57 protein-coding genes, 2 tRNA genes and 2 pseudogenes (1 of these 61 cut by a window edge) are annotated in these 54,163 nt (G+C 66.5%); 38 read left to right on the top strand and 23 right to left on the bottom strand.

What is annotated here, in order from left to right; all coding sequences use genetic code 11:
• Positions 1–124: 124 nt before the first annotated feature.
• Positions 125–1,567: a hypothetical protein gene (locus tag ACK41U_RS07215; RefSeq protein WP_409677729.1), complete on the bottom strand. Its 1,443-nt coding sequence runs from the start codon at positions 1,565–1,567 to the stop codon at positions 125–127.
• Between the two features lie 171 nt (positions 1,568–1,738).
• Here ACK41U_RS07215 and ACK41U_RS07220 point away from each other — a divergent pair, with 171 nt between their 5' ends.
• Entirely contained in the window at positions 1,739–3,334 is a 1,596-nt protein-coding gene (locus tag ACK41U_RS07220; RefSeq protein WP_409677731.1) for a peptide chain release factor 3, read from the top strand.
• Positions 3,331–4,026 (top strand): hypothetical protein, encoded by a 696-nt coding sequence (locus ACK41U_RS07225; RefSeq protein WP_409677733.1) that lies wholly within the window; start codon positions 3,331–3,333, stop codon positions 4,024–4,026. Before ACK41U_RS07220 ends, ACK41U_RS07225 begins: the two co-directional genes overlap by 4 nt.
• 30 nt (positions 4,027–4,056) lie before the next feature.
• Here ACK41U_RS07225 and ACK41U_RS07230 read toward each other — a convergent pair whose 3' ends face one another.
• The 3 genes from ACK41U_RS07230 to ACK41U_RS07240 all read right to left on the bottom strand — a co-directional run bounded on the left by ACK41U_RS07230 (position 4,057) and on the right by ACK41U_RS07240 (position 6,578).
• Entirely contained in the window at positions 4,057–4,911 is an 855-nt protein-coding gene (locus ACK41U_RS07230; protein ID WP_409677735.1) for a transglutaminase-like domain-containing protein, read from the bottom strand.
• Positions 4,911–5,333 carry an OsmC family protein gene (locus ACK41U_RS07235; protein ID WP_409677737.1) on the bottom strand — a complete coding sequence of 141 codons (423 nt, stop codon included), beginning with the start codon at positions 5,331–5,333 and terminating at the stop codon, positions 4,911–4,913. Before ACK41U_RS07235 ends, ACK41U_RS07230 begins: the two co-directional genes overlap by 1 nt.
• Before the next feature lie 81 nt (positions 5,334–5,414).
• Positions 5,415–6,578, bottom strand: coding sequence for a deoxyguanosinetriphosphate triphosphohydrolase (locus ACK41U_RS07240; protein ID WP_409677739.1), 1,164 nt, complete (start codon positions 6,576–6,578; stop codon positions 5,415–5,417).
• Between the two features lie 74 nt (positions 6,579–6,652).
• Here ACK41U_RS07240 and ACK41U_RS07245 point away from each other — a divergent pair, with 74 nt between their 5' ends.
• Positions 6,653–6,976 (top strand): HesB/IscA family protein, encoded by a 324-nt coding sequence (locus tag ACK41U_RS07245; RefSeq protein ID WP_409677741.1) that lies wholly within the window; start codon positions 6,653–6,655, stop codon positions 6,974–6,976.
• A gap of 41 nt (positions 6,977–7,017) precedes the next feature.
• A complete protein-coding gene (gene xth / locus ACK41U_RS07250; RefSeq protein WP_409677743.1) occupies positions 7,018–7,803 on the top strand; it encodes an exodeoxyribonuclease III in 786 nt (261 codons plus the stop codon).
• A gap of 8 nt (positions 7,804–7,811) precedes the next feature.
• On the opposite strand, the gene ACK41U_RS07255 is transcribed toward xth, so the two are convergent.
• Positions 7,812–8,699, bottom strand: coding sequence for a cation diffusion facilitator family transporter (locus ACK41U_RS07255; protein ID WP_409677745.1), 888 nt, complete (start codon positions 8,697–8,699; stop codon positions 7,812–7,814).
• Between the two features lie 257 nt (positions 8,700–8,956).
• Between ACK41U_RS07255 and ACK41U_RS07260 the strand changes: the two genes are divergently transcribed.
• Entirely contained in the window at positions 8,957–10,117 is a 1,161-nt protein-coding gene (locus tag ACK41U_RS07260; RefSeq protein ID WP_409677747.1) for a BCCT family transporter, read from the top strand.
• Between the two features lie 23 nt (positions 10,118–10,140).
• On the opposite strand, the gene ACK41U_RS07265 is transcribed toward ACK41U_RS07260, so the two are convergent.
• The gene (locus tag ACK41U_RS07265; protein WP_409677749.1) at positions 10,141–10,470 is read right to left on the bottom strand and encodes a hypothetical protein; all 330 of its coding nucleotides are present in this window, start codon (positions 10,468–10,470) and stop codon (positions 10,141–10,143) included.
• A gap of 133 nt (positions 10,471–10,603) precedes the next feature.
• Entirely contained in the window at positions 10,604–12,460 is a 1,857-nt protein-coding gene (locus ACK41U_RS07270) for an extracellular solute-binding protein (RefSeq protein WP_409677750.1), read from the bottom strand.
• Positions 12,461–12,730: 270 nt separating this feature from the next.
• On the opposite strand from ACK41U_RS07270, the gene ACK41U_RS07275 reads away from it, so the two are divergent.
• On the top strand, positions 12,731–13,513 hold the full coding sequence (locus ACK41U_RS07275) for a 3-hydroxybutyrate dehydrogenase (protein WP_409677751.1): 783 nt from the start codon (positions 12,731–12,733) through the stop codon (positions 13,511–13,513).
• 254 nt (positions 13,514–13,767) lie between these two features.
• On the opposite strand, the gene ACK41U_RS07280 is transcribed toward ACK41U_RS07275, so the two are convergent.
• Both ACK41U_RS07280 and ACK41U_RS07285 read right to left on the bottom strand, forming a co-directional pair.
• On the bottom strand, positions 13,768–14,151 hold the full coding sequence (locus ACK41U_RS07280; protein WP_409677753.1) for a host attachment protein: 384 nt from the start codon (positions 14,149–14,151) through the stop codon (positions 13,768–13,770).
• Between the two features lie 32 nt (positions 14,152–14,183).
• Positions 14,184–15,419, bottom strand: a complete 1,236-nt coding sequence (locus tag ACK41U_RS07285) for a pyridoxal phosphate-dependent aminotransferase (RefSeq protein ID WP_409677755.1) — start codon at positions 15,417–15,419, stop codon at positions 14,184–14,186.
• A gap of 75 nt (positions 15,420–15,494) precedes the next feature.
• Here ACK41U_RS07285 and ACK41U_RS07290 point away from each other — a divergent pair, with 75 nt between their 5' ends.
• The 3 genes from ACK41U_RS07290 to ACK41U_RS07300 all read left to right on the top strand — a co-directional run bounded on the left by ACK41U_RS07290 (position 15,495) and on the right by ACK41U_RS07300 (position 16,780).
• On the top strand, positions 15,495–15,845 hold the full coding sequence (locus ACK41U_RS07290; protein ID WP_409677757.1) for a helix-turn-helix transcriptional regulator: 351 nt from the start codon (positions 15,495–15,497) through the stop codon (positions 15,843–15,845).
• The gene (locus ACK41U_RS07295) at positions 15,838–16,152 is read left to right on the top strand and encodes a succinate dehydrogenase assembly factor 2 (protein WP_409677759.1); all 315 of its coding nucleotides are present in this window, start codon (positions 15,838–15,840) and stop codon (positions 16,150–16,152) included. The genes ACK41U_RS07290 and ACK41U_RS07295 overlap by 8 nt, the downstream gene beginning before the upstream one ends.
• 214 nt (positions 16,153–16,366) lie before the next feature.
• Positions 16,367–16,780 (top strand): MarR family winged helix-turn-helix transcriptional regulator, encoded by a 414-nt coding sequence (locus ACK41U_RS07300; RefSeq protein WP_409677907.1) that lies wholly within the window; start codon positions 16,367–16,369, stop codon positions 16,778–16,780.
• A gap of 88 nt (positions 16,781–16,868) precedes the next feature.
• Here ACK41U_RS07300 and ACK41U_RS07305 read toward each other — a convergent pair whose 3' ends face one another.
• Entirely contained in the window at positions 16,869–17,297 is a 429-nt protein-coding gene (locus tag ACK41U_RS07305; protein ID WP_409677761.1) for a VOC family protein, read from the bottom strand.
• Positions 17,298–17,455: 158 nt separating this feature from the next.
• Here ACK41U_RS07305 and thyX point away from each other — a divergent pair, with 158 nt between their 5' ends.
• Positions 17,456–18,364, top strand: coding sequence for an FAD-dependent thymidylate synthase (gene thyX / locus ACK41U_RS07310; protein ID WP_409677763.1), 909 nt, complete (start codon positions 17,456–17,458; stop codon positions 18,362–18,364).
• A gap of 9 nt (positions 18,365–18,373) precedes the next feature.
• Here thyX and ACK41U_RS07315 read toward each other — a convergent pair whose 3' ends face one another.
• Positions 18,374–18,943 carry a TIGR02281 family clan AA aspartic protease gene (locus ACK41U_RS07315; RefSeq protein ID WP_409677765.1) on the bottom strand — a complete coding sequence of 190 codons (570 nt, stop codon included), beginning with the start codon at positions 18,941–18,943 and terminating at the stop codon, positions 18,374–18,376.
• A complete protein-coding gene (locus ACK41U_RS07320) occupies positions 18,940–19,560 on the bottom strand; it encodes a MarC family protein (protein ID WP_409677767.1) in 621 nt (206 codons plus the stop codon). The genes ACK41U_RS07315 and ACK41U_RS07320 overlap by 4 nt, the downstream gene beginning before the upstream one ends.
• 217 nt (positions 19,561–19,777) lie before the next feature.
• Here ACK41U_RS07320 and ACK41U_RS07325 point away from each other — a divergent pair.
• From ACK41U_RS07325 to ACK41U_RS07390, 14 genes and pseudogenes are all read left to right on the top strand, one after another.
• Positions 19,778–19,963 (top strand): annotated as a pseudogene (locus tag ACK41U_RS07325) (twin-arginine translocase TatA/TatE family subunit); the annotation flags it as partial.
• A gap of 156 nt (positions 19,964–20,119) precedes the next feature.
• A complete protein-coding gene (tatB, locus tag ACK41U_RS07330; protein ID WP_409677769.1) occupies positions 20,120–20,623 on the top strand; it encodes a Sec-independent protein translocase protein TatB in 504 nt (167 codons plus the stop codon).
• Between the two features lies 1 nt (position 20,624).
• Entirely contained in the window at positions 20,625–21,500 is an 876-nt protein-coding gene (gene tatC / locus ACK41U_RS07335) for a twin-arginine translocase subunit TatC (RefSeq protein ID WP_409677771.1), read from the top strand.
• Positions 21,497–22,339, top strand: coding sequence for an ATP-binding protein (locus ACK41U_RS07340; protein ID WP_409677773.1), 843 nt, complete (start codon positions 21,497–21,499; stop codon positions 22,337–22,339). The genes tatC and ACK41U_RS07340 overlap by 4 nt, the downstream gene beginning before the upstream one ends.
• 49 nt (positions 22,340–22,388) lie before the next feature.
• A complete protein-coding gene (locus ACK41U_RS07345; protein WP_409677775.1) occupies positions 22,389–23,735 on the top strand; it encodes a short-chain fatty acyl-CoA regulator family protein in 1,347 nt (448 codons plus the stop codon).
• Positions 23,736–23,793: 58 nt separating this feature from the next.
• Positions 23,794–24,153 carry a response regulator transcription factor gene (locus tag ACK41U_RS07350; RefSeq protein WP_409677777.1) on the top strand — a complete coding sequence of 120 codons (360 nt, stop codon included), beginning with the start codon at positions 23,794–23,796 and terminating at the stop codon, positions 24,151–24,153.
• 30 nt (positions 24,154–24,183) lie between these two features.
• Complete coding sequence (locus ACK41U_RS07355; protein ID WP_409677779.1) at positions 24,184–24,492, top strand: hypothetical protein; 309 nt, start codon at positions 24,184–24,186, stop codon at positions 24,490–24,492.
• A complete protein-coding gene (locus ACK41U_RS07360; RefSeq protein WP_409677781.1) occupies positions 24,482–27,145 on the top strand; it encodes an ATP-binding protein in 2,664 nt (887 codons plus the stop codon). The genes ACK41U_RS07355 and ACK41U_RS07360 overlap by 11 nt, the downstream gene beginning before the upstream one ends.
• 206 nt (positions 27,146–27,351) lie before the next feature.
• Positions 27,352–28,455 (top strand): FliM/FliN family flagellar motor switch protein, encoded by a 1,104-nt coding sequence (locus ACK41U_RS07365; RefSeq protein ID WP_409677783.1) that lies wholly within the window; start codon positions 27,352–27,354, stop codon positions 28,453–28,455.
• Between the two features lie 87 nt (positions 28,456–28,542).
• Entirely contained in the window at positions 28,543–28,761 is a 219-nt protein-coding gene (gene infA, locus ACK41U_RS07370; protein ID WP_010397442.1) for a translation initiation factor IF-1, read from the top strand.
• 34 nt (positions 28,762–28,795) lie between these two features.
• Positions 28,796–29,401, top strand: a complete 606-nt coding sequence (locus ACK41U_RS07375; RefSeq protein ID WP_409677785.1) for a Maf family protein — start codon at positions 28,796–28,798, stop codon at positions 29,399–29,401.
• Entirely contained in the window at positions 29,398–30,450 is a 1,053-nt protein-coding gene (locus tag ACK41U_RS07380) for a ribonuclease E/G (protein ID WP_409677787.1), read from the top strand. Before ACK41U_RS07375 ends, ACK41U_RS07380 begins: the two co-directional genes overlap by 4 nt.
• Entirely contained in the window at positions 30,450–30,629 is a 180-nt protein-coding gene (gene yacG, locus ACK41U_RS07385; RefSeq protein ID WP_409677789.1) for a DNA gyrase inhibitor YacG, read from the top strand. Before ACK41U_RS07380 ends, yacG begins: the two co-directional genes overlap by 1 nt.
• 84 nt (positions 30,630–30,713) lie before the next feature.
• A tRNA-Phe gene (locus tag ACK41U_RS07390) sits at positions 30,714–30,789 on the top strand.
• A gap of 97 nt (positions 30,790–30,886) precedes the next feature.
• Here ACK41U_RS07390 and ACK41U_RS07395 read toward each other — a convergent pair.
• From ACK41U_RS07395 to ACK41U_RS07405, 3 genes and pseudogenes are all read right to left on the bottom strand, one after another.
• Positions 30,887–31,105 carry a hypothetical protein gene (locus tag ACK41U_RS07395; protein WP_409677791.1) on the bottom strand — a complete coding sequence of 73 codons (219 nt, stop codon included), beginning with the start codon at positions 31,103–31,105 and terminating at the stop codon, positions 30,887–30,889.
• Between the two features lie 55 nt (positions 31,106–31,160).
• A pseudogene (locus ACK41U_RS07400) lies at positions 31,161–31,205 on the bottom strand (hypothetical protein); the annotation flags it as partial.
• 359 nt (positions 31,206–31,564) lie between these two features.
• Positions 31,565–31,639 (bottom strand) — tRNA-Thr (locus ACK41U_RS07405).
• A gap of 138 nt (positions 31,640–31,777) precedes the next feature.
• On the opposite strand from ACK41U_RS07405, the gene ACK41U_RS07410 reads away from it, so the two are divergent.
• The 6 genes from ACK41U_RS07410 (at position 31,778) to ACK41U_RS07435 (ending at position 36,057) form a co-directional block, all read left to right on the top strand.
• Entirely contained in the window at positions 31,778–31,969 is a 192-nt protein-coding gene (locus ACK41U_RS07410) for a hypothetical protein (protein WP_409677793.1), read from the top strand.
• Positions 31,969–33,240, top strand: a complete 1,272-nt coding sequence (murA, locus tag ACK41U_RS07415; protein ID WP_409677795.1) for a UDP-N-acetylglucosamine 1-carboxyvinyltransferase — start codon at positions 31,969–31,971, stop codon at positions 33,238–33,240. Before ACK41U_RS07410 ends, murA begins: the two co-directional genes overlap by 1 nt.
• Positions 33,241–33,243: 3 nt before the next feature.
• Positions 33,244–33,720 (top strand): DUF2948 family protein, encoded by a 477-nt coding sequence (locus ACK41U_RS07420; RefSeq protein ID WP_409677797.1) that lies wholly within the window; start codon positions 33,244–33,246, stop codon positions 33,718–33,720.
• 78 nt (positions 33,721–33,798) lie between these two features.
• Positions 33,799–35,112 carry a histidinol dehydrogenase gene (gene hisD / locus ACK41U_RS07425; protein WP_409677799.1) on the top strand — a complete coding sequence of 438 codons (1,314 nt, stop codon included), beginning with the start codon at positions 33,799–33,801 and terminating at the stop codon, positions 35,110–35,112.
• Positions 35,109–35,588 (top strand): UPF0262 family protein, encoded by a 480-nt coding sequence (locus ACK41U_RS07430; RefSeq protein ID WP_409677801.1) that lies wholly within the window; start codon positions 35,109–35,111, stop codon positions 35,586–35,588. The genes hisD and ACK41U_RS07430 overlap by 4 nt, the downstream gene beginning before the upstream one ends.
• A gap of 4 nt (positions 35,589–35,592) precedes the next feature.
• A complete protein-coding gene (locus ACK41U_RS07435) occupies positions 35,593–36,057 on the top strand; it encodes a low molecular weight phosphatase family protein (protein ID WP_409677803.1) in 465 nt (154 codons plus the stop codon).
• A gap of 9 nt (positions 36,058–36,066) precedes the next feature.
• Here the strand turns inward: ACK41U_RS07435 and ACK41U_RS07440 are convergent, their stop codons facing one another.
• The gene (locus tag ACK41U_RS07440) at positions 36,067–36,297 is read right to left on the bottom strand and encodes a DUF1127 domain-containing protein (protein ID WP_409677805.1); all 231 of its coding nucleotides are present in this window, start codon (positions 36,295–36,297) and stop codon (positions 36,067–36,069) included.
• Between the two features lie 137 nt (positions 36,298–36,434).
• On the opposite strand from ACK41U_RS07440, the gene ACK41U_RS07445 reads away from it, so the two are divergent.
• Entirely contained in the window at positions 36,435–37,301 is an 867-nt protein-coding gene (locus ACK41U_RS07445) for a LysR family transcriptional regulator (protein ID WP_409677807.1), read from the top strand.
• A 50-nt stretch (positions 37,302–37,351) separates the two neighbouring features.
• Here ACK41U_RS07445 and edd read toward each other — a convergent pair whose 3' ends face one another.
• A complete protein-coding gene (gene edd / locus ACK41U_RS07450; protein ID WP_409677809.1) occupies positions 37,352–39,154 on the bottom strand; it encodes a phosphogluconate dehydratase in 1,803 nt (600 codons plus the stop codon).
• Positions 39,155–39,366: 212 nt separating this feature from the next.
• Here edd and ACK41U_RS07455 point away from each other — a divergent pair, with 212 nt between their 5' ends.
• From ACK41U_RS07455 to ftsY, 6 genes are all read left to right on the top strand, one after another.
• Positions 39,367–40,560, top strand: a complete 1,194-nt coding sequence (locus ACK41U_RS07455; protein WP_409677811.1) for an RSP_2647 family RNA methyltransferase — start codon at positions 39,367–39,369, stop codon at positions 40,558–40,560.
• Positions 40,560–41,120, top strand: a complete 561-nt coding sequence (locus ACK41U_RS07460; RefSeq protein ID WP_409677813.1) for an RSP_2648 family PIN domain-containing protein — start codon at positions 40,560–40,562, stop codon at positions 41,118–41,120. Before ACK41U_RS07455 ends, ACK41U_RS07460 begins: the two co-directional genes overlap by 1 nt.
• A 44-nt stretch (positions 41,121–41,164) precedes the next feature.
• Positions 41,165–42,610: a glucose-6-phosphate dehydrogenase gene (gene zwf / locus ACK41U_RS07465; RefSeq protein ID WP_409677815.1), complete on the top strand. Its 1,446-nt coding sequence runs from the start codon at positions 41,165–41,167 to the stop codon at positions 42,608–42,610.
• A gap of 2 nt (positions 42,611–42,612) precedes the next feature.
• Positions 42,613–43,284, top strand: a complete 672-nt coding sequence (pgl, locus tag ACK41U_RS07470) for a 6-phosphogluconolactonase (protein WP_409677910.1) — start codon at positions 42,613–42,615, stop codon at positions 43,282–43,284.
• A 14-nt stretch (positions 43,285–43,298) separates the two neighbouring features.
• Positions 43,299–44,915 (top strand): glucose-6-phosphate isomerase, encoded by a 1,617-nt coding sequence (pgi, locus tag ACK41U_RS07475; protein ID WP_409677817.1) that lies wholly within the window; start codon positions 43,299–43,301, stop codon positions 44,913–44,915.
• A gap of 161 nt (positions 44,916–45,076) precedes the next feature.
• A complete protein-coding gene (gene ftsY, locus ACK41U_RS07480; RefSeq protein ID WP_409677819.1) occupies positions 45,077–46,192 on the top strand; it encodes a signal recognition particle-docking protein FtsY in 1,116 nt (371 codons plus the stop codon).
• Between the two features lie 5 nt (positions 46,193–46,197).
• Here the strand turns inward: ftsY and ACK41U_RS07485 are convergent, their stop codons facing one another.
• A complete protein-coding gene (locus tag ACK41U_RS07485) occupies positions 46,198–47,376 on the bottom strand; it encodes a Hint domain-containing protein (protein ID WP_409677821.1) in 1,179 nt (392 codons plus the stop codon).
• A 115-nt stretch (positions 47,377–47,491) separates the two neighbouring features.
• On the bottom strand, positions 47,492–48,493 hold the full coding sequence (locus ACK41U_RS07490; RefSeq protein ID WP_409677823.1) for a GlxA family transcriptional regulator: 1,002 nt from the start codon (positions 48,491–48,493) through the stop codon (positions 47,492–47,494).
• Between the two features lie 159 nt (positions 48,494–48,652).
• Between ACK41U_RS07490 and ACK41U_RS07495 the strand changes: the two genes are divergently transcribed.
• Positions 48,653–50,062, top strand: coding sequence for a class II 3-deoxy-7-phosphoheptulonate synthase (locus ACK41U_RS07495; RefSeq protein WP_409677825.1), 1,410 nt, complete (start codon positions 48,653–48,655; stop codon positions 50,060–50,062).
• A gap of 48 nt (positions 50,063–50,110) precedes the next feature.
• On the opposite strand, the gene ACK41U_RS07500 is transcribed toward ACK41U_RS07495, so the two are convergent.
• The 4 genes from ACK41U_RS07500 to ACK41U_RS07515 all read right to left on the bottom strand — a co-directional run.
• Positions 50,111–50,980: a lysophospholipid acyltransferase family protein gene (locus tag ACK41U_RS07500; RefSeq protein WP_409677827.1), complete on the bottom strand. Its 870-nt coding sequence runs from the start codon at positions 50,978–50,980 to the stop codon at positions 50,111–50,113.
• Positions 50,956–51,900, bottom strand: a complete 945-nt coding sequence (locus ACK41U_RS07505; RefSeq protein ID WP_409677829.1) for a DMT family transporter — start codon at positions 51,898–51,900, stop codon at positions 50,956–50,958. The genes ACK41U_RS07500 and ACK41U_RS07505 overlap by 25 nt, the downstream gene beginning before the upstream one ends.
• An 85-nt stretch (positions 51,901–51,985) precedes the next feature.
• Complete coding sequence (tkt, locus tag ACK41U_RS07510) at positions 51,986–54,004, bottom strand: transketolase (RefSeq protein WP_409677831.1); 2,019 nt, start codon at positions 54,002–54,004, stop codon at positions 51,986–51,988.
• Positions 54,005–54,091: 87 nt separating this feature from the next.
• A protein-coding gene (locus ACK41U_RS07515; RefSeq protein WP_409677833.1) for an HlyC/CorC family transporter crosses the window boundary here: on the bottom strand, positions 54,092–54,163 show its end. Its footprint extends 1,257 nt past the window's final position; only the last 72 of its 1,329 coding nucleotides appear in the window; the start codon falls outside the window, past its right edge — the gene reads right to left on this strand; its stop codon occupies positions 54,092–54,094.

The raw sequence follows: 54,163 nt of genomic DNA on the forward strand, positions 1-54,163 counted from the left end.
CTTCGCCCACTGGCGATCCGTGATGATGTAGCGGTCAACCGGCATCCAAACCTCCTATTTGGGAAGTTTGAATCAGAAATCAGAACACTTGGGAATCCTGATACTCAACAAGCCCTAGTCCGTTCTAGGCGACCTGCGCCATCGGCGGCTCATCCTCAAAGACCAGCGCCAGAAGGATCAGCCGGGCCAGCGCGTCCAGCGCCTGACCCATGGGGGTGCGGTCGTCCAGACATGCGGCCAGCGCCCCGGCCGTCAGCCGTCGCGCCATCGCGGCGCGCGCAAAGGGCGGGTCTGCCGACGGGTGAAGCGCCGCAATACCGGTCAGCGCCAGAAAGCGGTTCTGTTGCCCCGCGCTGGCCGTGGCATCCCATTCAGCGGCGATATGGGCCGGCAAAGTGCCTGCCAAGGCCACCGGCGCGCCGATCAACCACGCCATCTGTGGCGACTGATGCGGCAGGGCGGGGCGCGGGATGCCGCGCGGACGCGACGCCCGGCCAAGGCCCAGATGTCCCCGCAATCGCAGCGCCGTACCGGCATCGCGAAAGGCCAGTGCGGCCAGATGGCCGAGGCGGTCGGCGTCCAGCAGGATCTTCGGGGGCGTCAGTCTGGCGAACCAGTCCTGCGACAAGGCCCGCGTCAGCGTGGCGGCGGCGCGCAGGCGCAGCCAGCCGTCAGCGGGGGGGCTGGCCGCGAGGCGCGCGGCAAGATGATGCGCGGCCTGCACCATCGCGCCATGCAAGGGCCGCGATTGTGGCTGAAGCGGGCGCGGCCCGCACCAGCGCCGCATGACCGCGACATGCAGTGTCAGCAGTACCGACAGGGTGGGCGTGGCGCCGGTGGGCAGGTCATGGGACGCATCGCCCTGGGCCAGCAGGGCCGGGAACGATCCGTCGGGCCGTTGCAGCGGAAACAGATGCCCCATCAGATCACGGATGTCATGGTCGGGGTCGATCAGCCGCAGGCAGGTGATGACCTGCGCCACCAGCGCGGTGCAGCGCAGGGCGGGTGCCAGCCCGGCCCAATGGCGCACCTGCGCCATGATCTCGCCGTGGCGGGCGGGATGCGACAGCCGGGGTGGTCGCGCACCATGTTGCCATAGCGCAATCAGCGTGCTGGTCCGTTCGGCCAGCAGCGCGGCGCTGACGCAGGCGGGCAGGGGCGCCAGCAGCGCGGCCTCGGCCTGCGAGGTCAGAACAGGATCGGCGGCCAGAGACAGCCGCAGCGACAGCGGCTGCGTGGGGTCCGATGAAATCTGATCGCGTGCAAGCTGCCACAGCGCCTCATCCGGCGTCAGCAGGGCACCGGCGACCAGCAGACCCGCATCCCCGTCGCGGGGCTGGCCCGCCAGCAGGCGCGCGGCGGCGCCCCGGACATGGGCGGGCGTCAGGCGGCGGCGCACCAGCACCTCGACCGGTGAGGGGCGGCCCATCAGCCCGGTCAGCGCGGGCGCAATCCGGGCGGCATGGGCCAGCACGGGCAGGTCGGGGTGATCGTCAGGCAAGGGATCGGGCAAGTCCATGACATGCTGGCGCAGCCAATCCACCGCCCGCGCAGACAACAGCCGCATGACCTGATCCAGGCAATCCATCGTGGTACACCCGCAAATACGCATGCGCAGATTGTCGCATCAGCGTCATTTTGCAATGTCGCCTTTCTGACAATTCGATACACTTTTACGCCAGCGATGCCCTTCCGGCGGCGATTGCCTTGGCCGCGCGGGCGCGGTAAAGCCCCGGCCATGACCAATCGCCCCGAACTTCCGCCCGAAATCGCCCGCCGCCGGACCTTTGCGATCATTTCGCATCCCGACGCCGGCAAGACCACGCTGACCGAGAAGTTCCTGCTGTATGGCGGCGCCATCCAGATGGCCGGTCAGGTGCGCGCCAAGGGCGAGGCGCGGCGCACGCGGTCAGACTTCATGCAGATGGAGAAGGATCGCGGCATCTCGGTCTCGGCCTCGGCGATGTCGTTCGATTTTGACACATATCGCTTCAATCTGGTGGACACGCCGGGCCACAGCGACTTTTCCGAGGATACCTATCGCACGCTGACGGCGGTGGATGCGGCGATCATGGTCATCGACGGCGCCAAGGGCGTCGAAAGCCAGACCCGCAAGCTGTTCGAGGTCTGCCGGTTGCGCGACCTGCCGATCCTGACCTTCTGCAACAAGATGGACCGCGAATCGCGCGACACCTTCGAGATCATCGACGAGATTCAGGAAAATCTGGCCATCGACGTGGCGCCTGCCAGCTGGCCGATCGGGGTCGGGCGCGAATTCATCGGCTGCTATGACATGCTGGCCGACCGGCTGGAGCTGATGGACCGCGCCGACCGCAACAAGGTCGCCGAGAGCATCGCCATCGAGGGGCTGGACGACCCGAAACTGGCCGATCACGTGCCCGCCGATCTGCTGGCAAAGCTGCGCGAAGAGGTCGAGATGGCGCGCGAACTGCTGCCCGCCTTTGACCGCCAGTCCTTTCTTGAGGGGCATATGACGCCGATCTGGTTCGGCAGCGCGATCAACAGTTTCGGCGTGCAGGAGCTGATGAAGGGCATGAGCCGGTATGGGCCGCCGCCGCAGCCGCAGAACACCGCCGGGCGCCAGATCGCACCCGAAGAGGTGCCGGTGACGGGTTTTGTCTTCAAGGTGCAGGCCAATATGGACCCCAAGCACCGCGACCGGGTGGCCTTTGTGCGCCTCGCCTCGGGCCATTTCGAACGCGGCATGAAGCTGATCCATGTGCGCAGCAAGAAGCCGATGGCGATCAGCAATCCGGTGCTGTTTCTGGCCGCCGACCGCGAACTGGCCGAAGAGGCCTGGGCGGGCGACATCATCGGCATCCCGAACCACGGTCAGCTGCGCATCGGCGATGCGCTGACCGAGGGCGAGGCTTTGCGCTTCACCGGCATCCCCAGTTTCGCGCCCGAACTGCTGCAATCGGTGCGCGCGACCGACCCGATGAAGGCCAAGCATCTGGAAAAGGCGCTGATGCAGTTCGCCGAAGAGGGCGCGGCCAAGGTGTTCAAGCCCGCCATCGGCTCGGGGTTCATCGTGGGCGTGGTGGGGGCGCTGCAATTCGAGGTGCTGGCCAGCCGGATCGAGCTGGAATACGGCATTCCCGTGCGGTTCGAGGGCAGCCAGTTCACCAGCGCCCGCTGGGTCACCGGCCCCAAGCCCAAGGTCGATGCCTTCGCCGAGGCCAACAAGGGTCATCTGGCCCATGACCATGATGGCGATCTGGTCTTTCTGACCCGGCTGCAATGGGACATCGACCGGATCGGCCGCGATCACCCCGAGCTGAAGCTGACCGCCACCAAGGAAATGATGGTTTGACGGTCTGGCCGAGCACCATTCATGACGAGGCTGAGTGGAAGCGGATACTAGATGAATTGTGTAAACCCATTCCCGCCCGGGGTTTATTACAAACGAAAGAGGCAAGAGAACGTTGGACAATCGGGCACGCGCTGCATGCCTCGCCCGGACTTTTCGGCGCCCGCTTTCCCAGTGAAATCCGGCACGGCGATGCCCCGGATTTTGTGTTACGCTATGGCCAGAGGATCGTGGGTGTGGAGGTCGTAGAGGCAATTCCGTGCGAATTGGCTCATGCATACGCTGTTGTGAACAGATCCGACGATGGTTCGGATCGTTTTCCATCTGTCCTTTCCTTCAGCGACTTCCGATCCGATGAAGTTAGAAAAACACAAGCCGAAGTGATTGAGACTGCGTGTGATTTCTCCGGCTCTGAGCCTTGGCTGGGGGACGAACCCGAAAGGCATTGGGTTGACTTTGTGTCGCGTGCCATCTGTAGAAAAATACAAAAGCAAAAGACTGGGAATTACTCATCCGTTTCGGAACTACACCTTCTCATTGCCGACGAGGTGGGTGGTCCGGCGAATGTCGATAAAGCGTGGCAGCGTCTTGTGGACAACGAGCGATTGATGGCTGACGCCGCGTCCTCATTCGCGGCGATTCATGTTCTGTCACAGAGAATGGTTCATTCCATCCCCTTTCGCAGGAGTTGCTAAACCTAGCGTGGGCAACTGTGCTGCCTTTCCCTACCCCGGTGCTTGACCGAACAGCATCCCGTCCAGTTCGCGCCCCTCGTCATCGACGGGGTGGCACCAGACGGTAAAGCCGGTCAGCACATGCGGGCCAAAGCTGCTGAGCATCGAGACATCGGCGGCGTCATGCCCGCGCGCGACGACCACGCGGCCAAGGCGGCGTTCGTTGTTGCGCGGGTCGAACGTATACCAGCGGCCCGACAGATAGACCTCGATCCATGCCGCGAAATCCATCGGCGCGTCGACCTTGGGCACGCCGATATCGCCGACATAGCCGTTGATATAGCGCGCCGGGATGTTCAGCGCCCGCAGATAGGCCAGCGCCAGATGGGCAAAGTCGCGGCAGACCCCGTCGCCGCCCTTGCTGGCATCGCTGGCGGTGCGAAAGACCGAGGCGGTGCCGTAGTCAAAGCTCAGCACCTTGTGGCCGTGATCCATGATCGCCTGCACGCGGCCCCAGCCCGGAGGCAGGTGGCCGAACAGATCCCATGCCTGCTGACTGAGCACATCGCTTTCGACATAGCGCGAGGGGGTGATGAAGGGCAGCACGTCGTCGGGCAGATCCTCGACCGGCATTTCCTGCGCGTCGGGATTGACCTCATCCCATTGCTCGGCGTCCAGCAGGGTCACGTCGCCGCGCAGCAGGAAGTCACCCGCAGGCGCGATCATGCGGCGACCGATATTGCCATACCGGTCGCGGAATTCGTGGATCGGCACGGGGGGATCGGTGGTCACGGTTTCGGGCGCGATGAAATCGCGCTGCCGTGCCGCCTCGGGGGCGACAAGGCAGATCAGGGGGGTCGGCTGTTCGACCCGGATGCGGAATTCGTGGCCGACCCGGACCCGCATCAGCCGATCTTTGCATCCATGGTGATCTCGGCATTCAGCAGCTTCGAGATCGGGCAGCCATCCTTGGCTTTTGCAGCGGTTTCCAGCACCTTGGCCTCATCCGCATCGGCGGTGATCACCGTTGTCAGATGGGCCTTCTTGACCGCGAACCCGCCGCCATCCTTGTCCATCGAGATGTCCGAGGTGGTGCGGATCGAGACGCCGGTAACCCCCTCCTGCTCCAGCATCATGGCCAGCGCCATGGAAAAGCACGAGGCATGGGCGGCGCCCACCAGTTCCTCGGGGTTGGTGCCGGGCGTGTCTTCGAACCGGGTGTTGAAGCCATAGGGCAACCCGTCAAGTGCCCCCGATTTCGTGGACACCTTGCCCTTGCCGTCTTTCAGTCCGCCTTGCCATTCGGCCGAGCCGCTGCGCGTAATCATGCTGTTCTCCTTTGCATGGGTCCGGCGACATAACGCGGATCGTAGCACAAGGTTCACGGCATCGTCGCAAGGCGTTGAGGCTCAGCGCGACCCGAACAGGCGGTGATGTTCCGAAATTGCATAGCGATCGGTCATGCCTGCCACATAATCCAGCACAAGACGCGCGCGTTCGGTCTGGTCGGGCAGGGCGCGGGCGGCCTGATCCCAATGGTCCGGCATCTGCGAGGGGTCCGTCAGGAACAGCGGAAACAGGTCGTTCAGCATCCGGGTTACGTTTTCCCGTTCGATCACCACCGAGGGGGCGCGATACATGCGGGTGAACAGGAAGGATTTGATCGCCTTGATGTTCTGATAGAGCGGCTTGGAAAAGCGGATGATCGGGCCGTCCATCGCCCGGATCTCATCGACGGAACGGGGCTGCAGGCCCGCCAGCCGGTTCTGGGCCACGGCGATCACATCCTCGACCATGACGCCAAAGACGCGGCGCAGCGCCTCATAGCGGCGTCGCGTCGGGTCCAGACCGGGATAGAGCGCGTCCACCTCGGAGAAGGCGGGGCCGATGACGGGCAGCTCGGACAGTTCGGCCTCGGTGAACAATTCGGCGCGCAAACCGTCATGCAGGTCGTGATGGTTATAGGCCACGTCATCGGCGACGGCGGCGACCTGCGCCTCGGCGCTGGCATTGGTGTGCAGCTCCAGATCCCATTCGGCAGTCACCTGCGCCAGTGCATAGGGCAGGTCGCCGGTGACAGGACCGTTATGTTTGGCGATGCCTTCCAGTGATTCCCATGTCAGGTTCAGCCCGTCGAAATCGGCGTAATGGCGTTCCAGCCGGGTCACGATCCGCAGGGCCTGCGCATTGTGGTCAAAGCCGCCATAAGGCGCCATCAGCGCGGCCAGCGCATCCTCGCCGGTATGGCCAAAGGGCGGGTGGCCCAGATCATGGGCCAGTGCCACCGTCTCGGCCAGATCGGTGTTCAGCCCCAGCGCCCCCGCGATGGTGCGGGCCACCTGCGCCACCTCGATCGTGTGGGTCAGGCGGGTGCGGAAATAATCGCCGCGCCACGCATCGCCGTCATGTTCGACGAACACCTGCGTCTTGTGCTTCAGCCGCCGGAAGGCGCTGGAATGGATGATCCGGTCCCGGTCCCGCTGCCAAGGAGAGCGGAAGGTGGACAGTTTCTCGGGGGACAGGCGCCCGCGGCTCTGATCGGGCTGGCAGGCATAGGGCGCGAATGCGGTCACGTCGGTGGCCTTCCTTGCGGGTGATCCGGCGCAACCCTATATTCGACAGTGACAGACGAAAACCGGAACGCCCCATGAACCTGCCCCCCAAAGTGACCGACCGCGCATTCACCCGACTGGCCCAGATCAACGAGGGCAAGCCGCCCGTGCCGCTGCGCGTGGCCGTGCTGGGCGGTGGCTGTTCGGGATTTCAGTATGACATCCGCATGGATGCGCCCGCCGACGATGATCTGGTGCTTGAGGGCGCGGGCCAGCGCGTCGTCGTGGACCCTGTGTCGCTGCCCTATCTGGCCGGTGCCGTGATCGACTTTACCGAAGAGCTGATTGGCGCACGGTTCGTGATCGAGAACCCGAATGCCTCCAGCAGCTGCGGCTGCGGCACCTCGTTTTCGATGTAGGCGATCTTGCCAATTCCGGCAGGCGGCGCCATGGTCGCGCCATGAAAATCGCAAGCTTCAACGTCAATGGCATCAAGGCCCGGATCGAGGCGCTGACCGGCTGGCTGTCGGACACCGACGCCGATCTGGTCGTGCTGCAGGAAATCAAATCCGTGGACGAGGGGTTTCCCCGCGCCCATGTCGAGGATCTGGGCTGGCAGGTCGAGACCCACGGCCAGAAGGGCTTTAACGGCGTCGCGATCCTGTCGCGCCTGCCGCTGGAAGATGTGACCCGTGGCCTGCCCGGTGATGAGACCGACGAACAGGCGCGCTATATCGAGGCGACGGTCGTGGGGGCGCAGGCGGTGCGGATCGCGGGGCTGTATCTGCCCAATGGCAACCCGGCGCCGGGGCCGAAATACGATTACAAGCTGGGCTGGATGGCGCGGCTGCAGGCCCGCGCCGCCGATCTGCTGGCGCTGGAAATGCCGGTGGTGATGCTGGGCGATTACAACATCATCCCCGAGGCCCGCGACGTGGCCAATCCACAGAACTGGACCGAGGATGCGCTGTTCCTGCCGCAAAGCCGGGCTGCGTATCGCGCGATTGTCCATCAGGGCTGGACCGATGCGATCCGCATCCGCGATCCCTGGGGCACGCGTGGGCCGTTCACCTTCTGGGATTATCAGGCGGGGGCGTGGAACAAGGATGACGGCATCCGCATCGACCATCTGCTGCTGTCGCCGCAGGCCGCCGATCTGATGGTCGATGCCGGGGTCGAGCGCGAGGTGCGGGCGGGCGACAAGCCAAGCGATCACGTTCCGGTCTGGGTGCGGCTGGCGGCCTAGATCACCCCTCAGATCACCAGAATGCCGGAATGCTTGGCCTTGTGCTCGGGCTCGACATGGATGGTGATCTGCGCGTCGGGCAGGCGGTCCTTGAGCGAGGTCTCGATCCGGTCACAGATGTCATGCGCCTCGGCCACGGTGGTCTGGCCGTCCACGACCAGATGAAAGTCGATGAAGGTCGCGCGCCCGGCATGGCGGGTGCGCAGGTCATGCGCCTCGATCGCGCCGGTGCCGGTGTCCGAGATGATCGCCTGAATGTCGCGCAGGGTGGCCTGCGGCACGGCCTCGTCCATCAGCCCCGACAGCGAGGCGGTCGTGACCTTCCAGCCCGACCACAGGATATTGATGCCGACCAGCATCGCCAGAATCGGGTCGAGGATCATCCAGCCGGTCGCCAGCGCCAGACCAACGCCCAGCAGCACCCCGAGCGATGAGATGACATCGGTCAGCAGGTGCTTGCCGTCGGCCACCAGCGCGGGCGAACGACGCTTGCGCCCCTCGCGCAGCAGCACCCAGCACCACGCCCCGTTCAGCACCGATGCGGCCGCGTTGATGGCCATGCCCAGCCCGGCCTGCTCGATCTCGCGCGGGGTCTGCAGGGCGCCCCACGCCTCGCGCAGGATCAGCAGCGCGGCCAGAATGATCAGCACACCTTCCAGTACGGCGCTGATGAATTCCGCCTTGTCGTGACCATAGGGGTGCACCTGATCGGCGGGGCGCTGCGCGACCTGAATCGCGATCACCGCCGCCACCGCCGCCGCCACGTTCACGATGCTTTCCAGTGCGTCGGACAGCAGAGCAACCGAGCCGGTCAGCCACCATGCAAGGGTCTTGAGCGCCAGAACCACAAGACCCAGCACGATGCTGCCAATGGCAATCTTAAGCGTTCCGGTCATGGCGGCCCTGAATGTCTGGTGCGTTTGGGCAAGCATGTGACAGAAGGTCGCCCCGATCACAAGGCCAGTTGCAACTGGCTTTCTTTTTTGATTGACTGATCATTCAATATAAAGCAATTTAACTGTCATATCCCAAGCGGCCTGATGGTCGTGCCGACACTGCGCCAGCGGCTGCACCCTTGGTTTTCGGGGGCACATCAGCTGCGCGCATCCGGTCGGCGCCCCTGTTTCGTGACGCAGCACAGCAAGGATCAGATATGACGCCCATCATCACCGTCGCCTATCTCAGCGTTCTCGGTTGCGCGCTGTTCGTGCTGGTCCGCTGGCCGCGCCTGAAATGCCGGGGCGAAAGCCCGGTCGGGCTGTTCACGCTGATCGCGCTGCTGTTCACGGCGGGGCTGGACATGGGGCTGGTGATGCTGCCGCTGACCGAGTTTCCGGTCTATGAATCCGACCCGGCCTTTGGCTTTACCAACCCGCTGGCCGTCGAGTTCGGGATGTGGGGGCCGCTGGTCTGGCTGATGTATTTCGTCACCACCTTCTATTTCGTCGCCATCGAGCCGCGCCTGCGCCTGTTCGAGATCCCCGCGATCAAGCTGGTCTATAACCTGACCGTCATCGCCACCTGCTCGTTCACCTGTTTCCTGTTCATGTCGAACCTGCCCAGCTATGCGCCCGATCTGTCGCAGGGCGCGATCTGGGCGCTGGTGCTGACCGTGATCGCCGCCGCTGTCATCTCCAGCGGCGATATGCGGGTGATGAAATGGCTGGCGATCGTGTCCAGCTATGGGTTCGGCGTGCTGGCCTTTACCGCGCTGGCGATGATCGCCTTTGTCTACAGCCGCGTGGACATGTCGGACTTTTTCGCCAGCGTCGGCCTGTTGCTGGATTATTTCCGCCACCTGCCGCGCTTTGCCACGCCCATCGGGGATTATCACGAATTCTATCTGTTCTGGTGGTTCGCATGGTCGATCATGATCGGGCAGTTCGTCGCCCGTTTCGTCGGCGGGCTGCCGGTCTGGCAACTGGCGCTGGCCATGGTCGCGCTGCCTGCCATTCCGCTGGGGCTGTGGTTCTCGGTGCTGTTCGTCTATCATCAAAGCCAGATCGTCATTCCCGGCTGGCTGAACTGGTTCATGATCGTGGTGGGGGTGGTGTTCGTCATCAACTCGCTGGACAGCCTGATCCGGCTTTATTCCGCCAATCTGGGCTGGACGCGCGCGCGGCTGGGGTCATGGGCCTATTACCCGCTGCACGGGTTCCTGCAGGCCGGGCTGGTCGCGGCCTATGTCTTTACGCCGTTTGAAATCCAGTGGGTGGGGCTGGTCGTGGCCGGGCTCTATGGCGCGATCTATCTGCTGCTGATCCGGCATCTGCCCAAGCTGGCCGACCTGTCCCGCGCCCCTTCGTCAACCTGAAGCGGCGCGGGGAGGAGGGGGCGTCAGGTCTCTTCCTTGCTGTCATCGCCAAAGGCCGCGTCGTCCGAGAACTCATCCTCGCCCTCGTTGACGTATTTGGCGCTGAGCGCGATCGAGTGGTTGTCGTGGATCGGGTCCATCACGACATCCGAGGGGATTTCCCCCATCAGCCATTCGCGCAGTTCCTCGCGGATCTCGGAGGGTTCCTGCCCGGTCGCCTCGGCCAGATAGGTCACAAAGGCGCGCTGGTCGCCGTCGATCTCGTCCAGATCGCTGTCGTCGGCCTCGGGCCATTTGTCGATGATCGCCTCGTAAAAGGCCGTCCAGTTTTCCTGCACATGGTGCCACTTCATCTTCAGTAACCTCCTGCGGGGATGCCGCCCTGAACCCAGCGCGCAGCCCCGCTAATGTCCTCGCCCATCCCGGCGACGGTGTTGCATCCGGCCAGTATGCCACAAGCCATGACTGTAACCCAAAACATCCGCATCAGTTCGCCTCCTGCCACCAGACTTCCGGCAAAAATCCCGGCCAGTCACCGTAAATGGGGATTGTCTCGGGGTATTTGAGGCTGACCGAATGTGCCAGCCGCGAGGCGGGCGAGAAACTGACCGGGATCACATAGCGCCCTGCGGTCAGCACCCGGTCCAGCGCCTTCACGGCCGAGGCGAAATCCTCGGCATCCGCGGCGTTCACCATCTCGTCGATCATCGCCTCGGCGGCGGGGCTGGACATGCCCATCCAGTTACGGCTGCCCGGCTCGGTCACGCCGGCCGCGCCCCAATACAGCCGTTGTTCGTTGCCGGGTGACAGCGACAGCCCGCGTTCATACCAGGCCATGTCGAACTGATAATTGTTCGTGCGCTCGACATATTGCGCCGAATCCAGCAGCGTGATGGGCGGGGTGATGCCAAGCGGGCGCAGCGCCTCGACATAGATGTTCACGACCTGCTGCGTCTCGGAGCCGGTGCGCATCGCGGTGCCCGACTGGTTCAGCACGATCTCGAAGGCAAAGGGCTGGCCGTCTGCATTGCGCATCTGGCCGTCCTTCACGCTCCAGCCCGCCTCTTCCATCAGCGCCAGCGCGCGGCGCAGGCCAGCGCGGTCCATGGCGCGGTCGCTGCCCTCGGGCAGGCTGTAGCCCTCCAGCGTGCCGGGGGGCAGATCATCGGCAAAGGGCGCCAGCAGTTCGGCCACGCGGCCGGTGGCCGGACCCTCATCCATCCCCAGAACCGAGTTCGAGAAATACGAGGTGATGCGCGGATCGACGCCGCCGTTCAGCGTCTGGTTGATGAAGTTGAAGTTGAACATCTCGATCATGGCCTGACGCACGCGCCAGTCGGCAAAGATCGGGTTGCGGCTGTTCATCACCAGCCCGACGATGCCGGACGGGCGCTGGTGGGGGATTTCGGACAGCACCACCTGACCGTTGGTCACGAGGGGAAAGTTGTACTCTGCGGCCCATTTCTGCGCAGACAATTCACGCCAGACGGTGACCTCGCCCGCCTTGAACGCCTCGAACATGGCATTGGTGTCGCCGAAATAGTCATAGCGGATCGTGTCGAAATTATAGAGCCCCTGCGTCACCCCCAGATCATTCGCCCAATAGTCGGGGTTGCGCCGGAAGGTGACCGAGCGCCCCGGATCGACGCGGTCGATCACATAGGCGCCCGAGCCGATGGGCGGTTCCAGACTGGAATCGCTGAACGCCTGCCCTTCCCATTGCGCCTTTTTCAGGATCGGGCGCATGCCCATCAGCATGACCAGCTCGCGGTCGTCTTCGGAAAAGGTAAAGCGGATGCTGCGCTCGCCGGTCTGCTCCATCGCGGCGACCTTGGACCAGGCGCCCAGATAGCGCGGATGACCCTCGGTCCCCAGCGTCTCGTAGGACCACATCACATCCTCGACCGTGACCGGGCTGCCATCCGAAAAGCGGGCCTCGGGGCGCAGGGTGAATTCGACCCAGGAACGGTCGGGTGCGGTCTCGACCGACTCGGCCAGCAGCCCGTAAAGGGTGAACGGCTCGTCGATCGAGCGGATCATCAGCGTCTCGGCCACATGGACGCCGACGCCCCAGGCCGCGTTGCCTTTCAGAACCCAGGGCTTGAGGCTGTCGAATCCCCCCGGCTCGGCCAGGCGAATCGTGCCGCCCTTGGGGGCCTGAGGATTCGCGTATGGCAGGTGCGAGAACCCCTCGGCCAGCGCAGGTTCTCCATACATTGCAATGCCATGGGCCGGCTCGGCAAGGCTTGCCAGCGGCATTGCTGCAACACCGATGCCGGTCGCGGCGATCACGGGAAAGACAGTCCCGATCGCGCATTCGTTAAGGATTCTTAAGATTCGCATTGCCCGCTGCCCCGTCTTGTTCTGCTTTCCCCGGATAACAACAGCTTCCGAAAGGAGGCGTCAACCAAGCCTGCAAGAACTGTGTTGGACTCGGGCGAACACTCGCGTATAAATAACTCACTGCTCGATAGGTTTCTTGCCTGTATGAAACCTGCCTCATGACTTGCGCCCGCCTTGTGCGGGCGCTTTTTTTTGCCCAAGCTGCGGGCGCGAAACCGGGGCCCGCGGGCCTGCGTTCACAATCGCAAGAGGCACCAAGAGGAGCAGCAGATGTTCGAGAGATTTCTGACCGGCAAGACCGCCATCATCACCGGGTCCACATCGGGAATCGGTCTGGGCATGGCCGAACGGCTGGCCCGCGCGGGCGCCAACGTCGTGCTGAACAGCTTCACCGATGACGACAAGGATCACGAGGCCGCCCGCCGGATCGCCGCCGGATGCAGTGTCACCGCGCGCTATATTCAGGCCGACATGTCCAGGGGCGATCAGTGCCGCGCGCTGATCGAACAGGCCGGGGCCTGCGACATTCTGGTCAACAACGCGGGCATCCAGCATGTCGCCGCGATCCCCGATTTCCCCACCGACAAATGGGACGCGATCATCGCGATCAACCTGTCTTCGGCCTTTCACACCACCGCCGCCGCCCTGCCGATGATGCGCAAGGCGGGCTGGGGCCGTGTGATCAACGTAGCCTCGGCCCACGGGCTGACCGCCAGCCCCTATAAATCGGCCTATGTCGCCGCCAAGCACGGCATTGTCGGCCTGACCAAGGTGACCGGGCTGGAGACCGCGCGCGAGCCGATCACCGCCAACGCGATCTGTCCGGGCTATGTGCTGACGCCGCTGGTCGAAAGCCAGATCCCCGACACGATGGAGAAATACGGCATGAGCCGCGACGAGGTGATCGAAAAGGTGTTGCTGGAGCGTCAGCCCTCGAAGGAATTCGCCACCACCGATCAGCTGGGCGACACAGCCGTGTTCCTGTGCAGCGATGCCGCCGCCCAGATCACCGGCACCACGATCAGCGTCGATGGCGGCTGGACGGCGCTTTAGGCCACAGCCCGGACCGGTCAGTTCAGGAACCTGTGATCACCCTCGGCGTTCGTCCTTCAGATCAACATGAAGGAGAATGTGATGAAGGGTCTGATTGCGTGGTTTCTGGGCGTCCCGGTTTTTGTGATCATCCTGCTGTATCTGATCGGCATCTTCTGATCCGCCCCGGGCGGCAGCCGCAGACGAAGCAGACGAGAACGCCCCGCCAGACCGGCGGGGCGTTTTTACATTGGCCGAAAGACGGGTCGGCCCGGTCAGGCCAGCGCATCCTGAATCGCGCGGATATCGGCGTTGGTCATGGTCTTGGGCAGTTCCTTGCGCAGACGGAACTGCAGTTCCTTGTGGTAATGCTTGCGCATCACGCCGAGGGTCGAGGGGTCGGCGACAATGACCACATCATCGACCTTGTTCTTCAGGACCAGCGCGTTGAGGTGGCGCGTCAGCTGCACGGCAAAGGCGGCCTCTTCCTCGTCACGCGGAGAGATCTCATCAAACTCCGGCGTGGTGGCGGGGTCCGACAGGCTTTCCGGGGTGACACGGCGCGGGTCGGTCAGTTCGATCCCGTGCCGCGCCTCGTTTCGAAAGAGGGTCGCAGAATGACCGTCGGCCACCACCACCAGCGCGTTCTGAGGTAGCATGATACTCTCCTTTTTATTGTGCTCGCCCCGGTTCAACGCCCGCCATCGCGCCGGGTTGCACGCGCTTGGCTGCAGCCCAGACAAAAGCGGCGGATTCGCGCGACCGCCTCGGTCAGCCGTTCGTCGCTGGTGGCGTAGGACACCCGGAAATGCGGGCTGAGGCCGAAGGCCGCGCCAAAGACCACCGCGACGCCCTCATCATCCAGCAGCGCGTTGGCAAAGGCCTCGTCGCTGTCGATCAGAATGCCGCTTGCGGTGGTCCTGCCGATCAGCCCGGCGATCGAGGGGTAGACATAAAACGCCCCCTGCGGCACCGGGCAGTCGATGCCGGGACAGGCATTCAGACCCGCAACCACCAGATCGCGGCGGCGCTGGAACACCGCGCGGCTGTCGTGGATATAGTCCTGCGGCCCGGTCAGCGCCGCCTCGGCGGCATATTGGCTGACCGAGCAGGGGTTGCTGGTCGATTGCGACTGCAGCTTGGCCATGGCGCGGATCAGCGCCTCGGGGGCGGCACCATAGCCGATGCGCCAGCCGGTCATGGCATAGGATTTGCTGACCCCGTTCATGGTCAGCACCCGGTCCTTCAGGCGCGGCTCGACCTGCGCCGGGGTGCAGAATTCAAACCCGTCGAACACCAGATGCTCGTAGATGTCATCGCTCAGCACCCAGACATGCGGGTGACGCAGCAGCACATCGGTCAGCGCCCGCATCGACGCGCGGTCATAGCCCGCCCCCGAGGGGTTCGAGGGCGAATTCAGCATCAGCCACTTGGTGCGCGGCGTGATCGCGGCCTCCAGCGCCTGCGGGGTCAGGCGAAAGCCCGCCTCGATCCCGCATTCGACGATGACCGGCGTGCCGCCCGCCAGCAGCACCATGTCGGGATAGCTGACCCAGTAAGGCGCGGGCACGATCACCTCGTCGCCCGCATCCAGCGTCGCCATCAGCGCATTGAACAGGATCTGCTTGCCGCCGGTGCCGACCGTGATCTGCGCGGGCGTGTACTCCAGCCCGTTCTCGCGCGCGAATTTGGCCGCGATGGCGCGTTTCAGCGAGGGCGTGCCGTCGACCGCCGTATAGCGCGTATGGCCTGCATCAATCGCGGCCTTGGCGGCGTCGCGGATGTTCAGCGGCGTGTCGAAATCCGGCTCGCCCGCCGACAGCGCGAGAATGTCGCGCCCCTGGGCCGCCAGTTCGGCGGCGCGCATGGTCATTGCGATGGTGGGCGAGGGCTTGATGCGGGCAAGCCGGTCGGACAGGAACGCCATCTGGGGCCTCGTCGGTTTGATCTCGGGACCGGCATGGCTTACGATGCGGCGGGGCGCGCGGCAAGCGAGGGTGCGATGAGCGACGATATCTATGCCGACACGGTGGCGACCTTGGGCGACCGGCTGACGGCGGCGCGCGAGGCGGCGGGCCTCAGCGTCGATCAGCTGGCGGGCGAGCTGGGCGTGCGACCCGAAACGCAGCTGGGCTGGGAGGTGGATCAGGCCGAGCCCGGCGCGCCGTTGCTGAACCAGATCGCCGGGCGGCTGGAGGTTTCGCCTCAATGGCTGTTGACGGGGCAGGGCGAGGCGCCGCAAGAGCTGTCGCAGAACGCGGCGGTGCTGGACGAGCTGCGCACGCTGCGCAACCTGCTGAGCGAGGCCACCGCCCGCATCGACCGTCTGCAAGAGGCATTGAGCAATGGCTGACATGACCAACGAGACCGCCGGGAACCGCCTGCGCCGCCTGCACATGCGCAGCTGGCGCCGGGGCATGAAAGAGATGGACCTGATTCTGGGCCATTTCGCCGATGACTGCCTTGCCACGCTGACGCCCGATGATCTGGCGCAATACGAGCGGCTGCTGTCCGAGAACGATCAGGATCTGTATCTGTGGGTCACCGCCCGGATCGGCGACAGCCCGGCACCGGGTGACCGCGCCGCGCCAGACCCGGTTTTTGCGCCGATCCTCGACCGCATTGCGGGCCATGCGGCAACCCGTTTCCGAACTGCATAAAATTCATCGCATCACCTGCACAAAAAAAGGGCCGATTAACCGGGGATTGTCTTTTTGCTGCGAATGTCGGGCCATGACGAACCGGACAGGACAGCGAAAGACAATGCTTGCCCACGCGCCCCGCGACCCACTCCCCTCTGCGAACCTGCCGGATGATGCAGGTCTGTCCGACAATTCCGAGGCTTATCTTGAGGCGCTTCGCCTGCTGGAACGGATGCACCGGCTGATGCTGGATCTGGTCAAGGACGAATTCGAACGCCTGCGCCAGACCGACCTGACCCCGGTTCAGGCCATGATCATCTACAATCTGGGCGAGGCCGAGGTCAGCGCGGGCGAGCTGCGATCCCGTGGCATGTATCAGGGGTCGAATGTCAGCTATAATCTGAAAAAGCTGGTGGCGATGGGCTATGTCCATCACGAACGCTGCGATCTGGACCGCCGGTCGGTGCGCGTCAGGCTGACGCCCGAGGGGCAGCGGGTGCGCGACATGGTGCACCAGATGTTCCTGCGCCACGCCAAAGGCCTGGGAATGTCGGGCGTGCTGGACGACCCGCCGCTGGACGAGGTGAACATGCAGATGCGCCGGATCGAGCGTTTCTGGACTGAACAGATCCGCTATATCTACTGATCACGGCGGCCCGGTGGGGCAGGGCGCCCCACACCCCTGCGCGCGGGGGTCGCCCTTTGCGCCTGACAGCAGGCGCCTCCTCCGGCTGTTACCAGTGGCCGGTGTTTTCCATGCTGGCCCAGGGCTCTTGCGGGGGCAGAGCATCACCTTCCTGCAGCAGCTCGATCGAGATATTGTCGGGGCTGCGCACGAACGCCATATGGCCGTCGCGCGGGGGGCGGTTGATGATGACACCGGCATCCATCAGGCTCTGGCACAGGTCGTAGATATTGCCGGTGCGATAGGCCAGATGGCCGAAATGGCGGCTGTCCGAGGGCAGGCCCTCATCGCCGTCCCAGTTATATGTCAGCTCGACCGGGCAGTCGGGCTGGCCCGGCGGCGCCATGAAAACCAGCGTGAAACGGCCCTTTTCGCTGTCGGTGCGGCGGGTTTCCTCCAGCCCCAGCAGGCGGAAGAACGCCATCGTCTTGTCCAGATCCTTCACGCGGACCATCGTGTGCAGATAGCGGATCGTCATGGGCATCTCCTGTCATTCCGGGCGCAGCCTGACACGGGCGCGCCCGGCAGACAACACGGGTGCTGCGCGCTGCGTTCCCGGTTGTCGGACCGGCGATCATCACTTAGGACGAGGGCCACCACACCGCCCGAACCACACCGCCCGAGAGGACGCCGACCATGCCCCTGACCCCCGAACAGCAGGCCGAGATCGAGACCGAGCGCGCGACCCCGCGCCAGACCCTGCGCGCCGTCTCGCCGGGGATGGAGGCGCGGCTTTACACCGCGCATCCGGTGCTGGATCACGGCTTTGTCCGGGTGATCGACTATATGGGCGACGATGCGGCGATCTGTCAGGCGGCGCGGGTCAGCTATGGCAAGGGCACGCGCTCGGTCCAGAATGACGAGGGGCTGATCCGCTATCTGATGCGGCACTGGCACTCGACCCCCTTCGAGATGTGCGAGGTCAAGTTCCACGTCAAGCTGCCGGTCTTCGTGGCCCGCCAGTGGATCCGCCACCGCACCGCCAATGTGAACGAGTATTCCGCGCGCTATTCGATCCTCGACCGGGAGTTCTATATCCCGCGCCCCGAGCATCTGGCGGCGCAGTCGACCCAGAACAATCAGGGCCGGGGCGAGGTTCTGCAGGGCTCTGAGGCGCAGCGCGTGCTGGACCTGCTGCGCGAGGACGCCATGCGCAGCTATGACAGTTACGAGGCGATGCTGAGCCAGGACGGCCAGCAGGGTCTGGCGCGCGAACTGGCGCGGATGAACCTGCCCGCCAATATCTATACCCAGTGGTATTGGAAGGTCGATCTGCATAATCTGTTGCATTTCCTGCGCTTGCGGGCAGATGCTCATGCACAGTATGAAATCAGGGCCTATGCCGATCTGATGTGCGACATCGTGCAGGACTGGGTGCCTGCGGCCTTTGGCGCCTTCCGCGATTACCGGATGGATGCGGTCAGCCTGTCGGCACAGGGGGCGGAGGCGCTGCGCCGCCGTCTGGCCGGGGAAACGGTTACGCAGGAGAATTCGGGCATGGGCGCGCGCGAATGGCGCGAGTTCCAGCAGGTCTGGGGCGGCTGAGGGGGGGGCTCAGCGCTCCAGCACCAGCATGTCGCCTTCGAAACTGACGCGGGCAAAGCGGCGCAGATAGGACATGCCCAGCAGCGACACCGACAGGTCACCGTCGATCACCACCGCGCGCACATTGCGGTCGGCGATGTCGCCGATGGCGAAGTCGCGGATCGTGACCTGCGCGGTGGGCACCTGCCCGTTGGCCGTCATGGCGATGCCGGTATAGGCCAGCCGGTCGGTGTCGAGGCCGATGCGGCGGGCGTCGTCCGGGGCCAGCGCGACGCTGGTGGCGCCGGTGTCGACGACAAAGCTGACCTCGGTGCCGTTCAGCCGCGCGGTCAGGTGGAAATGGCCGCCGCGCCCGGCGGGCACCTCGATCCGGCCGCCGTCGAACACCTGCTGCTGCGGCGCGTTGCGGGTCATCCACCAGTCCGCGGCGATGCCGATGCCCGCGAACAGGACGAGCCACAGCATCAGCTGCCGCAGCGCCTTGCCGCCCCGGCCCGACAGCTCGAACAGCATCGCGCCGCCGATCACGGCCAGCAGCAGCGTCAGATAGCCAAGGCGCGCGACCTCGTCCCCGCTCATGGCGCCAGCCCCGAACCGCGCAGCCCGTCCAGCACGAACTGCACCGACAGGGCCGCCAGCAGCATCCCCAGCAGCCGGGTCACGACCATCGTGCCGGTGCGCCCCAGCGCGCGGGCCAGCGGGGTGGCCAGCAGGAACAGGCCCATGGCGATGGCCAGCACCGCCAGCATCATCAGGTTGACCATGATGACATGGCCGATCCCCTGACCCTCGCCCACCAGCAGGATCATCGTCGCCAGCGCACCGGGCCCGGCCAGCAGCGGCATGGCCAGCGGAAAGACCGAAGGGTCGTCGCCGGGCTGGTCGGCATCGGCCTGACCCTCGCGGCGTTCGGTCCGGCGCTCGAAGAGCATGTCCAGCGCGGTCAGGAACAACAGCAGCCCGCCCGCGATTCGGAAGGCCGAGATCGAGATGCCGATCCCCGACAGGATCGCCTCGCCCACCAGCCCGAAGATCATCAGCAGGATTGCCGCCACCACCAGCGCGCGCAGCCCGATGCGGCGACGTTCCGCCGCCGACATGTCCGGGGTCAGCGCAATGAAGATCGGGGTCAGGCCCACCGGGTCGATGACCACGAAAAGCGTCACGAAAGCGGTGATATAGATGGCCATGTCCATGCGCCCTTATCGCCTGTCTGCCCGGCGCTGCCAAGCGGGCCGGGGCGCGGCATGATCGCGCCCCCGGACCCGGCTGTGGCGCCGCATGGGGTGCCCGTGAGGCAGGCAGGGGCTGCGGCTTCGGCTGCGGCTTCACGGGAAAGGGCTTTGCATTCCGGGCCCGGGATAACTAAATGTGGGGCGCGGGCGGTCGGGCCGTCCGCCAAGGGAGTTTCTCATGCTGAACAATATCGGCCTTCCCGGCCTTTTGCTGATCGCCGTCGTGGTGCTGGTCCTGTTCGGGCGCGGCAAGATCTCGTCCCTGATGGGCGAGGTGGGCAAGGGCATCACCGCGTTCAAACGGGGCGTCAAGGATGGCTCGGAAGAGGTCGACAGCGCCTCGGCCGAGGCGACCCGCGACCTGCCCGGCAGCAGCGCCGACACGATGTCCGGGGCCGCCACCCCCGGCACCATGCCGGGTGCCATGCCGGGTGCCATGCCGGGTGAACGTGCGCGCGATGTGACGCCGCCTGCGTCCTCGCAGACCACCGACCGCAGCTGATCCGCGAAGGCACGTCCCATGCTGGACATCGGCTGGACCGAACTGTTGCTGATCGGCGTCGTCGCGTTGATCGTGGTCGGTCCCAAGGATCTGCCGCATCTGTTCCATTCGCTGGGGCGGATCACCGCCAAGGCGCGGGGGATGGCGCGTGAGTTCAGTTCCGCCATGGAGGATGCGGCCAAGGGCGCCGGGCTGGACGAGGCCAAGGGCACCTTGCGCGACATGAAGAACCTGACCTCGAAGAAATCGCTGGGGCTGGACGCGCTGGACCGCGCGACCGAGCGGTTCGAGAAATGGGACCCCAAGCGCCCCGCGACCCGGACCACGGCCAGGGACGACAAGGCGATCCTTGATCCCGCCGCGCCGGTCGCGGCGGAACCTGCGCAAACCCCCGCCGCACCCGCCGGTGAGGATGCCGCAGAAACGGCCACCGTGCCTGCCGCTTTGCCTGCCGCTGGCCCCAGCCCCAGCCCCAGCCGCAGGCTTCATGCGGTGCGCCGCTCTGACATGAAAGACGACTGACGTGGCAGCCAATCCCCAACCGGATGACGAGATTGATGACAGCTCGGCCCCGCTGATCGAGCATCTGACCGAGCTGCGCACCCGCATCATCTGGTCGATGGTCGCTTTCATCGTCGCGATGGTGCTGTGCTACACGGTCTGGAACCCGATCTACAACTTTCTGACCCGGCCGATCTGCGCCGCGCTGGATGATCGCAGTCAGGAATGCGGCCTGATCCTTGTGAAGCTGCAGGAAGGCTTTTTCGTCGCCATCCGCATCTCGTTGCTGGGCGGCTTCGTGCTGGCCTTTCCGGTGATCGCCTACCAGATGTGGCGTTTCGTGGCGCCGGGCCTTTACCGCAACGAGAAAAGCGCCTTTCTGCCGTTTCTGCTCGCCTCGCCCGCGATGTTCTTTCTGGGCGCGGCATTTGCGTTTTATATTATCCTGCCAATGGCTTATGCGTTCTTTCTGGGCTTTCAGCAGGGGCCGCTGCAACTGCCCGATGATATGGCTGCGGGCGCCGAGGCGGCGACCAGCCCCATGGCTGCGATCGTCTTCCATGGCTCGGTGGATGAGTATCTGTCGCTGACGACCAAGTTTATTCTGGCCTTTGGTCTCAGCTTTCAGTTGCCGGTTCTGCTGACGCTGATGGGCCGGGCGGGGCTGGTCTCGGCCAAGGGTCTGGCCGGGGCGCGGCGCTACGCGGTGCTGGCCATTCTGGTGCTGGCCGCGCTGGCCACGCCGCCCGATGTCATCTCGCAGGTGGTGCTGTTCACCGTGGTCTACGGGCTTTACGAGATCTCGATCCAGCTTGTCCGCCGCATCGAAAAGCGGCGCGAGGCCGAATTGCGCGCGCAGGGCCTGTGGGTCGAGGATGATGAGGACGAGCGGCCGTGACGCCCGAACCGCTGGACCGCATCGCGGATGCGCTGGAACGTCTGGCGCCGCCGCCGGTGCCTGTCCCCGGCTTTTCCGAGGCCAGCGCCTATGTCTGGCACCCCGATCCCGACCGGCTGGAGCCTGTGGCCGCCGTGGACCGGGTCGATCTGGTGCAGCTGATCGGCATCGACCGCGCCCGCGACACGCTGCTGGCCAATACGCTGCAATTCGGGCGCGGCCATGGCGCGAACAATGCGCTGCTGTGGGGCGCGCGGGGGATGGGGAAATCCTCGTTGGTCAAGGCGGTGCATGCGCAGGCCGTGGCGCAGGGCCTGCCGCTGGTGCTGGTCGAGATTGCGCGCGACGACCTGCCCTCGGTCTCGCGGCTGCTTTCGGTGCTGGGGCGGGTGCCGGACCGGCGCTTTGTGCTGTTTGCCGATGACCTGTCCTTTGGCCATGACGATGCGCAGTACAAATCGCTGAAGGCGGTGCTGGATGGCGGCATCAGCGGGCGGCCTGCGAATGTGATCCTGTACGCGACCTCGAACCGGCGCCACCTGATGCCGCGCGACATGATCGACAATGAGCGCGCGACCGCGATCCATCCCGGTGAGGCGGTCGAGGAAAAGGTCTCGCTGTCGGATCGCTTCGGGCTGTGGCTGGGCTTTCACCCCTGCGATCAGGACCAGTATCTGGCGATGATCCGGGGCTATTGCGACGCATGCGGGCTGGTGATCGCGCCTGATGAGCTGCGCGCCGAAGCGATCGAGTGGCAGGCCACGCGCGGCGCCCGGTCGGGGCGGGTGGCATGGCAGTTCTTTACCGATCTGGCGGGCCGCCACGGCCTGTCGGTTTGATGCAGTCATTTCGCTTGCCTGCCGCCCCCCGGCAGGCTTTTCTGGGCCAATGACCGATCGCAGCCACGCTCTTTATGTCCTGACCGGCACCCGCATCCGCGAGCGGCGGCTGGCGCTGTCGCGGCGTCAGGCCGAACTGGCGCGGACGGTGGGCATCTCGCCGGCCTATCTGAACCTGATCGAACATAACCGGCGTCCGGTCACGGCGGATCTGCTGCTGCGGCTGGCGGTCGAACTGCGGGTGCCGCCCGATGAACTGTCGGAAGGCCGCGAAGAGGCCCGCATCGCCGCGCTGCGCGAGGCCGCCGCCCATCCCGCAGCCGAAGGGGCCACGCCCGAACTGGATCAGGCGTCCGAGTTTCTGGCCCGGTTTCCGGGCTGGTCGTCGCTGCTGTTGACGCAGGCGCGGCGGGCGGCGGCGCTGGAACGCCAGCTTGTCGATCTGTCCGACCGCATGACGCACGACCCCTATCTGCTGACCACGCTGCACGAGGTTCTGTCGGCGGTCACCTCATTGCGCTCGACCGCCTCGATTCTGGTCGAGGAAGAGGACATCCCCCCCGACTGGCGCCAGCGGTTCCATGGCAATCTGGCGCAGGACAGTCAGCGCCTGTCGGTGACGGCGCAGGAACTTGTGCGCTATGTCGACAGCTTCGAGGCCGAGGGCACGCCGCTGACCCCGCAGGAAGAGGTCGAGACCTGGCTGGAGGCGGGGGGCGCCTTGCGGGAAACAGCCTCGGATCTGGCATCGGATGCGGCGCGGGCGCTGGCCCTGCGCCTTGCCGATGAGATCGCCGCCGACCGGGCCGAACTGCCGGATGCGCGCCTGTCGGATGTGCTGGCTGCGGGCCGGACGGATGATCCACTGCTGCTGGCGGCGGATCTGGGCCTGCCGCTGGATCTGGTCCTGCGCAGGCTGGCGATGTTGCGCCCTGCGGGATACGAGGGCGCGGGGCTGGTGGTCTGCGATGCCTCGGGCGCGCTGACCCTGCGTCGGGCGGCGGCGGGGTTCACGCTGCCGCGCCCGGGCGACACCTGTCCGCTCTGGCCGCTCTATCTGGCGCTGGCGATGCCGCAGACGGCGATTGCGCGTCCTGTTGTCACGCCCGAGGGGCGGCTGTTCCGCTCGCTGAGTTTTGCCACGCGCAGCCAGCCTCTGGGTCTGGACGGACCGATCCTGCTGCGTGGGCATATGCTGCTGCTGCCCGGCGAGGGTGCGGCGCCACCCGATGCGATGCGGGTGGGCCCGGCCTGCCGCATCTGCGCGCGGGGCGATTGCCCGGCCCGGCGTGAACCGTCCATCCTGGCCCCCCGGACAGGGCAGGGCGCACCGGCAGCGCCTCTGCCCGCCGCCGGAGAGGGGCCGGTCGCGCGCCGGGGGCCACGCGGCCTTTGACAGCGGCGGTCTTTCCTGCCCATTATCACGCGGCGTTGAGGGGGAGGCGCAGCGGCTCATGGGGGTGGACATCCTGATGATCGAGGACGAGCCGAACATCGCCGAGGCGGTGCGGTTCATTCTGACACGTGACGGCTGGCAGATTGGTCTTCATGGCGACGGCGCCGGTGGCATCGAGGAAATCACCCGCCAGCGCCCGCGGCTGGTGATCCTGGACCTGATGCTGCCCAACCGCTCGGGCGCCGAGATTCTGGGCGATCTGCGTGCGGCGCCGGATCAGAAACTGGCCGCGACGCCGGTGCTGATGCTGACCGCGCGGGGCGAGACCACCGAGGCGGGCAGGGAGGCCGATGCCGTTCTGGCCAAGCCCTTCGCCAATGACGACCTGCGCGCCCTTGTGCGCCAGATGCTGGCATGACCCGCGCGCGCCGGGCGGGCGGTGGCGCCGATGCCTGACAAGCCGCTGTTTCTGGAACGCGCCTCGTTTCACCGCCGCAGGCTGGGGGATGCCGCGCGGATCCTGCCGGTTCTGGCGACGCTGGCGGTGCTGCTGCCGGTCTGGTGGGTGCCGCGCGCGGTCAGCTATGCGGGCGGCGCGGTGTGGTTCTTCGCGCTGTGGGCCGCGCTGATCGTGGCCGTCTGGGCGCTGCATCGCGCGCTGCTGCGGGCCGAGGCCGCGACCATCCGAGCCAGCGAGGCGGTGGGCGTGCCCCTGTCTCCGCCAACACCACAGGACCGCCCGCCCGATGCCCTTTGAGACGCTGCTGGCGATCTGTCTGGCCTATGTGGTGCTGATGTTCGGCGTGGCCTTCGCCGCCGACCGGGCGGCGGCGCGGGGCCATGTGCGCTGGCTGGATCACCCGCTGGTCTATACGCTGTCGCTGTCGGTCTATTGCTCGGCCTGGACGTTTTATGGCGCCGTCGGCTACGCCTCGCGCTCGGGGCTGGAGTTTCTGACCATCTATCTGGGGCCGACGCTGGTGTTCACCGGCGCGTGGTGGGGCCTGAGGCGGCTGGTGCGGGTGGCGCGGATGCACCATGTCACCTCGGTCGCCGATCTTGTGTCGGCCCGGTTCGGCAAGTCGAACAAGCTGGCGGCGCTGGTGACCCTGATCGCGGTGATCGCGGCCACGCCCTATATCGCGCTGCAGCTGCAATCGGTGCGCCTGTCCTTCGAGGTGTTTGCCACCGACACGCCCGAGGCGCCGGTGCTGAACGGCGCCGGGCTTGGCGGCACCGCCCTGTGGGTGGCGGCGGGTCTGGCGCTGTTCACGATCCTGTTCGGCACCCGCAATCTGGCCGCGGATGAGCGTCACCACGGCGTCGTCACCGCCATCGCGCTGGAGGCGGTGGTCAAGCTGGTGGCGTTTCTGGCGCTTGGCGTCTTTGTCGTCTGGGGGCTGGCTGACGGCCCCGCCGACATTCTGGCCCGCATCGGCGCGGCCAGCCGCGCGCCCGAAAATGCCGAGGGCTGGGCACTGCGCGCCGATCGCTGGACCGCGCTGAACATCGTCTCGGCGGCGGCCATCCTGACCCTGCCGCGCATGTTTCAGGTGATGGTGGTCGAGGCCGCCGACGAGGAACGCCTGACCGTCGCGGGCTGGGCCTTTCCCGCCTATCTGTTCGCCATGTCGCTGTTCGTGCTGCCGATTGCGGTGATGGGGCGCGAATTGCTGCCCGCAGGCGCCAATCCCGATCTTTATGTGCTGACCCTGCCCGCCTCGCAGGGGCAGGATATGCTGGCGATGCTGGTGTTTCTGGGCGGGTTTTCGGCGGCGACCTCGATGGTGGTGGTCTGCGCGATTGCGGTGGCCACGATGGTCTCGAACCACTGGATGGTGCCGGTCTGGCTGGCCCTGCGCCGGATGCCCGCAGGCGATGAGGCGACCGACCTGCGCGGCTTTGTGCTGAACGCGCGGCGGCTGGCGATCCTGGCGATCATGGCGGCGGGCTGGGTCTATCATCAGGCGTCCGGGGGCACGGCGGCGCTGGCGGCGATGGGGCTGGTGGCCTTCGCGGGCATGGCGCAGGTGCTGCCTGCGATGATCGGCGGGCTCTTGTGGCGCGGCGCCAACCGCAAGGGCGCTTATGCCGGGGTCGGCTCGGGGTTCGTGCTGTGGATGGCGCTGATCTTTCTGCCCTCGGTCGGGGTGGGGGGCGATCTGCCGGTGGCTGTGGGCATGGACCCCTGGACCTTTGCGGTGTTCCTGTCGCTGTCGGTCAACACGCTGGCCTTTATCGCCGTGTCGATCTTTGGCTTTCCCGATCCGGTCGAGCGGCTGCAGGGCCTGTCCTTTGTCTCGGCGGTCGAGCCGATCCGCCACAGCCGCATGACGCGCGCCGATGACCGGGCCGAGCCCCTGCTGGCGATGGCCCGCCGCGTCTGGGGCGCCGACGCCGCGCTGCGCTATTTTCAGGCCGAGGCGCAGGCGCAGGGCAAATCCGGCTTTCTGCCCGATCTGACGCCGCGCTTTCTGACCCGGCTGGAGCGGCGGCTGGCGGGCTCGATCGGCTCGGCGACGGCGCATGCGATGATCGACCGCGTGGCGGGCGGCGTGGCGCTGACCGTGGCCGATCTGCTGCAGGTCGCCGATGAGGCGCAGCGCGCCAAAGAGGAAACCCAGCGGCTGGAGGGCGCGCGCGCCGAACTGGCCGTGACCGCGCGGCAGCTGCGCGAGGCCAATGACAAGCTGACCGTGCTGTCGGTGCAGAAAGACGCCTTTCTCAGCCAGATCAGCCATGAATTGCGCACGCCCATGACCTCGGTCCGGGCGTTTTCCGAGATCCTCAAGGACCCCTCGCTGACCCCTGACGAACGCGCCCGGTTCGCCGGGATCATCCATGACGAGGCCGGGCGACTGACCCGGCTGCTGGACGATCTGCTGGATCTGTCGGTGCTGGAAAGCGGGCGCGCGCAGCTGACGATTTCGGTGGCCAACCTGCATGACCTGATCAACCGCGCGCTCAGCGCCGCCTCGGCCACCCGTCCCGAACGCAGTTTCCTGATCGACCGCGACATCTCGACCGAGCATCTGGGCGTCATCACCGATGCCGATCGCCTGCTGCAGGTGCTGATCAATGTCATCTCGAACGCGCGCAAATATTGCGATGCGGACCGTCCGATGCTGACGATCCGCGTCCACAGGCCCGAACCCGAGGGGACGGTGATCGACATCACCGACAATGGCAGCGGCATCGACAGCTCGCGCCAGTCGCTGATCTTCGAGAAATTCTCGCGTCTGAATGATCCCTCGCGCGCGGGCGGCGCGGGGCTGGGGCTGGCCATCTGCCGCGAGATCATGGCCAATCTGGGGGGCGACATTTCCTATCTGCCGGGGCAGGGGGGGGCTGCGTTCCGCATCACCCTGCCCAAACGCCCGCCCGTCGGTGCGAAGGTCGAGCCTGCGTAAACCCTTTTTCAACGCCTTGTTGGCACAGTGGCGAAGAACAGCGGGGATTCGGACAGGTTATGACGACGCAGAAAGCGAATTCGGGGCACGATCCGGGGCGCGCTCCGGGGCAACAGGTGCAGGGTGTTTTGCGGCAGATGCTGACGGCGCGCCATCAGGCGGCGACAGATCGTGGCAGACCGCCGCAATTGCCGCGCCCGTCGCCAATGACACCCGCACGGACGGCGGCCACCGCCCTTGGCCGTGTGGCCGAGCGTCTTTTCGGCATGGCGGTGCAGCCGCTGTCGGTCAAAGCCGATGCGATGACGCTGGCCGAACTGACCGAACTGCTGCCCGAACGCCCGTTGCTCGCGCTGCTGCAAGGGCCGGGCGACAGTCTGGGCGCGATGGCGATCTGCCCTGAAATGGTCGCAGCCCTGGTCGAGATGCAGGCGCTTGGCCGCGTGACCCGGCGCCCGCTGGAGCGCCGCCCCCCGACCCGCAGCGAGGCGATGCTCTGCGCCGAGTTCATCGACATGCTGATGGCCGAATTGCAGTCCGAAATGGCGGGGCTGGAGGGATTCGAGAGTTTTGACAGTTTTCGCTTTGCAGCCTCACTGGAGGATCCGCGACCCCTTGCCTTGTTGCTGGACGACCGGCCGTTCCGCAGCCTCAGCTTTCAGCTTTCTCTGGGCAGCCCGGATGCGCGTGAGGGGTCGCTGCTTCTGGCATTGCCGCAGCCGCATCGTGCCGGGCGTGGCGCTGAGCCGCACACGGACGACGGCACCCGGCCGCCGGCGCGAGGTCCGATGCCTGCACTGGCCGCGCCCGGGCTAAGACCGGACGCGGCACCGGCCATCCCCTCTGTGTCGATGCCGGCCGATGCGCTGCCCGATGTTCCGGTCGAACTGGTCGGCATCCTGTGCCGTCGTCAGGCGAGTCTGGGCGAGCTGCGCGCGCTTGGCCCGGGCAGAGTGCTGCATCTGCCGCGGGTGCGCCTGTCCGACGCCCGCGTCGAGACCACGCAAGGCCAGTTGGTGGCACAGGGGAAACTGGGCGAGGCCGAGGGGTGTCATGCGATCCGCCTGCGCGATCCTGCGATGCAGGGTGACGACATGGCGGTTCTGGATGGCCCGCGCTTTGGCGGGTCTGCCGCGCCGGAGATGGCAGCAGCCATGTCGCAGCTGGACGAGACCGGAGAGAACAGCTTTATGTCCACGGACCTGCCGCTTGCAGACCTGTCGGAACCCGACATGTTTCTGGGTGATCCTGGCGCCGATGCAGCGTCAGATTCGCCGATACCGGGCCATTTGGACCGTGCAGCGGGCTGAGGTGACGCTTTTTCCTTGAATTCCCCTTCGTCTGGTCGCATCTAACGACCGTCCCGAATCCTGCGGGGCGATCATCACGGAGTGACCATGGCCAAGGAAGAAATGCTCGAATTCCCCGGCGTCGTGAAGGAACTCCTGCCCAATGCGACATTCCGGGTCGAGCTTGAAAACGGCCATGAGATTATCGCACATATGGCAGGAAAGATGCGCAAGAACCGCATCCGTGTTCTGGCTGGCGACAAGGTACAGGTGGAAATGAACACCTATGACCTGACCAAGGGGCGCATCAACTATCGCTTCAAGTAAGCCTGACGGCGCGCTCTGCGCGGAAAGGGGCGCCATGAGTGCACCAGTCCCGCCGCCCCGACTTATCCTCGGGTCGGCCAGTCCCCGACGGTCGGAACTGCTGGCCCAGATCGGTATTATCCCCGCCGCACTGCGCCCCGCCGACATCGACGAGACGCCGCACCGCGCCGAGCGCCCCGACATCTATGTCAGGCGCATGGCGACAGAAAAGGCCGGGGCACTGCCTCTGGCGGATGACGAGGCGCTGTTGTGCGCCGACACCACCGTAGCCGTCGGTCGCCGCATTCTCGGCAAACCCGCCGACCGGGATGAGGCTGCGCGCTTCATGCAGCTGATGTCTGGCCGCCGTCACCGCGTTCTGACCGCTGTTGCCCTGCGATATGCCGGGCGCACGCGGTTGCGGCTGGTCGAGACGCAGGTTCGCATGCGGCCCATAGATGCGCCGTCGCTGGCGCGCTATCTGGATATCGGCGACTGGCAGGGCAAGGCCGGCGGCTATGCCATTCAGGGCGCCGCCTCGATTTTCATCCCGTGGATTCAGGGATCGTTTTCCGCCGTTGTCGGCCTGCCGCTGGCCGAAACCGCCGCCATGCTGGCCGCCATCGGCATCCACCCAAACCGCGACGGAGATCACATATGAAGGGTCGTCAGGTCGTTCTGGGTCAGCTGTTCGGCCATGAGGCCGCAGCCTTGGTCGAGGACGGTATACTCATTGATCTTTTGCCCTCTGCCGAGGCCTTGACCCCGCTGGCGCCCGGTGCGATCTGCCGCGCCGTGACCGAGCGTCTGATGAAAGGGCAGGGCGGCGTTTTCGTGCGCCTCCCCGAGGGTCAGACCGGCTATCTGCGCGACCGCAAGGGGCTGGGCGAGGGCAAGCCGGTTCTGGTTCAGGTGACCGGCGTGGCCGAACCCGGCAAGGCCGTTCCGCTGACGACGCGCCTGATTTTTCGCGGGCGCTGTGCCCTTGTGACCCCCGGCGCGCCGGGCGTGAATGTCTCGCGCCAGATCCGGGACCCGGATGCCCGCGCCGCGCTTGAGACCATGGGCCAGACGGCCCTGGCCGGACGGGACCACGGCATGATCCTGCGCAGCGCCGCCGAGTTCGAAGATGACACCGATATTCAGGCGGAACTGGGCGAACTGCTCGACCTCGCCGACCGGATCTGCGGCGAAACGCTGGGTGAGGCCGAACTGCTGCTGGATGCGCCCGGACCCCACGAACTGGCCTGGATGGATTGGGCAGAGCCGGCCCCCGACTCGGTCGAGGAGGGCACCGACAGCTTTGAACGCTGCGGGATTCTCGACACCGTCGACGCGTTGCTATCGCCGCGTGTGCCGCTGCCGGGCGGCGCCGATGCCTGGATCGAAACGACGCGGGCGCTGGTCGCCGTGGACGTGAACACCGGAAATGACAGCTCGCCTGCCGCGTCGCTCAAGGCCAATATTGCACTGGCCCGTGACCTGCCGCGCCAACTGCGGCTGCGGGGCCTTGGGGGACAGGTGATCATTGACTTCGCACCCATGCCCAAGCGCGACCGTGGGACGCTGGAGCAGGTGATGCAGGCCGCGTTTCGCACCAGCGGGGCCGAGACGACGCTGACGGGCTGGACCGCGATGGGTCTGTACGAACTCAACCGCAAACGAGACCGCGTCCCCCTTGCGCGCCTGGCGCAGTCCGAGGCGATGTGATGGCCGCCTGTCCGATCTGTGCCAAGCCGTCGGTGCAGCAATATCGCCCTTTCTGTTCAAAGCGTTGTGCAGATGTTGATCTGGCGAAATGGCTGCGTGGCGACTATGTGATTCCTGGCGCACCGTTAGAGGATCTGCCGTCAACCGAGCCGGATGACGAGGCCAGGCAGCGAGGCTGAATTTTCTTCAGTTTGGGTCTGGACAGTGCCGCAACCGGCTCGTAGAACACCGCTCACCCGACGCGATACAACGCGCGGAAACGGGCCCGGATAGCTCAGTTGGTAGAGCAGCGGATTGAAAATCCGCGTGTCGGCGGTTCAAATCCGTCTCCGGGCACCATTTTTTCAAGGAAATAGCTGTTACCCCTCCTTTGGGGGTGTCAGTCTGGGTATCAGTTTCTCGTTCTGTGCCTGTTCTGTTCATTGACGCTTTTCGCCTACAGGCGAGCGCGCATCTCCTGCCTTGCCTCGCCAGCATATTTGGCGATCATGGCTTTCGTCGCGTGGCCGCTATAGGCCGCGATTTCGTCGTCGTCGCAGCCAGCCCATACCAGTTCCTTAATGCTGCGGTAGCGCAGCGCATGCGGATCGTACGCTTCGAGACCAAGGCGGACGCGCTCTTTCCGCATGACCTTTGCCATGTAGAAATACGTCATCGGATTCCCGTTCGGCCAGCAGGATCGGGGAACCCTCTGCCGTGGCCTCCATGCCGTCTGCCTCGTCGATGAACAGCAGGCGGACGTTGTGGCGGCGCAGGTTGCGGGGGCCTTGGCCGCAACCACCTTGAGCGACCCACCGGGGACCCTCCGGAAGGAAAGGTCAGACTCGCCCGTGCATTCGTCAGCTGCGCCTGAAGCCTCGCGACGGCGGCTGCGTGATTGCGCGATGCAATAGGGCGGTCACCTCCAAGTTTTTCCGCCAACTGGGTCTTCCCGCCAAAGAACGGTCGCAACTCTGTGGGAATCGAGATCCGCGCCCAAAACCGGCCACCTTTCTCCTTCCAGCAGCGTCGCGCTCCGGGCATCTCATAGCCCTCATTCTGGCATCAGTTGTGGCACCAAAAATGGCACCGGAGCCATATAATCAAGGGTCTTTTTCATATCATGGGGTTGACCTGGTGCTGTGAGAGAGGATTGAACTCTCGACCTCACCCTTACCAAGGGTGTGCTCTACCACTGAGCTACCACAGCGCCGGTGAGGGGCGTTTAGACAATGGGAATCGGCAGTGCAAGAGGGGTTTCGCCAAATCGGGTGGAAAATCTCTTTTCCGGGGGCGCGGCGCCTGCCTTTGCTGGACTGTCACACCGGCGGGCGCTAAGGGCGTAGCCATGAGTGACCGATCCGAACACCGCACCGGACAGGACAGCCGCGAGGAACGGCTGCGTCTGGCATTGCGCGCCAATCTGCAACGCCGCAAGGCGCAGGCACGCGCGCGGGCAGAGCAGGCGCCAGAACATACGGGCGGACCGGACGAGGCAGAACACCAGACAGGCAGCGACACAGGCGGGGACGACAACTGATGGATCAGATCATCGTGCGGGGCAATGGCCCGCTGAAGGGGGAAATCCCGATTGCAGGCGCCAAGAATGCCTGCCTGACGCTGATGCCCGCGACGCTGCTGACCGATCAGCCGCTGACGCTGACCAATGCGCCGCGCCTGTCGGACATCCGCACCATGACCGAGCTTCTGGGCTCGCTTGGGGCCGAGGTCGCCAGCCTGCAGGACGGGCAGGTGCTGGCGCTGTCCAGCCATGCGCTGAGCAGCCACCGCGCCGATTACGACATCGTGCGCAAGATGCGCGCCTCGATTCTGGTGCTGGGGCCGATGCTGGCCCGCGACGGCGTGGCCGAGGTGTCGCTGCCGGGCGGATGCGCGATCGGGGCGCGGCCGGTCGATCTGCATCTGCGGGCGCTGGAGGCGATGGGGGCAACCCTTGATCTGCGCGACGGCTATGTCCATGCCAGGGCGCCTGCGGGCGGTCTGAAGGGGGCGGTGTTCGAGTTTCCGCTGGTCTCGGTCGGGGCGACCGAGAATGCGCTGATGGCCGCGACGCTGGCGCGCGGCACCACGGTTCTGAAGAATGTCGCGCGCGAGCCCGAGATCGTCGATCTGGCGCGCTGCCTGCGGGCGATGGGCGCGCAGATCGAGGGCGAGGGCACCGGCACGCTGACCATTCAGGGCGTGGATGCGCTGCACGGCGCCACCCATGCCGTGGTGACCGACCGGATCGAGCTGGGCACCTATATGCTGGCCCCCGCCATGTGCGGCGGCGAGGTCGAATGCCTTGGCGGCCGGATCGAACTGCTTGAGGCGTTCTGCGAAAAGCTGGACGAGGCGGGGCTGAGCGTCGAGGAAACGCCGCGCGGCATCAGGGTCTCGCGCAGGAATGGCCGGGTGCGGGCCGTGAATGTGGCCACCGCGCCCTTTCCGGGCTTTCCGACCGATCTTCAGGCGCAGTTCATGGCGCTGATGTGTCTGGCCGAGGGCACCAGCGTGCTGGAAGAGACGATCTTTGAGAACCGCTTCATGCATGCGCCCGAACTGACCCGGATGGGGGCGCAGATCGAGGTGCAGGGCGGGCAGGCCACCGTGCACGGGGTGGAACAGCTGCGCGGTGCGCCGGTGATGGCCACCGATCTGCGGGCCTCGGTCAGCCTGATTCTGGCGGGCATGGCCGCCGAGGGCCAGACCACGGTCAGCCGCGTCTATCATCTGGATCGCGGCTATGAGCATGTCGTGCGCAAGCTGCGCGCCGTGGGGGCGCATATCGAGCGCGTCAGGGAGGAGTAAGCGATGAGCCGCGATGCCCGTTTTGCCGATGCCGATCCGCGCCCTCTGGCGCTGAAGGCCGAGGATGATGTGGATCTGCGCATTCTGTCGGCGCTGGTGCAGGATGCGGTCCTGACCGGGGCCGAGATCAGCCATGATCCGCGTGCGCGGCGGCTGACCCTGCTGCTGACGCGCTTTCGCTGGGAGGATGCCGAGGCGGCAGGCGCCGAGGGGCGCGACTTTGAGCGGGTGCGCGCGGTGCTGGTCATCAGCGATGTGATGCGCGTCGTCAGCGACGGGATCGTGCGTGACGCGGAGACCGTGCTGGAGCTGCTGGCGATCCGCTGGCTGGCGGGTGAGGACGGGACCGGGCGGCTGTCGCTGGATTTCGCGGGCGACGGCACGATTGTGGCCGAGGTCGAGTGCATCAGTCTGGACCTGCGCGATGTGACGCGGCCTCATCGCGCGGTTTCGGGGCGGGCGCCCGGGCATCCGGACTGAGGATTTTGGATATTTGGGCCAAGGCAAAGCCCGTGTCGGGGTGATCCCCGCGGGCGGGTTGCTGGAAGGGGAACGGGAATGCCGGTCTGGTTGAACACAAGCGATGCTGGTTTCGAGGACGGGTTCCGGCGCATGCTGTCCGCCAAGCGCGAAGACTCGACCGATGTCGACGATGCGGTGCGGGCGATCATTGCCGATGTGCGGGCACGCGGCGATGCGGCCCTGTGCGATCTGACGGCGCGGTTCGACCGGCTGTCGCTGGTGCCGGGGACGTTGCGGTTCACGCCCGATCAGATCGCGGGTGAGGTGGCGAAGGTGACGCCGCAGGATCGCGCCGCGCTGGAACTGGCGGCGGAGCGCATCCGCGCCTATCACGCCCGGCAGATGCCCCAGGATGCCAGCTGGACCGATGCGCAGGGCGCGACGCTTGGCTGGCGGTGGAGCGCGGTTTCGGCCGCCGGGCTGTATGTGCCGGGGGGGCAGGCGGCCTATCCCTCCAGCGTGCTGATGAACGCGATCCCGGCCCGCGTGGCGGGGGTCGAGCGGCTGGTGATCTGCGTGCCGACGCCGGGCGGGGTGATCAATCCGCTGGTGCTGCTGGCCGCACAGCTTTCGGATGTGGACGAGATCTATCGCATCGGCGGCGCGCAGGCGGTGGCGGCGATGGCTTACGGCACCGACACGATCGCGCCGGTGGACAAGATCACCGGCCCCGGCAATGCCTATGTGGCGGCGGCCAAGCGGCAGGTCTTTGGCCGGGTGGGCATCGACATGATCGCCGGCCCCTCCGAGGTTCTGGTGATTGCGGATGGTGATCAGAACCCCGACTGGCTGGCCTGGGATCTGCTGGCGCAGGCCGAACATGACGCCGATGCGCAGTCGATCCTGATCACCACCGATCCGGCCATGGCGCAGGCGGTGGCCGATGCCGTCGAACGGATCATCCCGACGCTGGAGCGCGCCGCCATCGCAGGCGCCAGCTGGCGCGATTACGGCACGCTGATCGTGGTGCGCGATCTGGACGAGGCCGCGGCCCTGTCCAACCGCATCGCGCCCGAGCATCTGGAACTGTGCGTGGCCGACCCCGAAGCGCTGGCCGCGCGCTGCCTCCATGCCGGTGCGATCTTTCTGGGCGCGCATACGCCCGAGGCGGTCGGTGATTATGTCAGCGGGCCGAATCACGTGCTGCCCACCGCGCGCTCGGCCCGGTTCTCATCGGGGCTGTCGGTGATGGATTTCCTCAAGCGGACCACCATGGCGCGGCTGACTCCGGGCGCTTTGGCGGCAATCGGGCCTGCTGCGGTGCGTCTGGCCGCATCCGAGGGCTTGCAGGCGCATGGCGCTTCGGTTCAGGCTCGGCTTGGGACGCTGAACGAAAGGCCGAATGAATGAGCCGCATCACCCGGATCGAGATCGACGACAGCGCGCTGCCCCCCGCCACCCCCGAGATGGAGCAGGAGCGCCGGGTGGCGATCTTTGATCTGATCGAGGAAAACAGCTTTGCCGTGCCCGGACGTGACGGCCAGCCCGCGCCCGACGGCCCGTTCGTGCTGGAACTGTGCATCCGCGAGGGGCGGCTGGTCTTTGACGTGACCAGCGAAGAGGGTGCCAAGGTGGCCGAGTTCCATCTGTCGCTGGGGCCGTTCCGGCAGGTGGTCAAGGATTACTTCCAGATCTGCCAGAGCTATTTCGACGCCGTCCGCCGTCTGCCGCCCGCCCAGATCGAGGCCATCGACATGGCCCGGCGCGGCATTCACAACGAAGGCGCGCGCATCTTGCAGGAACGGCTGGAGGGCAAGGCGGATCTGGATGTCTACACGGCCCGGCGCCTGTTCACCCTGATCTGCGCGTTGATCCCGCAGGCCTGATCTGATGGCGCAGAACAAGATCCCCTCGTCGATACTGTTCTGCTGCGATCACAATGCCATCCGCTCGCCCATGGCCGAGGGGATGATGAAAAAGTTCTATGGCCGCGCCGCCTATGTGCAATCGGCGGGGGTCAGGAACGATATGGAGGTGGACGGGTTTGCCATCTCGGTCTGCGACGAGATCGGCGTGCCGCTGGCCGGTCACCGCAGCCGCAGCTTCGAGGAAATGCAGGACTGGGGCGACGATCTGGGCCAGTTCGACCTGATCGTCGCATTGTCGCCCGCCAGTCAGCGCATGGCGCTGGAGATGACGCGCCATGTTCATATCGAGGTCGAATACTGGCCGATCATGGACCCTGCCGGGCTGGCCGAGGGGCGGGACGCCAAGCTGGCGATGTACCGGCAGGTCCGTGAGCAGATCAGCACCTGCATGAGGGACCGCTTTGGCCCTCCGCAGCAGACGGATTAGCGCTGTCGCTTAGCGGCGGCGCCAGTTCGCGGGCACATCCCATGCCGGGCGGGCCAGCTCGGCCTCGACATCGTCGCGCGTCAGGCCGACATCGCGCAGCTGCGCATCGGTCAGCCGCGACAGGTCGATGCGCGTGCGGCGCACGTCGAAGATGGTCAGGATACGCTCCAGCCAGCCGGGCCGGGGGACGAGGCCCTGGCCGGTGATGACGCGCAGCATGGCGGCGGATCTGGTGGTCATGGTTCAACTCCGCTGATTATATTCATCACAGGAAGAGATGATTAATGGTTCCTTCATCTCTGTGATTGATAGATAGGCCATGGGCTGATATTTGTGAAACGAATGGTTTTGATTGATCCGATCAGGGAAACTGAACAATGCGGAATCTGGACATTGCCACCCTGCGCTCGCTTCAGGCGGTGGCCGAATATGGCGCGGTGACGCGGGCGGCGGATGCGCTGAACATGACGCAAAGCGCGCTGTCGATGCAGATGAAGCGGCTGGAAGAGGTGTTTGGCCGGCCCATGCTGGAACGGTCGGGGCGCGGCGTGGTGCTGTCGGATTTCGCGCAGGATCTGCTGGGCGAAAGCCGCAAGCTGGTGGCGCTGAATGATGCGATCCTGTCGCGCTTTACCGGCGCGCGGCCGCAGATGCGGCTGCGGGTGGGGCTGACCAGCGACTGGCTGTTCGACAAGGTGGCGCAGGCCGTCCGCGCCTTTCGCCGCGACAATCCGCAGGTCGAGCTGATCATCAACGATGCCCGCAGCAAGGATCTGCGCCTCCAGATGCGGCGGGCCGAGCATGACGTGATTCTGACGACCGAATTCGATGCCCCGCCCGGTGCGATCCATCTGGCCAAGGTCGATCTGGCCTGGTTCGGCGCGGTGGGCGGCAGCGCCTGGAGCGAGCGCCCGGTGCCGATCGCGAATTCGCCGCATTGCGCCTATTACCCGGTCGGCATGGCGGCGCTGGACGATGCCGGGATCGAATGGGTGCAGGCGGTGGGCGATGGCGGCAGCGACACATGGCGGGTGCTGGCGGCGGCGGATCTGGGGATCACGCTGCTGCCGCGCGGCATATCACAGCCCGGGCTGGAAGTGGTCGAGCATGGCGGCGCGCTGCCGCCGCTGCCGCCGACCTGGCTGAACGTCTATGTGGCCGAGGGTCCGGCGCGGATGGAGGCTGCCGATTTCGCCAGCTATCTGCGCCGGGCGGTCTGCGAGGTGGCGGCAGCCGCCGCCTGACCGGGGTCGCGCCGCAAAGGTGAACCTCTGCGGCGGGACTGCACCATGGGTCAGACCACCACGCCTGCGCCTTCGGTCGCGGGGCCCGCCACGGCGCGGAAGGCCGCGAACAGTTCGCGCCCGACGCCCTCGGTGCTGTTGCTGGCGTCATGGATGGAGGGGGTGCGGCCCTCGAAATCGGGCTCCAGGCAATCCAGCTGGCCCGTCACCGCGTCCAGCCGCACCCTGTCGCCGTCGCGCAGCCGCGCCAGCGGGCCGCCGGTGGCCGCCTCGGGGGCGACGTGGATGGCGGCGGGCACCTTGCCCGAGGCGCCCGACATGCGCCCGTCGGTCACCAGCGCGACCTTGAGGCCGCGATCCTGCAGCACCGCCAGCGTCGGCGTCAGCGAATGCAGCTCGGGCATGCCATTGGCGCGCGGACCCTGAAAGCGGACCACGACGATCGTGTCCTCGGTGAACTCGCCCGCGCGGAAGGCGGTCTTGACCGCGTCCTGATCCTCGAAGATGCGGGCACGGGCCTCGATGACATGGCGTTCGGGGGCGACGGCGCTGATCTTGATGACGCCCCGGCCCAGATTGCCGGTCAGCTGCTTCAGCCCGCCGGTCTTGGCGAAAGGATCGCTGATCGGGCGCACGATGCGGTCGTTCAGGGTGTCGCGGGCGCCTTCCTCCCACCGCACAGAGCTGCCGTCCAGCTTTGGCTCGGTCGTGTAGCCGTCAAGCCCGGTGCCGTTGATCGTCTTGACGTCCGGGTGCAGCAGCCCGCCTTCCAGCAGTTGTCCGATCATGTAGCCAAGGCCACCCGCAGCGTGGAAATGGTTCACATCGGCCAGACCGTTGGGATAGACGCGGGCCAGCAGCGGCACCGCCTCGGACAGGTCGTTGAAATCCTCGATGTCGATCAGCACGCCCGCCGCCCGCGCCATGGCGGGCAGGTGCAGCACCAGATTGGTGGAGCCGCCCGTGGCCATCAGGCCCACGACGCCGTTGACGAAGGCGCGTTCGTCCAGCACCTCGCCTGCGGGCAGGTATTCATTGCCCAGATTGGTGATCTGGGCGGCGCGGCGGACGGCGGCGACGGTCAGCGCCTCGCGCAGCGGCGTGCCCGGATTGACGAAGCTGGAGCCGGGCAGGTGCAGGCCCATGAACTCCATCAGCATCTGGTTGGTGTTGGCGGTGCCGTAAAAGGTGCAGGTGCCGGCCGCGTGATAGCTGGCCATTTCGGCCTTCATCAATTCGTCGCGGCCCACCTCGCCGGTGGCGAATTGCTGGCGGACCCTGGACTTTTCGTCATTGGGCAGGCCCGAGGGCATCGGACCGGCGGGCACGAAGACCGCCGGGATATGGCCAAAGCTGCCCGCCGCGATGATCAGGCCCGGCACGATCTTGTCGCAGACCCCCAGATAGAGCGCCGCATCAAAGCAGTCATGCGACAGCCCGATCCCCGCCGCCAGCGCGATCACATCGCGCGAGAACAGCGACAGCTCCATCCCGGCGCGGCCCTGGGTGACGCCGTCGCACATGGCGGGCACGCCGCCCGCGACCTGCACCGTGGCGCCCGCCGCATGGCCCGCGCGGCGGATGATGCCGGGGTAATCCTCATAGGGCTGATGGGCCGAGAGCATGTCGTTATAGGCCGTCACGATCCCGATATTGGGTTTGCGGGTCGTGGCCATGTCGACCTTGTCGTCCATCGCGGCATAGGCATGGGCCTGATTGCCGCAGGACAGATGCGCGCGGGCGGGGCCGTCCTGCGCGGCTTTGGCGATCTTGCGCAGATAGGCGCTGCGGGTGGTGGCCGAGCGTTCGCGGATGCGGTCGGTTACCCGGTCGATCGTGGCGTGAAGGGTCATCTGGGCCTCCTCTGGCTGTTGCGGGCAATATATCGCGTTAGCGGTAACGGTTCAACCGGCGCTTTTGACCGGGGCCGGGCAGGGGGCGCTGCCCCCGTCGCGCGGGGCGCGACTCCCCCGGGATATTTGGGTGAAGAAGATGAGCTGTGGCGGCGGGGGCGCTTGTTTGCGGCGGCGGGGCGTGTCAGATCGGGCGGCAAAAGGAATCCGTCATGTCCGACCTGCCTGTCATCCGTCTGCGTCCGAAATCCAAGCCTCAGGCGATCCGCCACGGCTTTCCCTGGGTCTTTGCCGATGAGGCGGTGCTGGACCGTCGCACCAAGGCGCTGCCGCCGGGCGGTCTGGCGGTGCTGGAAGATGCCGAGCGTCAGCCGCTGGGGCTGGTGACGGTCAACCCGGTCTCGAAGATCATTGCGCGGGTGATGGATGCCGATCCGGCGGCGGTGATTGACGGGGCGTGGCTGCGGGCGCGGCTGATGCGGGCGCTGGCGCTGCGCGAGCGGATCTATGAGGCGCCCTTTTACCGGCTGGTGCATGCCGAGGCGGACGGGCTGCCGGGGCTGGTGATCGACCGGTTCGGCGATGCGGCGGTGATCCAGCCCAATGCGGCCTGGGCCGATGGCATGGCGGAACAGATCGCGGATGCGTTGATCGGGGTGACCGGGGTGTCGACCGTGGTGGTGAACGGGCAGGGCCGGTCGCGCGGCCTTGAGGGTCTGGCCGAGCGGCTGGAGGTGATCCGGGGCACCGCCCCCGATGCGCCGGTGCAGGTGCAGATGAACGGAGCGGTCTATCTGGCCGATCTGCTGGGCGGGCAGAAGACGGGGCTGTTCTTTGATCAGCGGCCCAACCACGCCTTTGCGCAAAGGTTGGCCGGTGGCGGGGCGGTGCTGGATGTGTTCAGCCATGTCGGCGGCTTCGGGCTGGCCGCGCTGGCGGCGGGGGCGAAGACGGCCTTGTGCATCGACGGCAGCGCGCCCGCGCTGGAGCTGGCGCGCGGAGGGGCGCTGGCGATGGGCGCTGCCGACCGGCTGGAGGTGATGCAGTCGGACGCCTTTGATGCGCTGGAGGTGCTGGCCCAGCAGGGGCGGACCTTCGAGATGGTGGTCTGCGACCCGCCGGCCTTTGCGCCCTCGAAACCGGCGCTGGAAAAGGGGCTGCGCGCCTATGAGCGGGTGGCGAAGATGGCCGCGCCTCTGGTGGCGCCGGGGGGCTATCTGGTGCTGTGCAGCTGCAGCCATGCCGCCGATCTGACCGCCTTCCGCAATGTCAGCGCGCGCGGCATCGGGCGTGGCGGGCGGCGCGGGCAGTTGATCCATACCGGCAGCGCCGGGCCCGATCATCCGACCCTGCCGCAGCTGGCCGAGACCGGCTATCTGAAAGCGCTGTTCTTCCGGCTGGACTGATGCGGGCGGTGCTGGACGCCAATGTGCTGTACCCCACGATCCTGCGCGAGATCCTGACCGATCTGGCGGCGGCGGGCCTGTTCGTGCCGCTGTGGTCGCCCCAGATCCTGGCCGAGTGGCGCCATGCCGCCAGCCGGTCGGGCACGGCGGCCGGGGACGGGACGGTGGCGGGCGCCGAGATCGCGCTGCTGAGTGCGCGGTTTCCGGGCGCCGAGGTGGCGGGCGGCGGGCAGGTGGCGATCGACCTGAACTTTCCCGATCCCGATGACCGCCATGTGGTCGAGGCCGCGCTGGCGGGCCGGGCCGGGGTGATCGTCACCGCGAATCTGCGCGATTTTCCGCCGCGCCTGATGGCCGGGCTGGGGCTGCGCGCGATCCATCCCGATGCCTTCCTGCTGGATCTGCACCACGCCCATCCCGGTGCCGTTCCCGCAGCGCTGCGGGCGGCCCGCGACAAGGCCACTGCCCTTGGCGGCAGCATGAGCATGGCGCAGATGCTGAAACGATGCCGCCTGCCGCGTCTTGCACGTGCCATAAAGGTTGAACCGGGTTGCTGTTAACGCTAACAACGGATAAGGCAGGGCCGATCCACAAGGAGGACAGCATGGTCTCGCGCGTCATTCCGGTCGAAGATTTCGATCTGGTGATCTTTGGTGCCACGGGCGATCTGGCCCATCGCAAAATCCTGCCGGGCCTGTTCCGGCGCTTTACGGCGGGGCAGATCCCGGCCACCAGCCGCATTATCGGGGCGGCCCGCACCGAACAGGACGACGATGCCTTCCGGGCCGAGGCCGCAGCTGCGATCTGCGAATTCGCAGGCGCCCGCAAGGACGACCCGCAGCTGGCCGAGTTTCTGGCGCTGCTGGGATATGTCGCCATCGACGCCAAGGGCGAAGGCGGCTGGCAGGAGCTGAAATCGCGGATGCGACCCGGCGCGGTGCATGCGTTTTATTTCTCGGTCGCACCGGTGCTGTTTGGCGATATTGCCGAACGGCTGGCGGGCCACGGCATTGCCGATGATGACAGCCGCATCGTGGTGGAAAAGCCCTTTGGCCGCGATCTGGCCAGCGCGAAGGCGCTGAACGCGACGCTGGCGCTGCATTTCAACGAACAGCAGATCTATCGGATCGACCACTATCTGGGCAAGGAAACCGTCCAGAACCTGATGGCCGTGCGCTTTGCCAATGTGCTGTTCGAGCCGCTGTGGAACGCGCAATATGTCGACCACGTCCAGATCACCGTGGCCGAAACCGTCGGCGTGGCCGGGCGCGGCAGCTATTACGACAAGTCCGGCGCGATCCGGGACATGGTCCAGAACCACATGATGCAGCTTTTGTGCCTGATCGCGATGGAGCCGCCCTATCACTTTGACCCCGACGCCGTGCGCGACGAAAAGCTGAAGGTGATCCGCGCGCTGGAACCGCTGGAGCCGGGCGACATCGTGCGCGGCCAGTATTACGGCGAAGGCAGCGACTATCTGACCGATGCCGAAGACCCGGCCTCGCGCACCGAAAGCTATGTGGCGATGAAGGTGCGGATCTCGAACTGGCGCTGGCAGGGCACGCCCTTTTATCTGCGCACCGGCAAGAAACTGCGTGCGCGCACCAGCGAGATCGCGATCACCTTCAAGGAACCGCCGCATTCGATCTTTGACGACAGCGGCACGCCCAAGGCCAACGAACTTGTCATCAGACTGCAACCGAATGAGGGCATGAACCTCAAGGTGATGATCAAGGAACCGGGGCCGGGGGGGATGCGACTGGTGCAGGTGCCGCTGGACATGTCATTCGCCGATGCGCTTGGCGCCGAGGGCGCGGATATGCCCGACGCCTATGAGCGGCTGATCATGGATGTGATCCGCGGCAACCAGACCCTGTTCATGCGCGGCGATGAGGTCGAGGCGGCCTGGGCCTGGACCGATCCGATCATCAACGCCTGGGAGGACAGCAAGCGCCGCCCCGAGCCTTATGATGCCGGATCCTCGGGGCCCGACGAGGCGTTGCGCCTGATGCATCGCGACAACCGGCGCTGGAGAGAGATCAGGTCATGAGCATGGATTTCAAGGAATATCCAGACCGCGAGATGCTGGCCTTGTCGCTGGCCGACCGCATCGGCTCGCAACTGGCGCAGCATCTGCGCAGCAGTGACCGCGCGACGCTGTGCGTGCCGGGCGGCACCTCGCCCGCGCCGGTGTTCGAGACGCTCAGCGGCGCCGATCTGGACTGGGGCCGGGTGACGGTCGTGCTGGGTGACGAACGCTGGGTGGATGGCGATCACAAGCGGTCGAACTCGCGCCTGCTGCGCCGGCATTTGTTGAAGGACAAGGCGGTGGGGGCCGACTACATCGACCTCTATACCGGGGATGCCGCGCCCGATCTGGCGACCGGGGGGCTGGGCGCGCGGCTGGCGCCGCATCTGCCGCTGACCGTCGCGCTGCTGGGCATGGGCAATGACATGCACACCGCCAGCCTGTTTCCCGGCGCCGATCACCTTGAGGCGGCGCTGGCGGCGGATGCCGCCCCGGTCATGGCGATCCGCGCCGAGGGTGCGGAAGAGCCGCGCATCACGCTGACCCGGCCGGTTCTGGCCGGTGCCATCAACATTCACGTTCTGATCATGGGCCCGGAAAAGCGCGAGGCGCTGGAGCGCGCGCTGAAACTGGACCCGATGCAGGCACCGATCCGCGCCTTTCTTGACGCAGCTACGGTCCACTGGGCCGAATAAGGGACCACCACCGCATGACTGATATCTGGAGCCGCCTGACATCTTACCGCCAAGCCCAGGGCGAGGAGCGGATCGAGGCGCTGTTTGCCGCCGATCCGGACCGCGCGCAGGCGTTCTCGACCCGTGCCGATGGCATGGTGCTGGACTGGTCCAAGACCATGATCGACGCGGGCGCGCGCGATCTGCTGCTGGATCTGGCGCGCGGCGCCGATGTCGAGGCGCGGCGCGAGGCGATGTTTGCGGGTGAGAAGATCAACGAGACCGAGGGCCGCGCGGTGCTGCACACGGCGCTGCGCAACCTGTCCGGCAGTGTCGTGCTGGATGGTCAGGATGTCATGCCCGAGGTGCGGGCGACCCATGACCGGATGGCTGATTTCGCCCGGCAGGTCCGCGAGGGCAGTTTTGCCGGGCAGGGCGGCAAGATCACCGATGTCGTGAATATCGGCATCGGCGGGTCCGATCTGGGGCCGGTCATGGCGGTGCTGGCGCTGGCCCCCTATCACGACGGGCCGCGCACGCATTTCGTCAGCAATGTCGATGGCGCGGATATGACCGACACGCTGCGGGGCCTTGATCCGGCAACGACGCTGGTGATCGTGGCCTCGAAGACTTTCACGACCATCGAGACGATGACCAATGCGCGCACCGCGCGCGACTGGATGGCGGGCACGGTCACCGATCCTGCGGCGCAGTTCATGGCGCTGTCTTCGGCCGTCGACAAGGCCGGCGCTTTCGGCATTCCGGCCGAGCGCGTCTTTGGTTTCGAGGATTGGGTCGGCGGGCGCTATTCGGTCTGGGGGCCGATCGGGTTTTCGCTGATGCTGGCGGTCGGGCCGGATGACTTCGACGCCTTTCTGGCCGGGGGTGCCGCGATGGACGCGCATTTCCGCACAGCGCCGCTGGAGGCGAACCTGCCGGTGGCTCTGGCGCTGGTGGGCATCTGGCATCACCAGATCTGCGGCTATCCGACCCGCGCCGTGCTGCCCTATGACAACCGTCTGATGCGGCTGCCCGCCTATCTGCAGCAGCTTGAGATGGAATCGAACGGCAAGCGCGTGGCCATGGACGGCTCTGATCTGGCGGGCGTGTCGGGGCCGGTGGTCTGGGGTGAGCCGGGCACCAACGGTCAGCACGCCTTCTATCAGCTGATCCATCAGGGCACGACGCCGGTGCCCTGCGAGTTCATTCTGGCCGCCAGCGGTCACGAGCCCGGTCTGGCCCATCACCACATCCTGCTGGCCGCGAACTGTCTGGCGCAGTCCGAGGCGCTGATGCGCGGACGCAGCCTGGATGAGGCGCGCGCGATCATGGCCGCCAAGGGGCTGGAGGGCGCCGAGCTGGAGCGTCAGGCCCGCCACCGGGTGTTTCCGGGCAGCCGCCCCTCGACCACCTTGCTGATCGAGAAGCTGACGCCCTTTGCACTGGGGCAGATTGTGGCGCTTTACGAGCAGCGGGTGTTTGTCGAGGGTGTGATTCTGGGGATCAACAGTTTCGATCAGTGGGGGGTCGAGCTGGGCAAGGAGCTGGCGCTGAAGGTCGAGCCGCTGCTGTCGGGCGAGGATGGGCCGGGTGAGGGGCATGACGGCTCGACCCTGGCGCTGGCGGCGATGATCCGGGCGTTGCGCGGCTGACGCGGCGGCGCGTCCTTGCGGGGGCGCGCAAAAGGGGGGCGCTGCCCCCCGTCCCGTTCCGGGACTCCCCCCGGGATATTTGAGCCATGGCAAAACATGCGGGCGGCTTTTCCTTTCCGTGCGGGGGCGATAGGGTCGGCCCGCTACGGAAAGGTCTGATCATGGCGTTCTTCTCGAAACTGCGCGAGCGGCTGACGCGCTCTTCCTCGAAAATCGGGGCGGGGCTGGATGAGATCGTGGGTGAGGCCGCATCCGCGCCCGAGACCCCGGCAGCTGGGGGCCCGGCACCTGAGGCCCCGGCGCCCGACCTTGGTGCGCCCGACGTTCCTGCGCCTGAGGTCCGGGCGGCCGGGACACGGGAGCCGGAGGTCCGGAAGGCGGGGCCGGGTCTGGTGGGGCGCCTGTTCGGGCGCGCCGAGGCCCGTGTCGAGGCCCGTGTCGAAGAGCCGAGGCGGGCGCTGGATGACGCCATGCTGGAAGATCTGGAGGATATGCTGGTTCAGGCCGATCTGGGGGTCGAGACTGCCCTGCGCGTGACCGCCAATATTGCCGAGGGCCGGATGGGGCGGCGCCTGTCGGCCACCGAGCTGAAGGAGCTGCTGGCGACCGAGATCGCGCGGATCATGGCGCCGGTGGCGCGACCGCTGCCGCTGTTTGCGAAAAAGCCGCAGGTGGTGCTGGTCGTCGGCGTCAATGGTGCGGGCAAGACCACCACCATCGGCAAGCTGGCCAGTCAGTTCCGCGCCGCCGGCAAGTCGGTGGTGATCGCCGCAGGCGATACGTTCCGCGCCGCAGCGGTCGAGCAGCTGCAGGTCTGGGGCACGCGGGCCGGGGTTCCGGTGATGGTCGCGCCGCAGGGCAGCGATCCCGCCAGCCTGGCCTATGATGCCATGGTGCGGGCCGAGGCCGAGGGCGCCGATCTGCTGCTGATCGACACGGCCGGGCGGCTGCAGAACCGGCAGGATCTGATGGAGGAGCTGTCCAAGATCGTGCGGGTGATCCGCAAGAAAGACCCCTCGGCGCCGCATAACACGCTGCTGGTTCTGGATGCCACCACCGGGCAGAATGCGCTGAGTCAGGTCGAGACCTTCCGCAAGCTGGCCGATGTCTCGGGGCTGGTGATGACCAAGCTGGACGGCACCGCGCGGGGCGGGGTGCTGGTGGCGCTGGCCGACCGGTTCGGGTTGCCCATCCATGCCATTGGCGTGGGTGAGCAGATCGACGATCTGGATGCGTTTGATCCCGACGATTTCGCCCGCGCGCTGGTCGGGCTGTAGCTGCCTCAGAGGGCCGGTTCGGGCGCGGGTTCGACCAGTGGCCGGGTGGGATTTGTGAGATGCCGCTGGACGAGCCTGCGCTGTGCGTGGCCGGGCGGGATCGGGCGCGCGGGCGCGGGCCGGGCCGTCAGGTCTGGTGCCGTTGTGACGATCCGGGCGCGGGCCTGCGGGTCGAAGGCGCGGAGCGCCTGCGGGCCGGGCAGCAGGCTTTCGGTCCATGCGCTTTCGGACAAGACAATCTCGTGGCGGCGAAACAGCAGGTGCCAATAGGTCACATGGCTGGTGTCTCGCAGGACCTCGACTCCGGCCATGCCGGTCAGGCGCCGCGCGGGCACGAGGATTTCAGGCGTGCCGAACATGCGCTGTGCGATGCGCGAGCGCAGCAGGATGCGGTGCTGGGGCGACACCGTCAGGGCGCGTGCGGGCTGATCCGGGCCAAGCGCGCCCGGCGCGATGCGGATCGGGCGGTGCTGCGGCATCAGGTCCAGATGCGCCTCGTCCAGCACGCGGCTGCCGGACCACAGCAGCGGCTGAAAGCCGTGATCGCGGGTCAGGATCAGATCGCCGGGGCGCAGAGCCTGCACCGGTTGCGGACCCGCCGCCGTCTGGATCCGGGTGTCTGCGGCAAAGCAGGGCACCATGTCGACCGGACCTGTCGCCGCGGCGGGCGCATAGGCGATCGCATCGCCGGGCGCGGGGCCGAGCCCGCGCACCTCGGTAAAGCGAACCGGGCGTGACGGGTCGAATACCGGGTATGCGAGGCTGTCATCGGGTTGCAGGGCAGGCAGGGGAATGATCAGCACCGTATGGCCGTCGCCCAACTCCTCGCCCAGATCCCAGGGGTCGAAGCGGCGGGGATAGAGCGCGACAAAGCGGTTGCCCGCATCGTCCGTCAGCACCGCGCCGATGAAATTGGAGAGGCGCGTGCCGATGGGCAGGGTGATCTGGCTGGCGCCATAGCCGATCACCGCCGGCTGCGTCAGCGCCTGCTGTGTCGCGTCGCCGGAATAGAAACCGCTGACGAACTGATCGTCATCGTCTTGCAGAATCATCGTCGACAGCACGGGGTTTTCCAGCAGGAACGGCGCCGATCCCGCCCCGGCGAACGGTGCATACTGTGCCGCGCCGCCATCGCCGGGGGCGATCGGCTGGCTGACCGTCAGCAGCGTGATCTGGCGTTCCATGCAGCCCCCTGTGAAAACCTCGTGTCAGGGGCAGGTGCCGTATGGGTGACATGCGCCCGCAGCCTGCCGTCAGGGCATGGTTAAGGCAAAGAAGTTAACGAGGGGTTAACAGATCTTAAGATCCATCGACGGCCTTGGCGGGGGCCGGGGCCGGGGCCGAAGTGCCCCGTTCGCGATAGGGGGTGCTGCCATATTGCGCCCGGTAGCATTTCGAGAAATGCGAGGGGCTGGAAAAGCCCGAGGCCAGCGCGATCTCGATGATCGACATCTCGGTCTGCATCAGCAGGTTGCGGGCGCGGGCCAGCCGGGTCTCCATGTAATAGCGCTTGGGGCTGCGGTTCAGATAGCGCCGGAACAGGCGTTCCAGCTGGCGGGTCGACATGCCGGCATCCAGCGCCAGCCGGGCGGGGCTGATCGGTTCTTCAAGATTTCCCTCCATCCGGGCGATCACGGCGGCCAGACGCGGATGGCGCACGCCGATCCGGGTCGGGATCGACAGGCGCTGGCGGTCCTGATCGGTGCGGATGGCGGTGTGCAGCATCTGGTCGGCCACCTCGGCGGCCAAGGCGTCGCCATGCGCCTCGGCGATCAGATGCAGCATCAGGTCGATGGAACTGGTCCCGCCCGCCGCCGTCAGCCGGTTGCCGTCATAGACAAAGACCGAGCGGAACAGATCGACCTGCGGAAAGGCTTCGGCAAAGCCATCATGGTTCTCCCAGTGGATCGTGGCCTTGCGCCCGTCCAGCAGCCGGGCCTCGGCCAGGACCCAGGCGCCGGTGCAGACCGCCCCCATCGCCGCCCCGCCGCGCGCCTGACGGCGCAGCCAGGACAGCACCGGGCGCGTGGCCTCGCGCGCGATTTCGGTGCCGCCGCAGACGATGACCACCTCGTCGCGGCCGGGTGCGGCGTCCCCCTCAAGCCCCGCATCCACCATCACCCGGCTGCCATTCGAGCAGACCGCCATATCGCCACGCGGGCCGACCAGCCGCCAGTCGAACAGCGCCTGGCCTGCGGCGCGGTTGGCCAGCCGCAATGGCTCGATCGCCGCCGTGAAGGGCAGCATGGTGAATCGGTCCAGAAGCAGAAAGGTAAAGCGGCGCGGTTTTGTCGATGGCATGGGGCTGTCTTGGCTGCGGGTCCATCCGGCACCCAAACAGGGATTTCACGCCACGGCAAGAGGCGCGATCATCGCCGCCGGGTGCGGGCCACAAAGCCTTTCCCTGTGCGCTGTTAGCGACTATACGGGCGGCACCGTTTTTCCCAAGGAGCATGGAAAATGACGCAGGACGCACGCACAACCGCCGCCACCCAAAGCTGGGACAAGGCCGGCTGGCGCGCCTATCCGCGCGTCCAGATGCCCGATTATACCGACCCCGCCGCGCTGGCGGCGGTCGAAGAGCAGCTGCGCCGCTCGCCGCCGCTGGTCTTTGCGGGCGAGGCGCGGCGCCTGAAATCGCAGCTGGCCGATGTCGCCGCCGGGCGCGGCTTTCTGCTGCAGGGGGGCGATTGCGCCGAAAGCTTCAGCGAGTTCAGCGCCGACAACCTGCGCGACACGTTCAAGGTGCTGCTGCAGATGGCCGTGGTGCTGACCTGGGGCGCGCAGATGCCGGTGGTCAAGGTCGGCCGCATGGCGGGCCAGTTCGCCAAGCCCCGCAGCGCGCCCACGGAAACCATCGGCGGCGTCGAGCTGCCCAGCTATCGCGGCGACATCATCAACGGGTTCGAATTCACCCCCGAGGCGCGGATCCCCGATCCGGCCCGGATGCTGGCCGCCTATACGCAGGCCGCCGCCTCACTGAACCTGCTGCGCGCCTTCTCGACCGGCGGTTTTGCCGACATGCACCGGGTCCAGAGTTGGATCGCTGATTTCGTCGACGGCCCCGAGGCCGCCAAATACCGCGACATCGCGGGCCGGATCGGCGATGCCATGGCCTTCATGCACGCGGCGGGCGTGAATTCCGAAACCGCGCATCAGCTGTCCAAGGTCGATTTCTACACCAGCCACGAGGCGCTGCTGCTGGAATACGAAGAGGCGCTGGCCCGGATCGACAGCACCACCGGCCTGCCCGTCGCAGGCTCGGGCCATATGATCTGGATCGGTGACCGCACGCGGCAACCGGACGGCGCGCATGTGGAATTCTGCCGCGGTGTCCAGAACCCCATCGGGCTGAAATGCGGCCCGACCACCACGGCCGACGACCTCAAGGTGCTGATGGCCAGGCTGAACCCGGAAAACGAGGCCGGGCGGCTGACCCTGATCGCGCGCTTTGGTGCGGGCAAGGTCGGCGATCACCTGCCGCGCCTGATCAAGGCTGTGCAGGCCGAGGGCGCAAACGTGGTCTGGTCCTGCGACCCGATGCACGGCAATGTCATCAAATCCTCGACCGGCTACAAGACGCGGGCCTTCGATTCGATCCTGAGCGAGGTGCGCGAATTCTTTGCCATCCACAAGTCCGAAGGCACCATCCCCGGCGGCGTGCATTTCGAGATGACCGGCAAGGATGTGACCGAATGCACCGGCGGCGTCCGCGCCGTCACCGATGAGGATCTGTCCGACCGCTATCACACCGCCTGCGACCCGCGCCTGAACGCCAGCCAGTCGCTGGAACTGGCCTTTCTGGTGGCCGAGGAACTGCGCGCCCGGCGCGAAGAGACCGCCCCCGCCCGCAGCGCCGCCGCGATCTGATCCCGGCGCGTCCCAAACGAAGACGGCCCGGAGCGATCCGGGCCGTTTTCATTTCCAGCGCCGATGCACCCAGAACCACTGGTCCATATGGCGCCGCACCAGCATCTCCAGATCATCGTTCAGCGCCTGCATCATGGCGCGCGGCTCGTCTGCGGTGACGGGCGCGCCGACATGAACGCGAAAGCTGAGACCGTCCGGCTGGCGGATCCCCGCGATGGGCACGACCAGCGCATCATAGCGGCGCGCAAGCTCCGCCGGGGTCAGCACGGTGCGGGTTGGCAGATCGAAAAAGCGCAGCTCCGCCCCGTCGCGGTCAAACTGATCAAAGCCAAGCGCCAGCCAGCCGCCGCCCTTCAGAAACCGCAGCATCGCTGCCAGCCCGGCCCGGCCCCGCGGAAAGAGGGGCTCGGCGATGGCGGTGATGGCGGGGACGTAATGGCGGTTGAACGCCTCGTTGTTCATCGGGCGATACAGCGCGCCCACGGGCCAGCCCCGCGCGGCCAGTGCCGCCCGCATCGCGTCGTAATTGCCGAAATGCGCGCAGGCCAGAATGACCGGACGGCCACTGTCCAGCGCCGCCTCCAGCGCGGGCAGGCCCGGCCCCTCCAGCGGGTCAGAGGCACGGATGCGGGCGGTGAATTCCTCACCCGAATAGATCTCGGCCAGCGCGCGCCCGGCATTGTCAGGCACGGCGCGCACCAGCGCCGCGATCTCATCTGTGGTCAGGTCGGGGCGCGCCAGGGTCAGGTTGCCACGGATGCGCCCGCGCCAGCCCGCCACAGGGGCGATGAGACGCGAGAACACCCAGCCCATTGCCGGGATGCGGCGGTGATAGGGCAGCAACCGGGCCAGGCCCATCAGCGCCAGAAAGGTGCCATTGGCCAGCCGGTCGGTCAGGTCGGGTCGGTCGTCGCGCATCGCTCTCCCTTCGCCGCGCGGGCCTCGCGCGACCAGACATAGAGCCCGGCGGCCACGATAATCGCCGCCCCGCCGATGGTCCAGAGATCGGGAAGCTGCCCAAAGAACATCCAGCCCCAGAGGCCCGCCCAGACCAGCCCGGTATAGCCGAACGGCGCCAGCACCCCGGCCTCGGCGGCGCTGAAGGCGCGCACCAGCAGATACTGGCTGGCCGTGCCGAAAATCGCCAACAGGCCAAAGGCCCACAGATCGCCCGCAGCGATGGGTTGCCAGAACAGCGGCACCACCAGGGTCGACGCGACGGAGCCCACCACCGCCGACCACAGAACCGAGGTCGCCACCGAATCCGCCCGCACGATCCGCGTCAGCAGGGCACCTGCGGCATAGGTGAAGGCACCCGCCAGCGGCAGCAGGGCGGCGGGCTGAAAGACGCCCATGCCGGGCCGGATGATCAGCATGGCCCCCACCAGCGCCACGGCAATGCCTGCCAGCCGGCGCGGTCCGATCCGCTCGCCCAGAAACAGCGCGGCGCCAAGGGTGATCAGGACCGGGTTCAGATCCATGATGGCGGTCGCCTCGGCCAGTCCGATATATTGCAACGAGGTGAAGAACAGCGTGACTGATCCCAGCTGCATCAGCGCGCGGGCAAATTGCGTGCCGGGCTGGCGGGTGCGCAGCAAGGGCAGCATCGCGCCGCGAAAGATCAGCGCAAAGATCAGCAGATTGCCCACAAACCGCGCCCAGATGACCTGAGCCGGGTGATAGCTCTGGGTCAGATGCTTGGCGGTGGCATCCATCAGGGTAAACCCCAGGATCGCCGCCAGCAGCAGCGCAATCCCGCGCGCCTGATCCGAGCCCGGGCGCCGCAACCCGTCACGCTCGCGCCCCATCAGCGCGAACCCGCGCGCCAGCACCCGCATCAGGCGGCAGGATCATGGATATTTAAGTGAAGAAGAACCGGCTTCTTCTTCACCCAAATATCCCCGCCGGAGGCGGTTCCTGGTGTCACAGCAGCGCCTTGGCGCGTTCAAGGACCGCATCTGCGGTGATGCCGAATTCCTTATAGAGCGCGGGCGCGGGGCCCGAGGCGCCAAACCCCTCCATGCCGATGAAGGCCGAGCGGTCCTCGGCGCCGCGTTCGCCCAGAAGCAGCCAGTCCCAGGGCTGGCGGACAGCGGCCTCGATGGCGATGCGGACGGTGCCTGCGGGCAGGACCTCTTCGCGATAGGCTTTGGGCTGGTCGCGGAACAGCTCCATCGAGGGGACCGAGACGACGCTTGTGGCGATGCCCTGAGCTTCCAGCGCGTCGCGGGCGGCGGTGGCGATCTCGACCTCCGAGCCGGTGGCCATCAGCACGACCCTGGCCGGGCCGGACGCCGCGCGCAGGACATAGGCACCCTTTGCGGTCAGGTTCTCGCCCGCATCCTGACGCAGCAGCGGCAGGTTCTGACGCGAGAGGGCCAGAACCGAGGGGGTCTCGTCCTGCGACAGGGCGATTTCCCAGGCCTCGGCGGTCTCGATCTGGTCGCAGGGGCGGAAGGTCAGCGTGTTGGGGGTGGCGCGGCAGATCGCCAGATGCTCGACCGGCTGGTGGGTCGGGCCGTCCTCGCCCAGACCGATGCTGTCATGGGTCATCACATAGATCACCGGCAGCCCCATCAGCGCCGACAGGCGCATGGCGCCGCGCGCGTAATCGGTAAAGGTCAGGAAGGTGCCGCCATAGGGGCGGAACCCGCCATGCAGCCAGATCCCGTTCATCGCCGCCGCCATACCATGTTCGCGGATGCCGTAATGCAGATAGCGGCCCATGCGGTTCTCGGGCGAGAACACGCCCTGACCGCCGGTTTTGGTGTTGTTCGAGCCGGTCAGGTCGGCTGAGCCGCCGAAATTCTCGGGCATCTCGGCGTTCAGCACTTCCAGCACGTTCTCGCTGGCCTTGCGGGTGGCGACCTTCGGGGTCGATTGCAGAGTCTGCACCTTGAACGCCTGCACGATGGCGTCCAGACGCGGGTTTGCCTCTTGCCCGATGCGGCGGGCGAATTCGTCGCGTGCGTCCTCGGGCAGCGCGTCGATGCGGGCGTTCCAGTCGGCACGGGCCGGGGCGCCGCGCTGGCCGATGCTGCGCCATTCGGTCAGGATCTCATCTGGGATGTCGAAGGGGGCTGCGTTCCAGCCATAGGCCAGACGGGTGGCCGCGATCTCTTCCGCGCCGAGCGGTGAGCCATGGGCCTTGCTGCTGTCGGCCTTGTTCGGGGCGCCAAAGCCGATGATGGTCTTGCAGTCGACCAGCACCGGGCGGTCGTCGCTTTGCGCGGCCTGCGTCAGCGCGCGGTCGATGTCGGCGGCGTCATGGCCGTCGCAGGACAGCACCCGCCAGCCGGCCGCGGCAAAGCGGGCGCGCTGGTCGGTGCGGTCCGACAGGCTGACGCGGCCGTCGATGGTGATGTCATTGTTGTCCCACAGCACGATCAGACGGCCCAGCTTCTGGTGACCGGCCAGCGCAATCGCCTCGTGGCTGATGCCCTCCATCAGGCAGCCGTCACCGGCGATGACCCAGGTGCGGTGATCGCAGACCGGGGCGCCGAATTCGGCGCGCATCGCCTCTTCCGCGATTGCCATGCCGACGGCGGTGGCGATGCCCTGACCCAGCGGGCCGGTCGTCGTCTCGACCCCTTCGACATGGCCGTATTCCGGGTGACCCGCCGTGATCGCGCCCAGCTGGCGGAAGTTGCGGATCTGGTCCAGCGTCATCTGCTCGTACCCGGTCAGGTGCAGCAGCGCATAGATCAGCATCGAGCCATGGCCCGCCGACAGCACGAAACGGTCGCGGTCGAACCAGTTCGGCGCCGAGGCGTCGAATTTCAGGTGGTTGCGGAACAGGACCGTGGCCACATCGGCCATGCCCATCGGCATGCCGGGATGGCCGGAATTTGCGGCCTCGACCGCGTCCATGGACAGCACGCGGATCGCGCTGGCCAGGTTCCAGTGGCGGGGGTCGGCGGTGCGGCGGGCGGCGATGTCCATGGCGTTCCCTTGCGGCAAAATGTGTTGCCGCCCTGTTAGGGGGGATGGCCTGCGGTTGCAAGCCGCAGCGCCCTGACCCCGGATCCCTTACCCCTCGCCGTCGCGCGCGGTGCTGAGCGGGCGCACGCGCAGACGGGTGATGCGGTTCTCGCGCCGGGT

Source organism: Paracoccus sp. (in: a-proteobacteria), assembly GCF_046289755.1.
Lineage (GTDB): Bacteria > Pseudomonadota > Alphaproteobacteria > Rhodobacterales > Rhodobacteraceae > Paracoccus.

Excerpts from the sequence above, each read along its gene's own strand:
- ACK41U_RS07345 (WP_409677775.1), top strand. The coding sequence starts at position 22,389 with ATGACCGATCGCAGCCACGCTCTTTATGTCCTGACCGGCACCCGCATC.
- ACK41U_RS07420 (WP_409677797.1), top strand. The coding sequence starts at position 33,244 with ATGAGCCGCGATGCCCGTTTTGCCGATGCCGATCCGCGCCCTCTGGCG.
- pgl (WP_409677910.1), top strand. The coding sequence starts at position 42,613 with ATGGATTTCAAGGAATATCCAGACCGCGAGATGCTGGCCTTGTCGCTG.
- ACK41U_RS07320 (WP_409677767.1), bottom strand. The coding sequence starts at position 19,560 with ATGGACATGGCCATCTATATCACCGCTTTCGTGACGCTTTTCGTGGTC.
- ACK41U_RS07490 (WP_409677823.1), bottom strand. The coding sequence starts at position 48,493 with ATGCCATCGACAAAACCGCGCCGCTTTACCTTTCTGCTTCTGGACCGA.
- ACK41U_RS07290 (WP_409677757.1), top strand. The coding sequence starts at position 15,495 with ATGAGCGACGATATCTATGCCGACACGGTGGCGACCTTGGGCGACCGG.
- ACK41U_RS07500 (WP_409677827.1), bottom strand. The coding sequence starts at position 50,980 with ATGCGCGACGACCGACCCGACCTGACCGACCGGCTGGCCAATGGCACC.
- yacG (WP_409677789.1), top strand. The coding sequence starts at position 30,450 with ATGGCCGCCTGTCCGATCTGTGCCAAGCCGTCGGTGCAGCAATATCGC.
- ACK41U_RS07295 (WP_409677759.1), top strand. The coding sequence starts at position 15,838 with ATGGCTGACATGACCAACGAGACCGCCGGGAACCGCCTGCGCCGCCTG.
- ACK41U_RS07460 (WP_409677813.1), top strand. The coding sequence starts at position 40,560 with ATGCGGGCGGTGCTGGACGCCAATGTGCTGTACCCCACGATCCTGCGC.
- hisD (WP_409677799.1), top strand. The coding sequence starts at position 33,799 with ATGCCGGTCTGGTTGAACACAAGCGATGCTGGTTTCGAGGACGGGTTC.
- ACK41U_RS07380 (WP_409677787.1), top strand. The coding sequence starts at position 29,398 with ATGAAGGGTCGTCAGGTCGTTCTGGGTCAGCTGTTCGGCCATGAGGCC.
- tatB (WP_409677769.1), top strand. The coding sequence starts at position 20,120 with ATGCTGGACATCGGCTGGACCGAACTGTTGCTGATCGGCGTCGTCGCG.
- ACK41U_RS07265 (WP_409677749.1), bottom strand. The coding sequence starts at position 10,470 with ATGAAGTGGCACCATGTGCAGGAAAACTGGACGGCCTTTTACGAGGCG.
- ACK41U_RS07270 (WP_409677750.1), bottom strand. The coding sequence starts at position 12,460 with ATGCGAATCTTAAGAATCCTTAACGAATGCGCGATCGGGACTGTCTTT.
- ACK41U_RS07300 (WP_409677907.1), top strand. The coding sequence starts at position 16,367 with ATGCACCGGCTGATGCTGGATCTGGTCAAGGACGAATTCGAACGCCTG.
- ACK41U_RS07220 (WP_409677731.1), top strand. The coding sequence starts at position 1,739 with ATGACCAATCGCCCCGAACTTCCGCCCGAAATCGCCCGCCGCCGGACC.
- ACK41U_RS07285 (WP_409677755.1), bottom strand. The coding sequence starts at position 15,419 with ATGGCGTTCCTGTCCGACCGGCTTGCCCGCATCAAGCCCTCGCCCACC.
- ACK41U_RS07355 (WP_409677779.1), top strand. The coding sequence starts at position 24,184 with ATGCCTGACAAGCCGCTGTTTCTGGAACGCGCCTCGTTTCACCGCCGC.
- ACK41U_RS07445 (WP_409677807.1), top strand. The coding sequence starts at position 36,435 with ATGCGGAATCTGGACATTGCCACCCTGCGCTCGCTTCAGGCGGTGGCC.
- ACK41U_RS07275 (WP_409677751.1), top strand. The coding sequence starts at position 12,731 with ATGTTCGAGAGATTTCTGACCGGCAAGACCGCCATCATCACCGGGTCC.
- ACK41U_RS07260 (WP_409677747.1), top strand. The coding sequence starts at position 8,957 with ATGACGCCCATCATCACCGTCGCCTATCTCAGCGTTCTCGGTTGCGCG.
- edd (WP_409677809.1), bottom strand. The coding sequence starts at position 39,154 with ATGACCCTTCACGCCACGATCGACCGGGTAACCGACCGCATCCGCGAA.
- ACK41U_RS07435 (WP_409677803.1), top strand. The coding sequence starts at position 35,593 with ATGGCGCAGAACAAGATCCCCTCGTCGATACTGTTCTGCTGCGATCAC.
- ACK41U_RS07410 (WP_409677793.1), top strand. The coding sequence starts at position 31,778 with ATGAGTGACCGATCCGAACACCGCACCGGACAGGACAGCCGCGAGGAA.
- ACK41U_RS07305 (WP_409677761.1), bottom strand. The coding sequence starts at position 17,297 with ATGACGATCCGCTATCTGCACACGATGGTCCGCGTGAAGGATCTGGAC.
- ACK41U_RS07280 (WP_409677753.1), bottom strand. The coding sequence starts at position 14,151 with ATGCTACCTCAGAACGCGCTGGTGGTGGTGGCCGACGGTCATTCTGCG.
- ACK41U_RS07505 (WP_409677829.1), bottom strand. The coding sequence starts at position 51,900 with ATGCGGGTGCTGGCGCGCGGGTTCGCGCTGATGGGGCGCGAGCGTGAC.
- ACK41U_RS07430 (WP_409677801.1), top strand. The coding sequence starts at position 35,109 with ATGAGCCGCATCACCCGGATCGAGATCGACGACAGCGCGCTGCCCCCC.
- xth (WP_409677743.1), top strand. The coding sequence starts at position 7,018 with ATGAAAATCGCAAGCTTCAACGTCAATGGCATCAAGGCCCGGATCGAG.
- murA (WP_409677795.1), top strand. The coding sequence starts at position 31,969 with ATGGATCAGATCATCGTGCGGGGCAATGGCCCGCTGAAGGGGGAAATC.
- ACK41U_RS07230 (WP_409677735.1), bottom strand. The coding sequence starts at position 4,911 with ATGCGGGTCCGGGTCGGCCACGAATTCCGCATCCGGGTCGAACAGCCG.
- ACK41U_RS07235 (WP_409677737.1), bottom strand. The coding sequence starts at position 5,333 with ATGATTACGCGCAGCGGCTCGGCCGAATGGCAAGGCGGACTGAAAGAC.
- ACK41U_RS07350 (WP_409677777.1), top strand. The coding sequence starts at position 23,794 with ATGGGGGTGGACATCCTGATGATCGAGGACGAGCCGAACATCGCCGAG.
- ACK41U_RS07485 (WP_409677821.1), bottom strand. The coding sequence starts at position 47,376 with ATGGAACGCCAGATCACGCTGCTGACGGTCAGCCAGCCGATCGCCCCC.
- ftsY (WP_409677819.1), top strand. The coding sequence starts at position 45,077 with ATGGCGTTCTTCTCGAAACTGCGCGAGCGGCTGACGCGCTCTTCCTCG.
- thyX (WP_409677763.1), top strand. The coding sequence starts at position 17,456 with ATGCCCCTGACCCCCGAACAGCAGGCCGAGATCGAGACCGAGCGCGCG.
- ACK41U_RS07255 (WP_409677745.1), bottom strand. The coding sequence starts at position 8,699 with ATGACCGGAACGCTTAAGATTGCCATTGGCAGCATCGTGCTGGGTCTT.
- ACK41U_RS07375 (WP_409677785.1), top strand. The coding sequence starts at position 28,796 with ATGAGTGCACCAGTCCCGCCGCCCCGACTTATCCTCGGGTCGGCCAGT.
- ACK41U_RS07245 (WP_409677741.1), top strand. The coding sequence starts at position 6,653 with ATGAACCTGCCCCCCAAAGTGACCGACCGCGCATTCACCCGACTGGCC.
- ACK41U_RS07495 (WP_409677825.1), top strand. The coding sequence starts at position 48,653 with ATGACGCAGGACGCACGCACAACCGCCGCCACCCAAAGCTGGGACAAG.
- ACK41U_RS07455 (WP_409677811.1), top strand. The coding sequence starts at position 39,367 with ATGTCCGACCTGCCTGTCATCCGTCTGCGTCCGAAATCCAAGCCTCAG.
- infA (WP_010397442.1), top strand. The coding sequence starts at position 28,543 with ATGGCCAAGGAAGAAATGCTCGAATTCCCCGGCGTCGTGAAGGAACTC.
- ACK41U_RS07395 (WP_409677791.1), bottom strand. The coding sequence starts at position 31,105 with ATGACGTATTTCTACATGGCAAAGGTCATGCGGAAAGAGCGCGTCCGC.
- ACK41U_RS07365 (WP_409677783.1), top strand. The coding sequence starts at position 27,352 with ATGACACCCGCACGGACGGCGGCCACCGCCCTTGGCCGTGTGGCCGAG.
- tkt (WP_409677831.1), bottom strand. The coding sequence starts at position 54,004 with ATGGACATCGCCGCCCGCCGCACCGCCGACCCCCGCCACTGGAACCTG.
- ACK41U_RS07315 (WP_409677765.1), bottom strand. The coding sequence starts at position 18,943 with ATGAGCGGGGACGAGGTCGCGCGCCTTGGCTATCTGACGCTGCTGCTG.
- ACK41U_RS07360 (WP_409677781.1), top strand. The coding sequence starts at position 24,482 with ATGCCCTTTGAGACGCTGCTGGCGATCTGTCTGGCCTATGTGGTGCTG.
- ACK41U_RS07440 (WP_409677805.1), bottom strand. The coding sequence starts at position 36,297 with ATGACCACCAGATCCGCCGCCATGCTGCGCGTCATCACCGGCCAGGGC.
- ACK41U_RS07215 (WP_409677729.1), bottom strand. The coding sequence starts at position 1,567 with ATGCGGCTGTTGTCTGCGCGGGCGGTGGATTGGCTGCGCCAGCATGTC.
- zwf (WP_409677815.1), top strand. The coding sequence starts at position 41,165 with ATGGTCTCGCGCGTCATTCCGGTCGAAGATTTCGATCTGGTGATCTTT.
- pgi (WP_409677817.1), top strand. The coding sequence starts at position 43,299 with ATGACTGATATCTGGAGCCGCCTGACATCTTACCGCCAAGCCCAGGGC.